The organism is Tissierella simiarum (genome assembly GCF_018917865.1).
Classification (GTDB): domain Bacteria; phylum Bacillota; class Clostridia; order Tissierellales; family Tissierellaceae; genus Tissierella_C; species Tissierella_C simiarum.
The window spans coordinates 1-51,596 of sequence record NZ_JAHLPM010000021.1; the positions used below are offsets into that span (position 1 = coordinate 1).

Below are 51,596 nucleotides of genomic sequence, written 5' to 3' on the forward strand. Positions count from 1 at the left end.
TAATTAATGAAGAGTATTTAAATCCAGTAAGGATTAAGGTAGTATAAATGTAAACTGTGAGCACTTGCTTTCAGCATAGGGCGTACTTGGACACGCCAAAAAGAATAAGGCTTCCTAAGGAATTAGGTTGAAAAGTAATAGCAAACTTCTTTACGAAAAAGAATCCCCCATCTTCTATAAGTGGGGGAGGGTTCAATATCGAGGAAAAACAGGGTATGGCGAACATTGGAGCTGAATTTAATAATTGGCAGGGGAAAATTAGGAAGTTTTATACTTTAAACATGATCCCAAATAAGGCCTACGATGCAGTTATTATAGTTAAAAATGCGACTCCAAGTACAGTTATAGGTGACTAAGCTAATTGTTTACAGCATTTTATAATATGATTAGAAGTTTAAAAAATTGAGCAGTTGTGTATATTACAATCGCTTTTTTATTATTATAAAAATTTATGCAAATTATGTATATATAGATTTTACTTATACTAGTTAATATTTATATAGTGTAATGATATAATTTGTCTGGAATGAAGATTTAATTATATATTACTCAAAAGGTGTGATTATATGTTTTACATAGGAATTGATATTGGATCAACTGCTTCTAAAGTAACCGTATTTGAAAAAGACAGTTTAAAGCTAAATTTTACCATGCCTACTGGATGGAGTAGTGTAGAAACTTCCAAGAATATAAAAGATAAATTAGAGGATGAAGGAATTAAATTAGAGGATTCAGTTATAGTGGCTACAGGATATGGAAGAGTAGCTGTACCTTATGCTAATAAAACTATAACGGAAATTACTTGTCACGGAAAAGGGACTTATTATCTATTAGGAAAAGATTGTACTGTAATAGATATTGGTGGACAAGATACAAAAATTATCACTATAAAAAATGGTAAGGTGATAAACTTTACCATGAATGATAAATGTGCGGCAGGAACAGGAAGATTTTTAGAATTAATGGCAAATACCTTAGGCGTTTCTATTGGTGAATTAGGAAATCTTGCTTTAAAAGGCGAAAATATAAACATTACCAATATGTGTACCGTATTTGCTGAATCGGAAGTGATTAGCTTAATTGGAAGTGGCGCCAAAAGAGAAGATATATCTAGAGGAGTAATAAACTCTATTACTGGAAGAGTATATTCTATGTTAAATAAACATGGTGTAACGGATACGGTTTTCTTAACAGGAGGATTATGTGAAGTAGTTTCTTTTGTAGAATTATTATCAGAAAAAATAAATAATAAAGTTGAAACCGACCCTCTAGCTAGGTATGCAGGATCTATAGGAGCAGCTTTATTGGCTATGGAGTAAAGAAGATGAATAAAGAATGACTTCTTTTGCCCATCTTCTTTAACTTTTACCTTTATCAAGCTTAACTTTTTCTGCTGAATATAATCTATTTGTTTTTAATTTGTTAAAAAATAAAGTGAGCTAAGGAAATATTCCGCAACTCACTTTATTAACCATATATTAAATTTTGTTCCTTCCCCTTGTTTGCTTTCTAGAGTAATAGATCCACCATGTTTATCTATTATTCTTTCAGCTATGGCTAAACCTAGACCAGTGCCGCCTGTCTGAGAGTTTCTTGCACTGTCAACTCTAACAAAGGGCTTAAATATTTCATTTTGAATCTCTAACGGAATGCCCATTCCTCTGTCTTCAATAGTTATTAATATTTTATTTTCTTCTTCTTTTAATTCTATAAAGAGTTCTGTTCCTTCTTGATTATATTTAATGCTGTTTAATATTAGGTTTGATAGAGCCCTATCTAATTTTTTCTCATCAAAATAAATATATATTCCATCATCAGGGACAGAAAAATCATATTTAAACTTTTTATCCTCCATTAAAGGTATATAGAGTGCTATAAGTTCTCTAAGAAATTCAGTTATATCCTTTTTTTCTAAATTTAATTCATAATCTGTTTTTTCTAGATAAGAATATTCAAATAGATCTTGAATTAAGCTACTGGCTCTAATACTGTTATTTAAAATTACTTTTAATACTTCTTTTCTTTTCTCTTCTTCTAAACCATCTTCTTTAAGAAGCAATTCAGAATAACCTATTATACTGGTAAGTGGATTTTTTAAATCGTGAGATATATCTAAAACCATTCTCTTTTTACTTTCTTCTGCTTTTTCCTTTAATTCTGTTTCTTTTTCTATAGTTTGAGCCATTTTATTAAAAGCATTTTCCAATTCGTTAATCTCATTTATTCGACTATTTTGTCTAAGTTCTACAGAATAATTTCCCTCGATTATTTTATTTACTCCTTTTAAAAGCTGCTGTAAAGGTTTTATAAATACTTTAGAAGTAATCTTTGAATATAATATGAAAGAAAGTAGTAGAACGAAAGCAGTAAATCTAAAAGTCCATTTAGGATTTAAATGGTCGGCTAATTCCTCTGTGGCAATATGAGGATATTTGAAACTTAAAAAAACAATAGATCCCATGGCTATACCAAAAATTAAAATAAAAACCAAAACTAAGGCTAAAACATAATTTAAGAATAATTGATTAGACATTTTAATTTTCAGTTTATTTTTCATCATATTTTCTCCATTCTATAGCCAATGCCTCTTATGGTTTTAATGTATTTTGGGTCCTTTGGATTATCTTCAACCTTGTCTCTTAAATGGCTAATGTGAACCATAATAGTATTGGCATCCTCGGCATAATAATCCTCCCATATGGCTTCATATATTTGCTTTTTTGTAAAGACTCTTCCTGGATTCTCCATAAAATAAGCTAAGAGTTTAAATTCCTTAGCATTTAAGGAAAGCTCTTCTCCATTTTTATATATACAGTATTTTTCTTCATCTAATTTTAAGTCTCCTATTTTTATTATTTTACTAGAAGACTCATTTGCTCCATATAGATTATATCTTCTTAATTGTGCTTTTATTCTAGCTACTACTTCTAAAGGACTAAAGGGTTTAGGAATATAGTCATCAGCTCCTAATCCCAGTCCCAATATTTTATCCTCATCCTCTACTCTAGCCGTTATAAGCAATATAGGAATATTACTGGACTCTCTTATATATTGGAGAACTTTAAAACCGTCAATTTTAGGCATCATTACATCTAATAAGGCCAAGTGAATTTCTTCTTCCTTAAAAAGTTTAATAGCTTCTTCTCCATCTTTTGCTAAAAAAGGGGTATAGCCTACTTTAATTAAATGGAGTTGCAGCAAATCCCTTATATCTTTTTCATCTTCAGCCAATAATATATTCATTTACAAACCCTCCTTAACTGATTAGCTCTAATTTTTTAAATAAAAAATAATTTCTCTAGTCCTATTATAGCTAATATACATAAAACTATTATTGATAAAAATAGTTCTTATTGTATATACAAAAAAGAAATCCATTCATTAAATCTGTAACCACTATCTTTTTATATTATAATTATATAAACTTAATTTTAAAAGAGACATAACAGAGTCTTAAAAATATCTTAAAAAGTAGCAATCATCATAATTTCTGTAGATATGATAATTTAAAAACCCCCATCTGGGGGTTTTTAAATTAATAGTATTATTGCTGCACTGAAAATTGTAAATACTAAAATACTTATAATTAAAGGCATATTAAAAATCTTTTCATTAGATATATACTTATTTTGCACTATGGGAGTATTATTGACTTTAAACAACAGCTTAATTAATTTATATACTCCCATAGCACCAAGTATGGCCATTATAGTATAAAGTAAATAATTGGTATCTCCAGCATAGCCTACATTTGGATCAGCAGGAAAAAGTTTATCCATAAATAGAGGGAATCCATTGTTTATAAAGTGGATAAGAATACCTCCAAATATAGAGTTCGTTGCAAACACTACATAACTAGCTATAAAACCTGCTACAAATGTATGGAAAAATTGGAAAGAATTTAGATGAAGCATGCCAAACATTAATCCATTTACTAAAGCCGCTACCATTCTACTTTTATTCCTATAACCATCTAAGACTATACCCCTCATAAGGATTTCTTCTAGTATGGCTGGAGTTATAGCTGTAAAAAATAAGTTCCATATAAATAGCTCATGAGCATCTTCTGCTACTATATCTGCTAAAGTACTACCAAAAAAACTGGTATAGAATTCAATAATTAAAATTACAACTGGAAGCATGCACATCCAAATACCAAATATTATTAAAATACTTTTAAAATTTAATAGATTAGGTCGTAGTATTCTTTCAGAATGATTTCTGTTTATTATTAGATATATAGCAATGGGAATTAAAAAAGCTATATATTGATAGGAATTTGATGGTATAGGCATAAATTGAATGAGTACAGACCAAGCTAAAGTCACTAAAAAAAATAAATTCACTTTAAATATAGATTTCTCTTTTCTTAATATTTTATATTCCATATAAATTCTCCTTAAAATTATTGTATGAATAATATTGTATGAATAATATTGTATAACAAATGTCAGTATAAATAAATATTTTTATATTTTACCAAATTAAAGTAAAAAATATTTGACGAGTAATAACCAATATGGTATAATCGTAAAAAAAAAGGGGTTAAATAGCACGAAAAATTATAAAATAGCATATAAATAAACTAATAAATGTTATTTTTTTAATCCATAATATCCAAAATGGACAAAACTTTGGGGAGGTAACTATAATGTTTAGAGAAACCGTTTTAATGAAATTAGATGATAACTTATTAAAGATATATTCCATTATATTTAAAGAAGGAGCTATGACTGTTAATGATCTTATGGAAAGAACAAAGATGCCTAGAACGACTCTAAATAGGAATATAAAAGAACTTATGGATTTAGAGTTATTAGAACAAGGAGGAGCAGATTACTCATCAGGTGGAAGACCAGCTTCGATATTTTCTATAAATCCAGATGGATGCTATTCTGTAGGACTAGAATTATCCAGATCAAATATAAGGACTGTAATATGTAATGGAAAATTAGAACCTATGTGGATTAATGATTTGTTTCTTAAAAAAAATAGTTACCCAGAAGAAGTTTTTAGTCAAATAATTAATATGATAGATGAAAACATTGATAGGCTAAATATTGATAGACAAAGGTTTGTGGGCATCGGTATAGGCTCTGTTGGACCATTGGATATGAGAGAAGGAATACTATTGAATCCAACAGGATTCCCCAATGAGAGATGGAACAATATATCCCTTAAAGATATATTTCAAAAATACTTTAATATACCCGTTTTTGTAGCTAATGGAGCTAGTACAGCTGTAATGGGTGAATATACAACCCATGTAAATAAGGGAATAACCAATCTTATTTATATAAATATTGGTGTTGGTATAAGAGTTGGAGTTGTATCTAATGGTACTTTAGTAGGAAGTGACATGGATAAAGAAGGGGCCTACGGTCATTTGGTAGTAGAACCTGGTGGAAAAAAGTGTTATTGCGGAAACCATGGTTGTATAGAAGTCTACTCTTCTATTCCATCAATAATTCAAGAATTTACTTATGAGTTAAAGAAGGGAAGAAAAAGTATCCTTCTTGGGAATAAAGAAATTCATAAGATTAATTTTCAAGATATTATATTGGCGGCGGAGGGGAAAGATCATTTAGCTAAAGAAGTTATTGAAAGAGCTGCTACCTATATGGGAATTGTATTAGGGAATATTATAAATACTATTCATCCTCAAATGATAATAATTGGGGGAATGATACCAGATAGTTCTAAAGATTACTATTTTAAGGCCATAGAGGTAGCAAAATCAAATATATATAATCCTGGGTCTATGAAATATATATTTTCATTACCAACCTTAGGTCATAACACTATGGCAGTAGGGGCTGCAGCATTGGTCATTGCAAAATATTTGAATAAAAAGGTGGTGTAAAGAATGGGAGAAACAATAAAAAAAGAAGTAAACATAAAAGATATATTAGATTTATTTCTTACTTTTTTTAAAATCGGATTGGTTGCTTTTGGTGGAGGGTATTCAATGATACCTTTAATTGAAAAGGAAATGGTTGATAAAAGAAAATGGATAGAAGAGGAAGAAGTTTTAGATATATTTGCTTTATCAGAGTCTATACCTGGATCTCTTTCCATTAACAATTCTATATTAATTGGAAAACGAGTAGGAAGTATTCTAGGCGCTATAGCAGCCATGATTGGTACAATTTTACCATCATTTATAATAATAATTATAGTAGCTATGGCTGCTAATACAGTAGGAAACAATCCAGTAATGCAAGCGGCTTTTGTAGGCATTAGAACTGCAGTGGCTGGATTGATATTAATTACTGGAATTAACATGGCAAGAAAAACCATAAAAAATAAATTAGAAATAGGACTTTTTGTAATTACTATAATAGGAGTTATATTTATGAAATTAAATGCCTCAATCCTTATACTAATTGGAGGGGTATTAGGCATATTATACAATAGGTAATAGGAGGGGAAACATGGTAGAGATAAAACTATTTTACATTTTTTTTAAACTGGGATTGCTAAGCTTCGGTGGTGGATATACTTTAATACCCCTCATACAGCAAGAATTAGAAAAGCAAGGTTGGATGTCTAGCAGTCAATTCCATGATTTAATAGCTATTTCAGAAGTTACACCAGGATCTGTATCCTTAAATACTGCTACTTATATAGGATATGAAATAGGAGGAGTTTTAGGAAGCATTTTAGCTACATTGGGAGTAGTATTACCTTCTCTAATAATAATTACTCTAATAACCTCTTTAGTTATGAAACAGAAGAAGGAAGGGCTGCTAGACAAAGCTTTTTATGGTATCCGCTCAGTAGTTACTGGATTAATTTTGTCGGCAGCTTTTTTAGTTGGAGAAACTTCTCTATTTAATGAATCTATCACTGTTAATGGAACTAATGGGGCTAGAAATGTTGTGAATATAATTAACGGGAAAAGTCTCGCTATATTAATTTTAGTTTTATTCTTAATGAAGAAGACTAAAATACATCCTATTTTGCTTATTTTATGTTCTGGGTTATTAGGAGTCTTAATGTTCTATATTTTTAAATAAAACTAAAGAAAATCAGCATAAAAGATAGATTGGTTATTAAAATCTTATAAAAATGGGTAAATTTCGAGAAAAGGAGACCTTTATAGTCAAAACAGCAACTTTCAACCATTTATAATATTCTTAAATAGTGCTATAATCCATATAATCATAGATTATGTAAAATATGTGTTTTTATTATATTATAAGGAGGTAGGCAGCCTAGCTGCAAAAATATGACAAAATTACATTTAGGTTTAGATGTAGGTTCTACCACAGTAAAGTTAGTAATTTTAAATAGTTCCTTCCAATTAATCTATGGTAAGTATAAAAGACATTACTCAGATGTGAAAAATACTGTTAAACAAATGTTAATGGAAGGATACAGAAATTTCAAAAATGAAAGAATAACATTAATGGTAACTGGTTCTGGTGGATTATCGGTTCATCAATGGCTTAAGATACCCTTTGTCCAAGAAGTAGTTTCTTCTACTAAGGGTATTCAGACTTTCATTCCTGAAACAGATGTAGCTATAGAATTAGGCGGAGAAGATGCTAAAATAACCTACTTTGATGGTACTTTAGAGCAAAGAATGAATAGCATTTGTGCAGGAGGTACAGGCGCTTTTATTGATCAAATGGCTTCTTTACTAGAAACTGATGCGGAAGGATTAAATAAATTAGCTAAAAATCATAAGATAATTTATTCTATAGCTTCAAGATGTGGTGTTTTTGCAAAAACTGATATACAAGCTCTGATAAATCAAGGAGCTTCTAAAGAGGACATTAGTGCTTCTGTGCTTCAGTCTGTTGTAAATCAAACTATATCAAATTTAGCTTGCGGTAGACCAATTAAAGGTAAAGTTGCTTTTCTAGGAGGACCTCTACACTTTTTGTCCAGTCTTAGAGATAGATTTATAGAAACTCTCCATCTCAAAAAAGAAGAAGTAATCTATCCAGATAATTCCCAACTATATGTAGCAATAGGAGCAGCTATATCTTCTGCAGAAGAAAAGGATATTAGCTATGAAGAATTAAAAAATAGGTTATCAAATTTAAATCAACATAGTGATTTAGAAATTAAAAAGGTAGACCCTCTTTTTAAAGATGAAAAAGAATATAAAGAATTTAAAAGTAAACATGAAATTCACCATATTAATGAAAAGGAAATTAGGGATTATAGTGGGAAAACTTTTCTAGGAATAGATGCAGGTTCCACTACTACAAAAGCTATTTTAATTAGTGAAGACAGTGAGATATTGTACTCCTATTATGGAAACAATAGAGGTAAGCCTTTAGATCAATCCATTTTTATAATTAAGGATATATATAATAAATTACCTAAAGAAAATAGAATAACTTATTCTTGTGTTACTGGTTATGGAGAGGAATTTATAAAGGCTGCTCTAAATATTGATGAAGGAGAAGTTGAAACTATAGCTCATTATAAAGGGGCTAAGTTTTTTCAACCAGAAGTAGACTTTATCTTAGATATTGGCGGACAGGATATGAAGTGTATGAAGATAAAGGATGGAGTAATAGACAGCATACAGCTCAATGAAGCTTGTTCTTCTGGTTGTGGTTCTTTTATTGAAACTTTCGCTCGTTCTTTAAATATGTCTGTAGAGGACTTTTTAAATGAAGGGCTTATGGCTGAAAACCCTGTAGATTTAGGTTCAAGATGTACTGTATTTATGAATTCCAAAGTTAAACAGGCTCAAAAGGAAGGGGCTACTGTAGGCGATATTGCTGCTGGACTAGCATATTCCGTAATTAAGAATGCTCTTCAAAAGGTAATTAAAATAAGAGATCCAAAAGAAATGGGAGAAAAAATTGTAGTTCAAGGTGGTACTTTTTATGGGGATGCAGTTTTACGTAGCTTTGAACTTATTTCTGAGAGAGAAGCAGTAAGGCCAAATATTGCAGGATTAATGGGTGCCTTAGGAGCTGCTATTATAGCTAAGGAAAGATATGAAGAAGGAAAGAATTCAAAGATATTCTCACAGGAAGATATAGATAAGTTTTCTTATAGAACTACACAAGGGAAATGTGGTAAATGTGGAAACAATTGTTTATTAACAATAAATATATTTTCTGACGGGAGTAAATATATTACTGGAAACAGATGTGAAAGAGGTGCCGGCCTAGACAAAGTAGAAGAAAGCTTACCTGATCTTTATGACTATAAGTATAAAAGGACTTTTAATTATAAGTCTTTAGATAAAAGTAAAGCACCTAGGGGAAGTGTAGGTATCCCTAGGGTACTAAATATGTATGAAAATTATCCATTCTGGCATAGCTTTTTTACAGAACTAGGATTTAGAGTGGAATTATCCTCTCCTTCTAATAGAGGTATCTATGAGAAAGGGATTAGTTCTATACCTAGTGAAACTGCTTGTTATCCAGCTAAAATTACCCACGGACATATTATGGATTTAATAGAAAAGGATATTAAATTTATCTTTTATCCTTCTGTATTCTATGAAGAACAAGAAGACAGTACTTCCGATAATCACTTGAATTGTCCTGTAGTAGCAGGTTATCCAGAGGTAATCAAACATAATATTGTAGATATCCAAGAAAAAGATATATTGTTTTTAAATCCTTTTATTACCCTAGATCATAAGGGAAGTTTAAAGAAAGAATTGATAAAGTCTTTAGAGCCTTTAAATATACCAGCTAAAGAAATCAGTAATGCCCTTAAAAAAGGATGGGAAGAGTTATATAGATATAAAAATGATATAAGGAATAAAGGTAAGCAAGTAATTTCTTATTTAGATGAGAAAGGATTAAAGGGAATAGTTTTAGCCGGAAGACCTTATCATATTGATCCAGCTATAAATCACGGTATTCCAAATCTTATTACATCTTTAGGAATGGCAGTGTTGACAGAAGACTCTATTGATCATTTATCTGAAATAGAAAGGCCTTTAAGAGTATTAGACCAGTGGACTTATCATTCAAGGCTCTATAGAAGTGCAAATGTTGTAGCCAAGAAAGATAATTTGGAACTTATTCAGTTGAATTCTTTTGGTTGTGGGCTAGATGCAGTTACTACAGACCAAGTACAAGAGATTCTTCATGATTATGGTAAGATATATACTCAATTAAAAATAGATGAAGTAAGTAATTTAGGCGCAGCAAAGATTAGAGTTAGATCTTTAAAGGCAGCTTTAGAGGAAAGGAAAAAGAGAGGTTATACTTCTGAAAAGATTATAGGAACAGAGGATAGAAAAATGTTTACTAAAGAGATGAGAGATAAACACACTATCTTAATTCCTCAAATGGCACCTACACAGTTTAAAATACTAGAAGTTGTATTTAATAGCTGTGGGTATAATATGGAGGTTTTATCTTCTGTAGATAAAGAAGCTGTAAATGAAGGATTAAAGTATGTAAATAACGATGCTTGTTATCCTTCCATTATGGTAGTGGGTCAGTTTATCTCTGCTTTAAAGTCTGGAAAATATGATTTAGACAATACTTCTCTTTTAATTACTCAAACTGGAGGTATGTGTAGAGCTTCTAACTATGTAGGCTTTTTAAGAAAGGCATTGAAGGAGGCAGGGCTTTCTCAAGTTCCTGTAATTAGTGTTAGTGCTCAAGGTATAGAGAAGAATCCTGGATTTACTTTTACCTTAGACATGGGGAAAAAAGGAGTTATGGCAGTATTATATGGAGATTTATTAATGAGACTTACTTTAAAAACTAGACCATACGAAAAGATAGCAGGTTCTACAAACCTCTTATATGATAAATGGCTAGATAAATGTATAGAAGCAGCAAAAGTTGGTAGTAAAAAAGAATTTATAGAAAACATATCTAGTATGATTAAAGACTTTGAAGACTTAGAAATTAGGAATATATCTAAGCCTAAAGTTGGTATTGTTGGAGAAATATTAGTTAAATACCATCCTGTAGCTAACAATGAGCTTATAGAGATTCTTGAAAAGGAAGGGGCAGAGGTAGTAGTTTCCGATTTAACAGATTTTCTATTGTATTGCTGTTATAATGCTACTTTTAAATACAAACATTTAGGAAAAGGTGTAGGAGGAAAACTGGGTGGAGATATAGGAATAAAGTTTATTGAATCCTATAGAAAGTATGTTAGAGAAGCCTTAAATAATAGTGAGAAATTTGAAGCACCTTTAACTATATATAAACTAGGAGAATTAGCAGAAACCTTAATATCCCTAGGAAATCAATCTGGAGAAGGATGGTTGCTAACAGCAGAAATGTTAGAATTAATCGAAGCCGGAGCAGAAAACATAGTCTGTGTTCAACCTTTTGGATGTTTACCTAACCATATTACAGGAAAAGGTATGATAAAAGCTATAAGGGACATTTATCCTAAAGCCAATATAGTTCCCATCGACTATGATCCAGGAGCTAGTGAAGTAAATCAGCTTAATAGGTTAAAATTAATGTTATCTACAGCCCATGATAACTTAACCTATGAAGATGAAAAGTTAATAGATTCTTATAATGTATAGAAATAAGGATGGAGATTTCTCCATCCTTATTTTAAAAATTTTTTAACTAAGCTTAACTTTCCTTCAAAAGGAGCATATCTAATAGGCAAATCAAATTTAATGCTTTTATTTAAAATACTTTTATAATGTGTAAAGGTATCAAAGCTGTACTTTCCATGGTATCCCCCCATGCCACTATATCCTACACCACCAAAGGGCATATAGGGGCTTGATAAATGCATTATTGTATCATTGATACATCCACCACCGAAGGATATACTTCCTATTATTTTGTCTGTTATTGATTTATTAGAAGAGAATACATATAAAGCTAAAGGTCGAGGTTTTTCTTTAATTTCTTCTATTACTTTATCCAAGTTATTATAGGTCATAATAGGTAATATTGGACCAAAAATTTCATCATCCATAACAGGATCTTCCCAAGTAACTTCATCCATTATAGTTGGATCTATATGAAGCTTTTCTATATTGTAGTTTCCACCATAGATTACTTTATTTTTTTCTAAAAGTTTAATTAGCCTATTAAATTGTTTTTCATTTATTATTTTAGGATACTCTTTATTGGTGCTAGTATTTTTTCCGTAAAATTCATCTATGTATTTAATCATCCTGTTTATAAGGTTATCTTTTACATCCTTATGGACATATACATAATCTGGTGCTACACAAGTTTGACCTGCATTTAAAAATTTACCCCAAATAATTCTTTTTGCAAAGAGATCAATATCTCCTTCTTTATCCACAATGCAAGGACTTTTTCCTCCTAGTTCCAAGGTTATTGGAGTTAGGCTTTCGGCTGCCTTTGCCATAACTATTTTACCTATGGGAATACTGCCTGTATAGAAGATATAATCAAATTTTCTTTCTAAAATCTCTTGAGAAGAAGTTTCATGACCGTCTATTACATATATAAATTCTTGGGGAAAATTATCATTCAGCATTTCGCACATAAGACTAGTAGTATATTTTGAAAACCTAGAAGGTTTAATAATAGCTGTATTGCCTCCACTAATAGCACCTATTAAAGGAGCTATGGAAAGTTGAAAAGGATAATTCCAAGGAGACATTATCAATATATTTCCATAAGGCTCGGGATAAATATAACTTCTAGATTTAAAGTTGGTTAGTTGTGTAGGAACTTTTTTAGGCTTTGCCCATTTATTGATATATTTTAAAGTGTGGGTTATTTCACTTAAGACAATCCCAACTTCAGTAGAGTAACCTTCAAATTCGGACTTACCCAAATCTTTATATAAAGCTTCTAATAAAGGTTTTTCATATTTAATGATTATCTTTTTCAGCTTATTTAAAGCGTTTATTCTAAAGGATAAATCTTTAGTAGCATTAGAGTTAAAGAAATCCTTTTGTTTTTTTAAAATTAGGTCAATATCCTTCATATTATCACCAACCTTATTATATTACTTTAATTATATAATATTGTAACGAATTTGTAACGACTTAGAAAGTAGAATTTGATATATTTAGGGTATAATAGTTACATAAAATAAAAATGAAAGAAGGGATTATATGAAAAGAAATATAATCATACCTTTATTAATAATGACTTTGGTTATATTTATAACTCTTTCAGGTTGTAGCAAAAAGAAGCCAGAGGTAAAAGAACCTAATGAAAAGATTGAAGATACCAATGAAGTAGTTAAGGAAGACGAAAATCAGAAAGAAAAAATAATGAAGAATTTTAAAGCTATAGTTGAAAGTGACAATGGTCCTGATGCAATCATTAAGTATATAGAAGAAAATATTGGGAAAGTTTCTCAATTAGAAGGGGACAAGATGATTAGTGACCTTGAAAAGACCCAAGAAAAATATTTAGAAACATATACAGATATGCTTCTTGATGAAGATAAAGAAAGCGAACTAATGAGTATTTCTTCTGAAGAAATATTTTTCCCTGAAGATAAGATGAAAGATATAAAGAACAAGGAATTAAAAGAAATTGTAAGTAAGATTTTTAATAGCAAGTATAAACTAATTAATTTAGAAGGAGCTTATTATCCAATAATAGATTATGAAAAGTTAAAAGTATATAATAATCATATTACTGATGAGTGGAAAGAATATATCGCTATAAAATCTATAGATTCTAATGAACCAGCTATAATAGATGCAGGATTACGAATTACTTTTGATGACTTAGCTAGTAGAATGATAAAGATAGAAAGTTTTATCAAAAAATACTCTGAAGGTCAAAGATATGAAGAAATGCTAAGATGGTATGGAGGCTACCTAAAGGTATATTTAGGAGGAACAGATAATACTCCAATAGCAGATAATAATACTAAGAAAATACATGATGAGGTATTTGATAGTTACAAAAGAACTTCTAATATGAAAAATACTGTAACAAGTGAGATAGTTTCTAAATATGTAAGCATTATAGAAGATAATAACAAAATAATAAATGACACTGTAACTTCAAAAATTACAGGACTCTACAATGAGGCTATTTCACTTCTTGAAGAGCATAAATAAGCCCACCATAGGCATAGTTCAACCCCTTCAAAAAATTAAGAGCTGTGCCTATTTTTTTGATTTTTGGCAGAAAATTGGGGATAATATTATTAAGGGAGGCGAGATATGAAGGATTTTATATTTGTTAACTTAGGATATTTTCAAAAAAATTAAAGGGAGGAGAAACTATCGAAACCGACAGTGAGGATTCAGATGATGATTACGACCCTGCTATTTATCTAAGGGAGAATCCAAAATTATCTCATAATTATAACCCTTATACTAAAGAATTACATTTAGATATTTGCGAAGTGGTAAATGGTAAGGAAATTATTATTGGCGAGTTAAAAGGTCATTTTTTCGATCTAGTTCAACTAGGAAAAGAGAAAAAAATAAATAATATGATTTCTTTAATTTATCAATATGATGAAGAAACCTTTGACATTTGTAATTGTTTAATTAAAGAAACAGCTTGTTTTAAAAAAGAAGGAGCAAATATATATCACTTGGACCGACTTTTTATCTATCCTCAATATAGAGGTGGTGGAGTTGGGAGATATGTATTAGATACCTTTGAAAAGAATATTAATTTATTTTTACAAAATAATGTTAGATATATAGGGCTTTTCCCAGATCCTATTACTGATGATCCAGAGTATGATTCTATGGAATCTATGAGCAAGGAAGAAAGGGATATAGCTGTAAAACATTTAAAGAATTTTTATTCATCTCTAGGATTTGTAGAAATGAAAGCTAATACAGACTATATGTATTTAGATTTAAATAAATTGAACACATATAAAAGACAATTACCTTATAATGTAATTTATCAATAAAACCAGCTAAATAGCTGGTTTTATTGTATTTTTGTTCTATATTGCTTGGGAGTAATCCCTTCAACTTTTTTAAAAGTATAACAAAAATAGCTTTGACTATTAAATCCACATTCAAAAGCAATATCCAATAGAGAAAGAGAAGTGTTTTTCAGTAGAAGTTTAGATTTATCAACTTTTACTTTGCTTATATAATAAGAAAAACTATACCCTATATATTTAGGAAATAGGTTTGAAAGATGGCTCTTACTTACATGAATTTCTTCTGCTACTTTTTCAAGGGTTAAATCTTCATTAATATGATTATGTATATAAGCTAAGGCTGCGTTAATAATAGGATGTTTAGTATATACATATCTGCTATTGATAATATTCATATAAAAAATTATAATTTCTTCTCCTAATGAATACAATTGTTCAAGGGAGGTTCTTTTTTCTATTTCTTTAATAAAACTATTTCTTTTTTCATATACACTTTTCTTGCAGGCAGAATTAGTACAAGCATTTTTATATAAAATACAGTTTAGACATATTAGGTGGTTTTTTATAGACTTAAAACAACAGCCATTTCCAAAATCATATTTCTTAAAGTCGTTAAACAATTCTCTATAGCAGATAATAGCTTTATTTTTGTTCTTACAATTTACTTCTCTAATTAAGTCATCTTCCAAAAGCATCATAAAATCATCCCCTTTAATGTAATATAAAATTTAAAAAAAGATAGTTATTTTTTAAATAATTTTATTAGAAGTCATTATATAATTTAATCAATGAAATTGATAATCATTATCATTAATTAAATTATACTAATTATGTAGGAATAATTCAAATAAAAAAAGTATTAAAGATATTAGACTTTCTTGAAATACTTAGATAACTGTAGAGAAAAGTGCTTAAGTACTTTTTTCTACAGTTATTTTATTGGATTATCTAAATTATTAAAAAAATTTATTTTTTTATCTTATTATATATTAATGTTTAAGGGGTACTATATTCTATAAATAGAAGTAGTTAGGAGTGATAGAATGAGTGAATTAATCAATAATAGAGAATATAGACAAAATATGTTAAAAGAAGTTATTAAAGAACTTCATGAAGGAAAAACAGTAGAAGAAGTCAAGGGTAAGTTTGCTAAAGTTATAGAGGGAGTATCTCCAACTGAGATATCAGAAATGGAGCAACAGCTTGTTAAGGAGGGTTTACCTATTGAAGAAATCCAAAACTTGTGCGATGTCCATGCAGCTGTGTTTAAAGGATCAATAGAAGAAATTCATCATCCAGAAGAAGTTCCCGGTCATCCAATCTATACGTTAAAAAAAGAAAATGAAGCAATTAATAAGTATATTGAAGAAAGAGCATATCCTAACTTAGAAAAATTTAAATCTGAAGATTCTAAAGAAAATATTACCAATCTTATTGAAGATTTTAACTTACTTTGGGATATAGACAAACACTACAGTAGAAAAGAGAATTTAATATTTCCTTATTTAGAGAAATATGGGGTTACAGCTCCACCGAAGGTTATGTGGGGTGTAGACGATGATATAAGGTCTATGATTAAAGATGTGAAATTAACGCTTATGAATTATAAAGGGAATAAAGATGAAGTTATTAATAAAATTGAGAATACTATTAGTCAAATAAAAGAGATGATTTTTAAAGAAGAAAGTATCTTATTTCCTATGAGCTTAGATACTTTAACAGAAGATGAGTGGATTAGTATTTACAATGAAAGTGATGAAATTGGATATGCTATAGTAGCTCCAGAAGTAGAGTGGAAACTTAAACGAATAAATATAGAGGGAAAGGAAGAATCAAAGGGAGAAATTGAAGGAGGATATATAAAGTTTGAAACTGGAATTTTATCCTCTAAAGAATTAAATCATATATTAAATAGTATACCTGGAGACATGACTTTTATTGATAAAGATGATATAGTAAAGTATTTTTCTCAAGGAAAAGAAAGGATATTTCCTAGAACTAAAGCTGTTATAGGTAGAAGTGTTCAAAATTGTCATCCACCAGCAAGTGTTCATATAGTAGAAAAAATGCTTGAAGATTTTAAATCGGGTAAAAAAGATAATGAGGATTTTTGGATAAAAATGGGGAATATTTTTGTTCTGATCAGATATTTTGCAGTTAGAGATAACTTAGGAAACTATTTAGGTACATTAGAGTTCACTCAAAATATAGCACCTATTCAGGAAATTGAAGGAGAAAAAAGATTATTATCAAAGTAAGAAGATAAAGTTTAAACTTTATCTTCTCATAATTTATAAGACTATTCATGAAATTTATACACGATCTCTATATATTAATATTATCTATTTGAAAGATAATGGCAGTTTATGTAGAATATATGTGAATAGACATATGGAGGTGTGTATAGGTAATGGATAGAAAAGAATTAGTCGAACTGGTTAAAAAAGAAGCAGAAGGATATTTTGAAAGAGGAGAATTTTTTTGTTCAGAATCAGTCGTTCAAACTATAAATAATTTATTAGGTAAACCTTATGATGAGAATATAGTAAAAATGGCTTCTGGATTTCCTATTGGTATGGGAAAATCAGGATGCTTATGTGGTGCCGTAAGTGGTGGACAGATGGCACTTGGTATGGCATATGGTAGAGTTCATGGTGAACCTATGAAAGAGGAAATGTTCCCAGTTGCGGCAGCTTTACATGATTTTATTAAGGAAGAATATGGTGCTACCTGTTGTAGAGTTATTACTAGGCAATGGGCAGGAGATAACTTCCAAAGTCCTGAAAGAAAGAAGCATTGTATTGAAATAACTGGAAAAGTTGCAGAATGGGTAGCTGATAGATTAATTGAAGATGGACAAGTTGAAGTAGAATAAGAAACCTACCATCAGTTTAACTGATGGTAGGTTTTATTCAATCTGATGTGGCTACTCAACTGTCTAATCGCCGGATTCATCATCTATCGAAAAACTTGTTAACGACATAAGAAACTCCATTTCTTCATCCGTGACATCCTCATAAAATGTTAGATATTCTGATGGGACAGGAAATGACTTTATAGTTTCTTCTGATACTTCCGTCTTAATTATATTTGTATCTTTATAAACCGTAATCGTATACAGTTTTTCTAATTCTCCATCGTTATAAACTGCGACAGGAGATTTGTAAGCCACAATTCTATACAAGGGCGTGCTGTCCTTCAATGCGTTCTTTATTTCTTCTTCGTTATCTGTAAAATCTGAAGCTACATTATTTAACCCATTGAATTGAGATAGCATATCACTATCTTCAATTGTGTTAATTAATGTATCGTCTTCTGCTGAATAGATTTCTATGCGGCATAGGCGTTGCAGTTCTTGCGAAGTATGTTCACGATTATTGTCCGTCGTTCCAGAAGAACAAGCACTTAAAATAGCAATTATTAGCGACAATATGATGGTAAAAACTATTTTTTTATTCATTTTGAATTTCTCCTCTCTATCAACAATTTACATACTGTTACCAACAAAATACAGAGCAAAACTATGATGGGAATAACGGGGCTCCAGGCATTTGTGAGTATTCCAATTACTACCGCTATTGCAGTAACAGGCAGAGCCACATAGACCCATGTAAACTGTCCTTTCCTACTTTTATTCGACATATACTGTGTGTTTTGTGCAATCATATTTTCCGCATGAATTGCAATCCCTGCGAGAATAAAGAGAGCGACCCAACCTGCATGAAAAAACCAAGACAGTCCATTGCTGACATTATTATCAATATAATTGTCGGCAATCAGCGTTATCTGAGGGCTAAGAATTAAAATAATCGCTCCGACAATTATCATCAAAACATATTTCTTTTGATTTTTTTCATGCTCCACCCTAAACTCTTTGAGTGTTGTGTCATCAAATAATAGAGGTTTTTTGCCTATTTCCTGATACCGTTTAGGCTGAAAAATATGCCATATTAATACTGCTATACCGATAGCCATAGTTATCCAATACAATGTTAATGCTACCTGCCTGTAAACAGGAACACAGCCAAATATATTTGACAGTATTATCAAACTAACGCCAACAGCTATCCTTTTGGCTCCCTGCCGTTTATAAGAGAGGAAGCCGTCAATCATTTCGCGGCTAATATAATACCCTCCATTATATTGATTATCCTCTGTATGCTCATCTTTTAGAAGATAATCTAAGGTAACACCAAATATTGTACTAATCTGCAGTAATTTTTTTGTTTCCGGTGTACCTCTGTCACTTTCCCACTTACTCACAGCTTGACGCGACACATCTAAATGCTGTGCAAATTCTTCTTGTGAATATCCGTGCTCTTTTCTAAGAGCTTTTAATTTTTCACCAAATGTCATATGTGTTCACCTCTTTTCTGTCTTTAATTATAAATAATATGGCGCTGATATACAACCAAGTTGGTGTTTCCTACTGTCAACTTGACGTTGCATCTCGAAAAAATATCGTAATATGCGCCTTTTTAGTATTCTGATAAAGTAAAATTTGTGAATACATTTTCCTGTCCGTTGGCTGTCAATCATGTTGTTATTAGCATTCGGTGCTTGCTTCCTTATGCATCCTGCCCATTCGCGCCCGGATTATCGGAGCATAACCTTCCAAAAGGTTGATAACACCCCATACGGCAAGGCCCGCGCCAAGAGCAACAACAAGGGTCTGCAAGGTACTAACTGCACTCGTAAAAAATCCCATAATCTGATTACCTCCATATTTTCGTTTTGTTTTCGGGTACAAAAAAACCGCCATGTCTGGCGGCTTCCTCGTCGGCGCTTACTTTATAAACGGTATACTGCTCATTTGGATTGAGCTTTTTCATGCGGCGATTTACCAGCCGGGCAGGGTAAAAGGCGTTTTTCTTGTCGGCTTCGGCTGTACGCCTGTAATTGGGGTGTTTTTTCAAATCATATTTCGGGGAAAGGAATGGACGCAGGCCCCGAAGCTGTAAAATGCACTTGTTGCCCGGCATGGTGGTCAGTTCGTCCATTGTCATAAGCTCTTTGCCGAGCCGTTGCAGATTTTGTCCGTAGCTTTCCGACTGGTCCCGCATGAAATGAGGATGCTTTTGGAAGTCTTACCGCTGGCGAGCTTGAATTTTTTATACTGGCGAACGGCGAAGTGATGCGGGTTTCGCTTCTCCAATCCCATAAACATATAGTCCACGGTATTTTTGAAGTTTTCATCATCTTCCTTTGTTTCCATGCTGTTAATCATATCCACAAGGGTATTGATATGGCGTTCTTCCTCCGGCCCTTCAAAGACGATATACACGATTAAAGCGCAATACAAAAGCGTTTCCGCTTTCGTCCAGAACAGGTCGCCCTCTGTGTTCTCAATCAGAGCGTTGACAAATTTCAAAATATCGCTTTCCGTCTTGATGTAAGAAAGCGGGTTATAGTGCATTGACCGGGCAAAATCTATGCTGTTGAATACCTTGATTTTGTGGCCCTGCTTTTGCAGAAAGGAGCCAACTTGCCCTAAAATACCGCCTTTCGGGTCAACCACCACATAGTGTGTAATGTGATAGCTCGTATTTTATTTTGATATTTCCTTATCCTGCATAGAATAAGGGGTTTTGTAGTTTTCTTAATACATTTGGCTCATATGTGAGTACAGTTGGGAGAAATAAAAAAGTAATAGAAGAATATATAAAGAAACAATCACAAGAAGATATAGCATATGACCAATTGAGCATGAAAGAGTTTGTAGATCCGTTCACTGGGGAAAAAATAAAAAACTAGATACAAGAAAAACCCCTTTAGGGGTTGCTTGAAAGAATAAAGTGGTTGGCAGACCTTTCAATGTGTCTTGAGATACAGCAAGTACCATGCTTTTATAGGGCTAGAGCAAACCATCATTTACGGGTGGTCATGATTTATGATCTTTAATATAAATTTTTTTATTTAGCAGTCTCATTTGTAGAAAATAGAAAGCTTGTATATCTAAACAATACATAAAGTACAATTATAACTGCCAATAATTCTTCAAACTTTACAACATATTTTAGAATAGCTATTGGTTTTCCTATATTAGCTAAAAATCCATTAGTTAACTTAATAGAAATTGCACTAATAACTAGTGGGAATGTAAAAGCAGAATAACTTGGATAGAATTTTAGTTTCAATAATTTAGGTAATTGTGATAATATGCATAGTAGTGTAAATTGTGATAAGGCTACTAATAGCCAGATAATAAGTATGTTTTTTTCAGGGAATGAATTCATATATCCTGCTAAACAAAGACTAGCTGGTGCAGAAAAAATTACAATAGTAGGTAATGCTGGCTCAGGTATTTCTTTAACTTTAAGAACTCTTTTAAGAATAATTGGCAACAGTATTAAATAAGATATAAAACCAAACCAAAATAGAATTTGTCCAATATTTACCATGCTAAATACAGGGGCAGTCACACTTCCAGCTACTATTCCAACATAAACAATAAACCAGCTTGGGAAGACTTTCTTAATATTAAAGTTAATTATATATTTCTTTGTAAAATTAATAATTAGTAGAACATGAAGAATCAAACCGATAATCCACATGCCAAATGCTAATGTTGCAGCCAATGGTTTAACATATGCAGACAAGAGCATAATTCCCATAGAAAGTGTAGGAAAAACACTGGCAACTACAGGATTATCTAAACTTTCAGCTACTTCTTTAGGATACTTAATAATTTTTATTAATACTAAAACTAAAATGATTCCTGATAATATACCGAAAATATTTCTATATATATTGCCATAAGATAGTACTAGATTTCCTGTAGCTGCTAAAGCTAACATTAGCCCAACAATTGGTATTGGCAATTTTTTAATAATTTGACCCATATACATCCCTCCATCCTTATTGAATTTAAATGACATATTCCCTGTATAGACTAGCATAGAAATAGAGGCAAGTCCAATAAGAATTATCTATACTAAAAACGATTTTATAAAATAAATATTATTTATTTTATACGTATGCCACCTATAGTCTACAATAGAAAAATTCAACATTTCTAGAGTTTTTATTTTTCATATTATTGGTATAATATAATAATAAAGAGGAGGAGTTAATGTGAAAAAGATAATATTATTATTAGCAGAGGGATTTGAGGAAGTAGAGGCATTAACTACTGTTGATTATTTAAGGAGAAAAGATATAGTTGTAGATATGGTTTCTATAACAAATAATAATCAAGTTAAGGGAGCTCATGGGATCATTGTTGTTGCAGACAAAAATATGGAAGAGATAGACAATATAGGTCCCTATGATGGACTAATCATTCCAGGAGGATTACCGGGAGCTACTAACTTAAGAGATAATGACTCTGTTATTAAAATGGTTAAAGATTTCAATGAGGAAGAAAAATTAATAGGAGCAATTTGTGCAGGACCTATAGTTCTTCAAAAAGCAGGAGTTATTAATGGAATAAGAGTTACATCTTATCCAGGATTTGATAAAGAGTTGAAAGATGGATTATACGAAGAAGAATTGGTAGTACAGGATAGAAATATTGTTACAGCTAGAGGACCAGCGGTGGCAGTATATTTTGCAATTAAAATTCTTGAGCATTTAATAGGTAAAGATAAAGCAGAAGAACTAAAAAAGGATATTTTATTAGATTTAGTAGAGAATAAATAATTTGAAGGAAGTGTTGCTATGGAATATGAAATTAAAGGAGCAAATTTGCCTGTAGTCATTTGTAGACTCAATTCTGGGGAGAAAATAGTTTCTCAAGCTGGGGCTATGGGATGGATGTCAGAAAATATAAAAATGGATACTAATATGAAGGGCGGTCTCATGGGAGGCATAGGAAGAATGTTTTCTGGAGAATCATTATTTTTAAATACCTTTGCTTCTAGTGGAGGACCTGGAATTATAGCTTTTCCTTCATCTTTTCCAGGGAGGATTTTAGCTTTAGAATTAAAATCAGGAGAAAGTATAATTGCTCAAAAAGATGCTTTTTTAGCAGCAGAAGAATCTGTAACTTTGGAAGTATATTTTAAGAAAAAAATATCTAGTGGATTATTTGGTGGAGAAGGATTTATCCTCCAGAAGATAACCGGTCCGGGAATAGTATTCCTAGAATTTGATGGTCATATAGAAGAATATGATTTAGCTTCAAGAGAAACGATGAGAGTAGATACAGGACATGTAGCAATGTTTGAATCCTCTGTAGAGTTTGATGTAGTATCTGTTAAAGGAATGAAAAATGTTTTATTTGGCGGAGAAGGATTATTTCTTACTACATTAACTGGACCAGGAAAGGTGTATCTTCAGACTATGCCTATACAAAATTTAGCGGGACAAATATATAAAATATTCCCAAGTAAGCCGGATTAATACAGGTCGAAAGACCTGTATTTTTATATTTTTATGAATATTAATAATTTTCTCAATATTTCTTGAAATTAATTTCTCTTAATGTTATTATTAGAATAACTATATAGTTATTCTAATAATATATAAAGTATGGAAAGGGGGAAAAATTACACTTGGTTTTTTAGCATAAAGGGTGTTACAATCTAAAATTAAAAACTGAAAGGAGGATTTTCATGACAGAGACGAAAAAAAGTAAGTATTCAGCTCCAGATTACTTACGTTTTTTATTACCATCATTAATTGGAATTATGTTATTTATGATTCCTGTAAAATATGATGGAGAATTTACAATTTCAGTTGCTATTTTGTCAGGATTTTTTCAGAGCATTTTATCTGATTATCTTACTTTATTGATGACTATACTAATAAGCTTTACTGGTTTTATGACGATTATATATAAAATATTTAAGCCAAAGTTTATTGAAAAAAGTGAGTATTTAAAAGGATTGTTTAATGTTTCTGTATTTTGGTTTATAGCTAGAATTATTGGAATGGTATTTGTCTTATCCACATATTTTGAAATAGGACCAGAGTGGATATGGTCAGGAGGTACAGGTGGATTGCTTTTAAATGATTTATTGTCAGTATTATTTTCCATATTCTTTTTTGCTGCATTTTTACTTCCTTTATTATTGGATTTTGGACTTTTAGAATTTGTAGGGGCGCTTCTTACTCCTGTAATGAGACCTATTTTTAAGCTTCCAGGTAGATCTTCTATTGATTGTATTACTTCTTGGCTAGGAGATGGCACTATAGGAGTACTTTTAACTAATAAACAGTATGAAGATGGATATTATACTACAAGAGAAGCATCTGTTATAGCTACCACTTTTTCTGCTGTATCTATAACTTTTAGTTTAGTAATCATTGCACAAGTTGATCTAGCACATATGTTTGTTCCTTATTATTTAACCGTTACTTTTGCAGGAATTGTAGCAGCTATTTTAATTCCTCGTATACCTCCTCTATCAAAGAAACCAGATACCTATATAACTGGTATTAAGAGAGACGATATTGAAAGGATACCTAAGGGATACACTCCATTTACTTGGGGAACATGTCAAGCAATAGAGAAAGCTAAGAATAGTAGTGATATTAAAAAATTTGTAACAAGTGGGTTTAAGAACGTACTTGAAATGTGGATTGGAGTTACTCCTATTATTATGGCTTTTGGAACAATGGCTTTAATAGTCGCTGAATTTACTCCAGTTTTTCAATGGCTAGGGGTTCCTTTTATTCCAATTTTAAAATTATTAAAGATCCCTTATGCTAAAGAAGCAAGTCAAACTATGATTATTGGTTTTGCAGATATGTTTTTACCTTCCGTTATTGGAGCTAAAATTCAAAGTGAATTAACTAGGTTTGTTATAGCAGGAGTTTCTGTAACTCAACTTATCTATTTATCAGAAGTTGGTGCAGTTATTCTTGGATCTAAGATCCCAATATCTCCTAAGGAATTATTTATTATATTTATTCAAAGAACCTTGGTAACTTTACCAATTATAACTATAGTAGCACATATATTATTTTAAGAGGCTTAGGCCTCTTTTTTAATTTGTTTTGGATATAATAAAATAATGGAGGTGGCAAGTCTGAAATTAGGAAGAGAGTTTTATAGTAGAGATACAATAACGGTTGCCAAGGAACTTTTAGGCAAAATATTGGTCCATGATGTAGATGGTCAGTTAATAAAAGGTAAGATTGTAGAAACAGAAGCCTATTTAGGTTTAATAGATAAGGCTGCTCATAGCTATGGAGGTAAAAAAACTAAAAGACTTGAAGCTATGTATAGTATTCCTGGAACGTCTTATATATTTTTTATTTATGGAATGTACTATTGTTTTAATGTAGTTACAAGGGAAACAGGAATACCAGAAGCCGTATTAGTAAGAGGAATAGAACCTGTAGAAGGAATAGATAAGATGTCTAATAATAGGTTTGGAAAGAATTATGAAGATTTAACCAATTATCAAAAGAAAAATTTAACTAATGGTCCGGGTAAACTTTCTATAGCTTTTAACTTAGATAAATCTTTGGACAAAGAAGATTTGTGTGGAAATAGATTATATATTTCAGAGGGAGAAGAAGAAAAAATAGACATAGTAGAAACTACTAGAATAGGTATAGATTATGCGGAGGAAGCTAAAGATTGGAAACTTAGATTTTACATAAAAAATAATGCTTTTGTATCTAAAAAGTAAAAAAATTTGAAAAAATTTTTTATGAGGAGTAAAATAATTTAATGAAGGGAGGGAGTTATTATGCAAATGCTAATTATTGTATTAAATAATCTTGATAAGTTAGATGATTTGCTTATGGAGTTTACCAATAGCAGTATTTTAGGTGCAACTATTATAGATAGTATGGGTATGATAAGGGCTCTAGCTGATGAACATGAAAAGGACTTACCTTTATTTGGATCTCTTAAAATGATGTTAAATGAAAATCGGCCATTTAATAAAACTATTTTTACAGTACTACCAGATGAGAAAATACCCATAGCAATGGATTGTGTGAGAAAAGTTGTCGGTGATTTAAACAAAGAAGGAGTAGGGATAATGTTTACTTTACCAATTAAATATGTGGAAGGAATCACTAAATAAGGATGGGATGGTAACAATGCATATTTTATTTTACGTAGCTATTATTCTATTAGCAGGAATGGGAACCGCTAAGATATTAGCTAAGTTCAAACTGCCTAATGTAACAGGATATTTAATAGCAGGACTTATAATAGGTCCTTCAATTTTAGGATTAATACCTAAGGATAGTACAGAGCAACTTTCTATTATTTCTGAAGTAGCCTTGGCATTTATAGCTTATAGTATTGGAAGTGAATTTAACCTAGAGCATCTTAAAAAGGTTGGCAAAGGCATAATAACCATAACTATGTTTGAAGCTCTTACAGCAGTAGTTTTGGTAGATTTAACAATGATCTTTATATTTAAACAATCGGTTCCTTTTAGCATTGTTTTGGGAGCTATAGCGGCTGCTACTGCACCAGCAGCTACCTTAATGGTAGTAAGACAATATAAAGCTAAAGGTCCCGTTGTGAATACTTTATTACCTGTAGTAGCTATTGATGATGCAGTTGGGATCATGGCATTTGGAATATCCACCACAATAGCAAAGTCACTAATAAATAATTCAACTAATATTTCAATTTATGGATTGGTTATTTATCCATTAATTGAGATATTAGGAGCATTAATTTTAGGTTTTGTGATGGGCTTGTTCCTTATTTTGATTTCAAAAAAATCAAAAGGAGAAGACGAATTACTTTCTATAGTAATAGCAATTTTATTTGCAACAGCAGGTATTGCTATTAGATTTAATTTTTCATCCTTACTAGCTTGTATGATGGTAGGAGCAACGCTTACAAATTTAGCACCAAATAATAAAAAGCTATTTAATGCGGCTGAAAAGTTTACTCCTCCAATATTTATATCATTCTTCACAATAGCTGGAGTTCAGTTAAATCTTTCTATACTCAAAGAAGTTGGTTTAATAGGTGCTGGTTATGTAATAATTAGAGTAATAGGTAAGATGTTGGGAGCATATGTTGGAGCTAAAATTTCAGATTTGCCTCAAACAGTTCAAAAATATTTAGGATTTACGTTGATACCACAGGCTGGAGTTGCTATAGGCTTATCAATGATTGCTCAGAATATATTACCTTTGTCTTATGGTGCCCAAATAAGGACTATTGTCTTAGCAGGAACCGTAGTTTATGAGCTAGTAGGCCCGTTGATTACGAAGACAGCCTTAATAAAAGCTGGGGAAATAAATATTTTGTAGCCGTATTGTAACCTAGTTAATCCTACTTTTAATTGTAATTATACCCTATATGTAGTATTATTTAAGATATAACTTTTAATCTACTGAGGTGAAGAAATGAAGAAGAAATTTTTAGTCACATTTATTATATCTTTAATTTGTTTTTCCATGTTATATACTGGAATTTGGAAGAAATTTTTAAATAAAGATTTAAGTGCTACTATTGGAAAAAATGAAAGAGATAGAACAGAAGAGGAAAATGAAATAGAACCAAAGGTTAAGGATGAAATATTATTCTTAATGATGGGAATAGACGATCAAGGCGGTATAGCTAAAGTAAAAGAAAAGAAAATTGAAGGTGAGAATAAACATAAGCCGACAGGAAATCGAACAGACACTATGATGCTATGTAAAGTTAATTTTGACACTGGTGAAATTAATATACTATCTATTCCTAGAGATACTAAAGTTAAAATAAGTGGAAGAAAAAATGAGGCTAAAATAAATGCAGCTCATTCTCATGGAGGACCTTATTTAGCAGTGGATACTGTTAAAAACTTGTTAAATATAGATTTAAATTATTATGTAACAGTAGACTATAAGGCAGTAAAAGAAATAGTAGATGCTATTGGAGGAGTAGAAATAGATGTGCCAATGAATATGAAGTATTATGATCCTACGGACAAGCCTCCATTGAAAATAAATTTAAAAAAGGGATTACAAGTATTAGATGGTGATAAAGCCATTCAATTCTTAAGATTTAGATCGGGATACGCAGAAGCAGATATAGGAAGAATAAAATCTCAACAAATGTTTATGAAGGAATTAGTTAAACAGACATTAAAACCTAAAAATATATTAAAACTTCCCAAATTGGTAAATACTTATTTTGACTATGTAGATACCAATATTCCTTTTGGAGTAATTATGCAAGGAATAGGTAGTGTTAATAAAATAGATATGGAAAATATGAAAACAAATACAATTCCAGGGTATGGTAAAAAAATAAGTGGAGCAGACTATTGGATATATAATAAGGATGAAACAGCAAAAATCATCAAGGATATGTTTGGAGACTATTTATTAAACTAGTAAATAGAGGTGTAAACATGAGGGAAAGAAGAAAAAAAGAGCATATTGAAAATTATTTAAGAACCAGTTATAAAGGAGACACTCTTTTAGGAGATATCTTTTTAGAACATAATTCGTTGCCAAATTTAAATCTACAAGATATAGATACAAAAACTATATTTTTAGGGAAAACTGTAGATTATCCAATTATTATCAATGCTATAACCGGTGGTAGCGATTTTTCCTGGGAAATAAATCGAGATTTGTCTCAATTAGCGAAAGAATTTAATATTCCTATGGCAGTAGGTTCTCAAACTATAGCTTTAGGAAATGAAGAAAATAGGGAATCTTTTAAGATTGTTAGAGAGAATATTGGTGAAGATGGTATCGTAATAAGTAATTTAAATGCTCAAGCTTCTATGGAAGATGTAAAAACTGCTTTGGAAATAATTGATGGAGATGCTATACAATTACATCTAAATCCAGCCCAAGAATTGGTTATGAAAGAAGGAGACAGAAATTTTAGAGGTATTTTAGATAATATAGGGAATATTGTAAAAAATATAGATAAACCAGTAATAATAAAAGAAGTAGGTTTTGGAATATCAAAAGAAGTTGCCGAAAAATTATATAATATTGGAGTTAGAACCATAGATGTATCAGGATCTGGAGGAACTAATTTTATTGAAATAGAAGATATTAGATATAATGATATAGATTTTAGTGACCTTTATTCTTGGGGAATTCCTACAGCGTTAACTTTAATTAAATGTAGAGAACTCCCTAAAGATTTAACTTTAATTGCAAGTGGAGGAATAAGAGAGAGTATAGATATAGTGAAATCTTTAGTAATTGGTGGAAATATGGTTGGCATTAGTGGAGAAATATTATCTTATCTCCTCCATGGAGGCTATGATAATGCGAAGGAATATTTAGAAGAGGTTATTCATAAGCTTAAGGTAATAATGGTGCTTTTAGGTAAACAAAATATTGAAGAATTGAGGGGAACATCTTATAAAGTTACGGGAAAGTTAAAAGAATTAATATAAGGATAAATAATTTAAAGAAGCTGGAGAGATAATTCTCCAGCTTCTTTAAAATCCGCCAGCTCCGCCACCGCCGGCACCTCCTCCACCACCACCAGAAAATCCTCCACCACCACCTACTGAAGATGATGAAGTTGTAGTGCTATCTGCCAGTGAGAAGCTTTTTTTGTAAGTGTTTTCAAAGATAGACCTACCTTTAGAATCACTCATAAAATACCAATATGCAAAGTACGTGGGATTATAACCTTGATGATTCATAGGTTTGAAGGATTCTAAAGAAGATCTATTAATACCTAAAGCCATACCGTAAGTTAAAGCTTCATCAATAGTCATAGAAGTATTAAAATCTGATATAGTTTTTCCTTGTTTAGTCAAATCTTTTTTAAAATCCATCCATTTTTTATATTCAATTTGTCCTTCATCAGATTTTCTAAAGAATAATACGAAGCTGTAGATAAAGGTTATTATAGATATAGCTAATGGTAAGAATCCATAAAATCCACCAAATGCAAGAGAAATAATACTTATAGTAAGAGAAATTAAAGAAATAAATATCATAAATGTTCCAAACCTAGGAGCTCTTTTATCATAATATCCTCTGCTGTCTAAATCTTTCTTAATACATTGAGTCCATTTATTAATAGATTTAGAATAACTAGTAAAGTTTTTTTCTATATGTTTTTTAAAATCTTTAGTAGTAAATGTATTATCATCACCTACAATATTAAAAATCCATTCTATAAAAAATGTTTCATGGCTCATTAAATCTTTAATAGGTCTAATAGTTCTACTAAATTTGAAATTAGTTATATTTTTTTTCATTTCTCCATTTTCTTCAATAGTCATAAAACCTTTTCTAGTCAAATCAAATAGTGTGGCCATAAAACAATTATCAATAGATCCATTGGTTAGTCGACCAACTTCAGCAGGGGTAATTTCTCTAGGAGATAAGCTATTGATTTTATCATACATATCTACATTACGCCTAAGTTTTCTAAAAGTAAGACTAGTAAAAATAATAGTAAGCGCTGCTACAACTAAAGAAATATTGTTAAATAAATCAGCCCTAGCACTTTTTTTAGCTTCCTTTTCTTTAATGGATTCAATGAAAGATAATTCTTCATTTATTATATTATTATAAGCATTAGAGGATACTATTTTAGTACTAGCAGGTATAAAGGTTTCAGGAAATAATATTCTAGCTTCAACAAAGGTATTTGTAGATACATCTTCAACTTCTAATTTTATTACACTATTATTAATGAAATTGATTTTACCATTCAATGGACCATGAGCAAATATTTTTACTTTATCATTAACTTTTTCTGGCAGTTTAATAGTAGCACTAAAATAATCAACTGGAGTAGAGTTATTCTGTCCTATAAATTTATAATACAATTCTCCAGTGTCTTTGTATTTCACAGCTACATTCTTAACTGTATATTTAATACGAAAGGTCTTTTCTTCATTCTTAGAGGGAGAAAATATCATTAAGTTAGTACTATTATCTTGAATATTAGTTTTAAAAACTTGAGAATCTCCTTTTTTAGCATCTTTTACAAGGCTATAGGGAACCTCTTTTCCTTTAACCATTTCATAAAGTTCAATGTTTTTTATACCATCAGTATTATTTGTAACTATATCTCTAAAGACGCCATTAAATTTATTCTTAAAGTTAAAAGTAATATCCTCAGAAATTAAAAGATCTCCATTATTTAGAACTTCAGAATCTACTATCCATCTTGTAATAGTTAAGTTATCATCTGCGAATACTGGCATAGGAATGAAACTTAACAATAGTATAAAAAGAAATAAGAAAGAAAATATGTTTTTATTTTTCACAGTTGTCACCTCCATTAAATATTATCTCCAATAGGCTGTAGTAAAAGTATATTAATATAAAACTTAATAAAATAGGCTTTATAAATATTATATACTTATATGTATGTGAAAAGGAGATAATATTTAATAATTGTGATAGAATATATTAAAATTACTTATGGACAGGTGATGATATGAAAAATAAAATTTTAAAGTTGTTAAAAAATAATAAAGAGGAATTTTTATCAGGAGAGAAAATATCTGAAGAGTTTGGGGTGACTCGTTCAGCTATTTGGAAATATATAAATACCTTAAAGGAGGAAGGTTATGAAATAGAATCAGTGTCCAGAAAAGGATATAGAATAATTTCAGAACCAGATATATTAACTTATGAAGAAGTAGAAAACGACTTGAATACTAGTTTCATTGGAAGAAATATTTACTATTTCAACACAATATCTTCAACCAATATAAAAGCAAAAGAGATAGCTTTGAAAGAATTAGAAGGAACAGTAGTTATAGCAGAAGATCAAACTACAGGTAAAGGAAGATTAGGGAGGGATTGGGTATCATCAAAAGGTAGAGGAATTTGGATGAGTATAATTCTAAAACCTGAAGCAGATCCTATTAAGGTGGCTAAAATAACTTTAATAGGGGCAGCAGCAGTTAACAAAGCCTTAGAAGATATAGGAATTAAATCCCAAATAAAATGGCCTAATGACGTAGTTATAAATGGAAAAAAGATTTGTGGTATTCTTACGGAGATGAACTGTGAGTTGAATATGATTAACTATGTTGTAATGGGTATTGGAATCAATGTTAATCTTCAAGAAGAAGATTTTCCAAAGAATTTAATAGATAAAGCTACTTCATTAAAGATTGCTGAAAAAAGAGAAATAAATAGAAAAAAATTACTGGCAAATATATTGAATAGATTTGAAGAATTTTATATACCTTTTAAAAATAGTGATGATATTTCTAAAGCTATAGAAATATGTAGGGAAAATTCTGCTTTAATAAATAAAGAAGTTAGCATAATAAAAGGTGAGGAAATAAAAACGGGCAAAGCTTTAGATATAAATGAAGAAGGTAAATTAGTTGTAATGTTTGAAAATGGGATTGTAGAAAATATATTTTCTGGAGAAGTATCTGTTAGAGGAGTAGAAGGATATGTTTAAAGGATGGAATTATTCCATCCTTTTTAATATAGTATCTGTAGCTTTTTTAGGTATCCCAATAGGTTCAACTATTATTTCTCCAGTGTATTCTTCTTTATCTAAAAGTCCTTTTTTCATAAGATGGAAAGTTACTGTCTTATTTGCTTTAACTGAGATGCCAAGGACCTTCCCAGTATCTCCATCTAATCCTGAAGGGATATCAATAGAGAGAATGTTTTTGGACTTGCTGTTAATTAAAGAAATGACTTCTTTATATAAATCTTCAATATTCCTAGTAAGTCCGATACCAAAGATAGAATCTATAGTTGAATCATTTCTTTTTAGGGATTCCTTTAATATAGTTAAATCTTTTTCTCCTGTTATATGAGTAAACTTCATTCCCATATTTTTGAGTATGTTTAAGTTTATATTAAAATCTTCTGTTGCCTTATCTAAATTTCCTATTATAAATAAATCTACATATTTTTCTTCTAATATAAGATGGCGAGCTATAGCTAAACCGTCTCCTCCATTATTTCCTATACCACATATAATGGTAAAACTATTTATATTATGTAAATCAATATTTTTAATTACCTTTAATGCAGCATTTTCCATTAAAACTATACTAGGGATGCCAATGTTCTTTATAGCATAGCTATCCATAGATTTCATTTCTTCACAGCTAATAGTAAGCATAAACTCCCCTCCTTAAAATCTATCATATACTATTATATACTCTAGTTCGTTAATTTCATAATTTTTAATAATTATAAAAATTAGATCTAAATAATAATTTAATTTTTTATATTAAAATTAAAAAAATTTAAAATAACTGGAACTTTTCTTCTCTATTTATACTCTATATATATTAGGGATAAAATAAAATTTTTGTAATAAAACTGTCTCAGAATATAGATGGAGGAGTACTAATGAATATATTAATAATTTGGCTAACTATAATTACACTATTGGGGATATATTTTAAAGTATACAAAAATCTATTAAAAATAAAAGAATTAAAATATATAGATTATAAATTACATATTACAGAGATAAGATTTCTTTATATTGATATGTTGGCTTATCTACTATTTATATTATCCTTTGATTTATATATAATAAAGCATGTTATCTTACTATATAGTTTTGATTTAACAAGAACTTATATACTTGCTTATGTTTGGGGAGCTCTGCTATTGTTAATAGGTTGTCTACAATCTAAGGAGTCTTAAGATTATATATAATCTTAAGACTCCTTTTTATTCTATATTTCTGTATACTTTTGACTTATCTAATATGGGCAGTGTCTTTATAGCTACTATAGAGGAGATTAAAGCCTTTAGGATATCTCCAGGTAAGAAAAGAATACATCCAGTTTTTATAATAATCGACAAGGGAAGATTTTTTCCCATTAATTTATTTAATATAAGATACATATAAGGCAGCCCAAATAGATAGATTACTATAGTTCCTATAAAAACAGCCAGCCAAATTCTTTTATTATCTATTCCTTTTTCTATATTACATATCTTACCTACTATATAAGAAGCAAATATAAATCCAATTAAAAATCCGAAACTAGGTTTCAGAATTGTTTGAGGTCCTCCAGTAAGACCCGCCAATATAGGAACACCTATTAAACCCAGAGTTATGTAAACTATCTGAGAAAAAGCACCTAGCTTAGGACCTAGAATAAGACCAGATAAAATAACAAACAATGTTTGTAGAGTAATAGGTACTTCACCTAAAGGGATATTTACGAACGCACCTATAGCAGTTAATCCTGTAAATAAGGCTACTAAAGTCATTTCCTTTGTAGATATTTTCATTATACTACCTCCCGATTGTCAACTAAAATAATAAAATATGTTTACATTATAATATTAAGCAAATTCTTGCTAATTGTCAACTAAAAATTATAGGATGGTTTACCAAAAACATATTGACAAGAAAATTAATTAAGTATATACTGTATATATGACATATATACAGTATATACTTAATTAACACTATATACATTATTGTTTAGGAGGATATATATGAGAATAATAGTATCCAATTCTTCTAATGAGCCTATATATGAACAAATTTCTAACCAAATAAAGGGCATGATAATAAAGGGAGAATTACAAGAGGGAGAGATGCTACCTTCCATTAGGGGGCTAGCTAAAGATCTTCAAATATCTGTAATCACTACTAAAAGAGCTTATGAGGAATTAGAAAAAGAAGGATTTATAGAAACTATGCAGGGGAAAGGTTCCTTTGTAGCTATGCAAAATAAGGAATTAATTAAGGAGAAAAAATTAAAAATTATAGAAGAAAAATTATTAGAAATAGTTGAAGAAAGTAAGACTATGGGATTAAGTTACAAAGAAATAAATCAAATGCTTAAGATTTTGTTTGAGGAGGTATAGTTATGGATTATATTCTAGAAGTAAAGGATTTAACTAAAAAGTTTGAAAGTTTTAAGCTGGATAAAGTCTCTTTTAAATTAGAGCCTGGATATATTATGGGATTTATTGGACCTAATGGTGCAGGAAAAAGTACTACTATAAAACTTATAATGAATCTTCTTAAAAAAGATGGTGGAGAGGTAAAGGTCTTTGGTAAAGACCATATTCAATTTGAAAAGGAAATAAAAAACAGAATAGGCTTTGTATACGACGAATCTTATTTTTATGAAGATTTAACTATAGGACAGATGAAAAGTATAGTAGCATCTTTTTACAAAGGATGGGACGATACATTGTTTAATAAATATTTAAAGGATTTTGATTTAAATCCTAAGATGAAAATAAAGAAACTATCCAAAGGTATGAAAATGAAGTTTTCTTTAGCCTTAGCTTTATCTCATAATGCGGATTTAATAATTATGGATGAGCCAACTTCTGGGTTGGATCCGGTTTTTAGAAGAGAAATATTAGATATTTTATATAATGTTATTCAAGATGAAAATAAAAGTATATTTTTCTCTACTCATATAACTACGGATTTAGAAAAGATTGCAGATTATATTACCTTTATAAACAAAGGGAAAATAGTGTTTTCAAAGCCAAAGGATGATATTTTAGAAAATTATTCAGTGGTAAAAGGTGGGACTAATTTACTTGATGCTGATACAAGAAAGGAATTTATAGGCATAAGAGAAACAGGAGTAGGATTTGAAGGATTAGTGGAAAATGGACAAAAAATAAAAGAATTATTTGGTAGTCAAGTGTTAATAGAGAAAGCATCTTTAGAAGATATTATGGTTTACACTGTAAGGGGGTAATTATAATGTTGGGTTTAATAAAAAGAGATTTAAATTTAATGTTTTCCAACAAACAGAATATATTCTTTCTAGTTCTATATGTTCCCTTTTTTCTTTTTATGATAGATACTAAAAGTATGCCACATCTATACTTGGTTATATTGGTCACTTATACTCATATGTTAACTATAATACCTTTTTCTTATGATATAACATATAAGACCCACTTAATGTTTCAATCTTTACCTATTAAGAGGAGAGATATAGTTATATATAAATATTTATCCATATTTATATATTTTATATTTGCAGTTGTGTATGTTGGGGTTTATATGTGGATAATTAACTTAATTGGATTTAAGAATGTGGATTATTTTAATGTATCTATGATAAAAATTGCTTTACCTTTAGTCATGGTAAGTTTAAGTATTACTATACCTGCTTACTTTAGACTATCTCCTAAAATAGCTCAAATATTTAATATATTTATATACATTCTATTATTTAATATATTAAGTATTAATATAAACAGTATTGTAAATGTGGGAACTGGTCCAATATTAAGTATTTTTAAAGGAATAAATCCTATTTTCATAGCTTTAGGAGTATTTGTTTTATCAATTATTTTATCTATAAAACTTTATGAAACTAAAGATTTGGCATAAGAGAGGTGATAATATGAAAAATCTTGTTATGAAAGATTTAAGGCTTACTACTAAAATGAATATATTTGCTTTACTTTATGGAATAATTATAGGATTTACCGGATTAATGATAAATGATGTATATAGGTCTAAGACCATGTATATAGTAGGCATGTCATTATCAATTTATATAGTTGCTATTTATACTAGTGGTTTTGAAGGTAGAGCTAAATCAGACATTATATTAAATAGCTTTCCTATAAATAGAATAGATATAGTAAAAGCAAAATATGTAAGCATGATTATATATATAATTCTAGGTGGAATGTTTATTATTATACCTACTCAAATTTTTAAATTAATAGGAAGTTTTAGTGGTAAAGTAGGGAATCCTGCCAGTCTATTTGATTTTTTATTTGTTTTAGCACTATCTTTAATTTTTTATTCAATATATTTACCTTTTTATTATAAAAGTGATGATGGATTAAGAACCTTTAATCAAGTCTTTTATATGATTATGATAATAATTCCCGGTGTAATTGGAAAACTAGGGAAAAAGATAGAAGGAACAGAGCTATTTAGTTATATTATTGGTATGGATTTAAAATCTGTTATATTAATATTATTGGGATTAGGAGTTGTACTATATATTATATCTCTGCAAATTTCAAAACAAATCTATTTAAAAAGAGAATTTTAGAAGGGCTATTTAGCCCTTCTTTTAATAAGAAGCTCTCCTTTGGCATAATAGCCCTTCATAATATTTTTTGGAACTAAACTTCCTCCAGTAGCCCAGCACATATGTGTAGCATTGTTTAGATAATCTTTACCATATTTATCAGAAGTAAGAATTGGTCCTAAAAAACCTGCTAAAGCAGAAGGTTCTAAGTATATATTTTCTTCTTGAGCTAAGGAAGTTAAAAATCTATATAATCTATTATCATCTATAGTAAAAGCACCACTTAATATTTTATCCATTATTTTACCTACAAAGGAAGAAGGTCTGCCTACAGCTAGTCCATCAGCTTCTGTTCTATTGTCTAAACCAATATCTTCAACAGAAATACCATCATGTAATCCTGTCATTAGTCCTAAAAGCATAGCAGGAGAATGGGTAGGTTCTGCAAAGAAACAGTGTACATTATCTCCATACATTAACTTTAATCCATAAGCTACACCACCAGGTCCTCCACCTACACCACAAGGAAGATAGACAAATAAAGGATGTTTATCATCCACTATTATATTCATTTCATCTAATTGTTTTCTTGTTCTACTACCTGCTACAGCATAACCTAAGAATAAATCTTTAGAATTTTCATCATCTATAAAATAGCTATTAGAGTCGTTATCAGATAATTTTCTTCCTTCAAGAACAGCTTTAGAATAGTCTGAAGCATATTCTATTACTTCAACACCTTTAGATTTTAAAAGTTCTTTTTTCCATTGTTTAGCATCGGAAGACATATGGACTTTTACTTTAAAACCTATTTTCGCACTCATTATTCCTATACTTAATCCTAAGTTACCAGTACTACCAACTTGAATAGTATAGTTTGAAAAAAACTCCTTAAATCTATTCTCTGCTAATATGGAATAATCATCTTCTGACATAAGCATATTGTTCTCTATAGCTAAAGTTTCAGCATGTTTCAAGACTTCGTATATACCACCTCTAGCCTTAATAGATCCTGCTATAGGAAGCAAATCATCTCTTTTAACAATTAAATTACCATATATATTTTTTTCATAGTCTTTTTCCATTCGTTTTTTCATATTGTCAATTTTAGATATGGGAGATTCAATGATTCCATTTTTTACTTCTGGGAAGATTTTTTCAATGTATGGAGCAAATCTTATTAATCTTTCTTCTGCATTTAACACATCCTTATGGGATAAGGGAAGAGAATCTTCTACATTAATAAAGTTTGTATAATTTTCATTAAACCAAATTACTTCTCTTAAAGCTTTTATTTCTTTTAACAAAGGTAAGTTTTCTTTAGATATAGATATAGTTTTATCTTCCATAGTACTCCTCCTTTAGTTTAAGCCAATATATAGTATTTAAACTAAGTATACCATAATAATACAGTTCTTTTGTCTAAAAATTCTAGAACAAAAGAACTGTATTATTTAAGAAAGTATATCTTTAGTTGTAAATTTATATAGACCAATTGCAAAAGCCGCAACAAACAATATTATGCTAAAGGGATAAATAAGCATATTTTGTTCAAATAATCCTCCTCCAGAAGTAGCCATTGCAGGATAGGTCCAAGGATAAACTATCCAATATTTAGTATTGGCCACAAGAAGTGTAGGAAGAGTAAGACCTATTCCTAAACCTAAGGGTACTCCTACATGGGAGAAGTTTATACTTATAATATAAATTATTATCATAATAGGAAAAGATACTATATAAGATAGAAGAGGCTGACCAATAATCATACCATAGGGAATAGGATCTGGAGCTTTCACCATCTTTCCGGCTATTAATATACTTACTATAAAAACAAGTATGTTTATGAAAACTATACAGCTACCTAAGATAAATTTACTTATATACATATCTTTTCGTTTAATAGGAAGAGTTAAAGCGTATTTCCATCCTCCATTATCATTTTCTACTTTTCCCATAAGAGACATAATTAAAGTAATCAATATAGGTAACAATAGGAAGGAATAAAAAATAACACTTTGCGTATATATTTGGTTCCATATATTTTGACCTTTTCCTGTAAATAAGTCATAGTATCTTAAAAAGTTAGAAGCTCCTTGAAAAACTATAAATGCAGGAGCCAAAGCGGCAATCCATAAAACCTTTGAATGCTTTAATTTTAACATTTCTATTTGTAACATTTTTCTCATAATATTTTCTCCTTTAGTCTAAAATATCTTTTCTTTTAAAGTGAACCATACCAATAAAAAGGAATAAGAGTCCAAAGGTTATACCGCCTTGTATTGCTATGGAATTATTTTCTCCCTTTAGGGGTATGGAATAAAGGATGTGGGCATAGGGAATAAGTTTTGCAATAAATTGAGACTGAGCTAAAAATAAAGATGCAATAATTCCCACAAAACCTTGGGCTAATGAAACTATAATGTTGTTAGTTCGAGAGCTTAACCAAAGTTGTAAACTAATTACTCCTAAAAGAGAAATGAACTGATATATACCATATTTTAAAAATAGATATATATCTAAGGAATCAGGAAAATTTAATATTTTACCTGCAAGTATTAGCCCCGAAATATTTAATATAATCATAAAGATACTAAATATTACTACGGTAACCCATTTAGAAAAATATAATTTATTCTTGCTAATAGGCAGAGTTAATGTATATTTAAGTCCTCCGTCTTTATAATCTACATAATATAATAGTGAACATATTGTTGTAACAGCCAATGGAAAAGTAATAAACCAAAGAGCTGATAAATGATTTTCTAATAACAATATCTCCCAAGTATTTAAAAGATTTTGCTTTTTTGTAAGATAATCATATCTTAAATAAACATCTACAAAAGCTAAGAAGCTGGTACCTAAGGAAAGTAATAAAACAATGATCCATGTAAATCCTCTTTTTTGTTTGAGAAATTCGTTTTTAATACTGGATAGAAAAACTTTCATTACTTTATTCCTCCTGTTAACTCTAAGAAGATATTCTCTAAACTTTTATTTTCTTCACTAATATGTGAAACTTCAAAGCCTTCAAAGACTAATTCTTTATTCAGCAATCCAGGGTTTAATACTCCTTTTTTTAAGAATAATCTGCCATTCTTTTTATCTACCTCATAATTTTTATCTAATAAATATTTTTCTGCCTCTACCATAGGAGAAACTCCTAGACATATTTCAGACTGATTTTTATTTTTAAGTTCTTTAAGGGAGCCTTCAAAGAGCAGTTCTCCTTTATTAATAATTCCTACTTGTGTAGCCATTAACTCTACTTCGCTTAGAATATGACTGGATATTAGTACAGTTACTCCCAACATTCCTGGAAGACTAATTATTAAATCTCTTATTTCATGTATTCCAGAAGGATCTAAGCCATTTGTGGGTTCGTCTAATATTAATAATTCCTTATCTCCTAATAGTGCTTGAGCTATTCCAAGTCTTTGTTTCATTCCTAAAGAAAACTTTTTAACCTTTTCATTTTTCCATTTTGTTAGATCTACAATTTTTAATACTTTATCTATCTCTTTTTTATCTGCATCTAGTATTTTTCTAGTTATCTCTAAATTTTCTTTAGCAGTTAAATTGCCATAATAGGACGGAGATTCTACCATAGAACCTACCTTTCTAAGTAAATTTATAGAATGACTTTCGATAGACTTACCAAATAAATAAGATTTTCCTTTAGTAGGTTTTATAAGTCCTAAAAGCATTCTTATAGTAGTAGATTTTCCAGCACCATTAGGTCCTAAGAATCCATAAATCTCTCCTTTTTCTACTTTCAAATTAACTTTATTTACAGCAGTAAAATTGCTAAATTCTTTCGTCAAGTCTTTTGTTTCTATAACATATTCAGTCACTTTAAAACCTCCTTCTTAGTTTCTTGTTAATTAAACTTTATCATTCTGACCTTAACTATATTTTTAGCCATCCTTAATTAATCCTTAAATTTATACAAAAAAAGAAGCCTTATTTCATTTATAAGGCTATAGTTATTTTGGTTCCTTTTCCTAGCTGACTAGTAACCTGGATATTACCTCCATGGGCTTCGATAATTTCTTTGGATATAATCATGCCTCGTCCAGAACCTTTTTTATTTTCTTTTAAAGATTTATCATTATAATTTCTATCAAATGGATGGGCAAGTTTTTCTTTAGACATGCCTGTACCATTGTCCTCAATTAAAATACAAATTCCATTTTCATTAGAGATAGATATATTAATAACGGTATCCTTAGTATTGTGTATTAGTGCGTTATAGACTAAATTGTTTATTGCTCTTGAAAAAAGATGAGTATCTAAGTCGATAAAAATAGGATTTTCTTTATGTGAGAAATTAACTTTTCTATTTTCATATAGTGGATGATTTAAGATATTAACAATAATTTCTACCATAAAATCATTTAAATTAATTTTTTGCTTATTTAAAGGAATTAGACTATTTTGCAGTTTATAAGTTAATTTTAAGTCATTTAATAAGTTCTCAATATAATCTGTTTTTTCTAATATTATTTTCAAATAATTATCCTTTTCTTCATTAGAAGAGATATAGATATCATCTAATAATATTTCTCCATAACCCTTAATAGATGAGAGAGGAGTTTTTACATCATGGCAAAAATTTTCTATCCAATTTTCTCGTATTTTATTTAGATTCTCTTTTTCTATTTTACTTTCTTTTAATTTAATACTAAGATTGTTTAAGTTAGAATAAATATCTTTATAGACACCTTTTTCAGGATAGTAAACATTGTAATCTCCATCAGCTAAAATTTTGATACCGTCAATTATTTTAGATAATGGATTGGTAAGCTTTCGACCAAATAAATAACTTATTGAAATAGTTACAAGTAAAGTGCTAAATAACGTTACAAATATTCCTTGTTTATATGATTTAAATATATTAGAAAAGTTAAAATATACGACATATCTTGCTACCAAATTATATGGGAGTCCTATGATATAACTATATTTTAAATCATTATTTTTAATCATACCTATAAAAATACTGGAATCTCCTATAACTCCATTGTATTTATAAGCATGTACGATTTCCACAGGGGAATAATGTATGGGAGCATTATCAGGTTTAAGGTTATTGTACACCTCATCTCCATTATTATCCAATATTTGTATCCAACCATTATACTTTTTTAATATTTCAATTCCTTCTTCAGATACATAAGGATCATTGTCTTTAAATTCTATGAATTGGAAGAAATCTGAAGCGAATTTTTCTGCTCCTGCGGGGGTTGAGTAGATTTCATTAATGTCACTGGTATTTCTAGAAAATAAAGACTCTCCATATAAATAATAACTTATAGAAGAGAAAACTAACAAAAGAACTATCATATTTACAATGGTTATAGTTATAATAAAACGTAAAGTTATTTTCCAGTTCATCTACCTATACCTCCTTGGTATTTAATTTATATCCAAGTCCTTTTATGGTTAATAAATACTTAGGAGAGCTAGGGATATCTTCAATCTTTTCTCTTATCTTTCTTATATGGACCATAATAGTATTGTCATCACCGAAGTAGGGTTCTTCCCATATAGCTTCATATAGAGTTTTTTTACTTAATATATGGTTTGGATATTTTGCTAAATACAATAAAAGCTGATATTCTTTTGCCGTTAAAGATAAAACTTGTCCGTTTTTTAATACTTCTTTTTTTCCTTCATTTATAGCTATTTGACCAAATTCAATTATATTATTTTCTATAGTGTTTAAGTATGCTTTTCGCCTAAGTTGTGCTTTTATTCTATAGGCTACTTCTTTGGGGCTAAAAGGTTTAGTAATATAATCATCTCCCCCTAAACTTAAACCCAATAATTTATCTATATCATCATTTTTTGCAGATAAAAACAATATTGGACACAGCGTAATTTTTCTTAGAGATTGACATACCTGAAATCCATCAATATCGGGAAGCATAATATCTAGAACGATTATATCTGGATCTATTTTTTTGCATAGTTCAATGCTTTCATATCCAGATAAGGATTTATATATTTCTTTAAATCCTTCTTTAATTAAGGTGGTTTCTAGTAGATCCAATATATCTTTTTCATCATCTACTAAAAGTATTTTTTCTGTTTCTAAATGGCTTATTCCAATCAATGTAATTACCCTTTCTAAATACCAATATATTTTAAAATATAGTTATATAAAACATAACTTCTATTTTTAGTATATATTATTATAACTTTAAATAAAAGAAGAAAGAAACCCGATAGGAAATATTCCTATCAGGTTTTAAATGAATAATTGGATATTTGATTCTAAAGCGTCTACAATATATTCTTCTGCTGTAACAATTTTAACTTCATTCAAAAGTTCTTCTTCTTTAAATCCCATTACCTCACAAGATAATTTGCAAGCTTGAAGAGATACACCTTTATTGATAGCTCCCTTTAGAAAAGCACTTAAAGGAGGAGTATCACTTTCTTCCATCATTTCAACAAGCATTTTTTTACCGATTCCTGCAAAGTTCATTTTTGATAAAGGTAGATCTTCTATAGTTCTTGGAGTCATATTGGCAAACATTTTTTCATAAGCAGTTTTATCTTCTTCTGACATTTTATTTGGTTCTCTTACTAGAAGAAGACCCCAAAAAGCAAAAAATAATGTAACATCTACATTTATTTCCCTAGCAGCATTAGCCATGACAAGGGCAGCTAATGCTTTATCATAATCAGCACTAAACATAAGTATATTCATTTTTTTATTCATTAAAAAACCTCCTTTCTACTATTTTTAGTAGAAAGGAAGGTTTCTATACTTAGAATTATAATATTCTATATTTTTGCCTATTTCATTTAACAAACTAATAAGAACATTTATCTCATCATGGTCATTATAAAGTCCAAAACTTATTCTTACCATTCCAGGTCTAGGTAAGTTTTCATCTTTTTTATATTTTTCCATTTCCGATGAAGATATATTAAGAAGTTTTTGAATATAAGGTTGGGCACAGAAACACCCATTTCTTACTGCTATTCCACCTTCCATAGCTAGAACTTTAGCTACAGTTTCATGGAGCATACCTTCTATATTAAAGGAGATGATTGATACTTTTTGGTCTACATCAATATCATCATATAGGATAATATTAGGTATTGACCTCATTCTTTCAAGAGTGAATTTAGTTAATCCTTTTTCATATTCTTCAACTTTTTTTATATTCAATGATAATAAAGTTTTAATACTAGTGACTAAAGCCACTACTCCCATTAAATTAGGAGTTCCTGCTTCCTCCTTTAAGGGAGGATCTTCCCAAATAACATCATTAAGGGTTACTAATTTTACTGTTCCACCGCCAGTTTGTTCTGAAAATCCATCTTTAAAGGTTTCTTTTGGAGCTACTAATACTCCCACACCAAAGGGAGCATACATCTTATGGCCAGAGAATGCTATATAGTCAATATGTTCATCACTGTTTTTAGGTTTAATATCAAAGGCATGATGAGGTATTAATTGTGCTCCATCTACTAAGATTTTAGCTCCATATTTATGTGCCAATTTGGCTATGTCGTAGATAGGATTTAAATAACCTGTTACGTTGGAAGCCCCAGTTACAGTTACCAAACCTACTTTTCCTTTGTGTTTTTTTAATTTATATTCTAAGTCTTCTATAGATAATCTCCCTCTGCTGTCCACTTCTACATAATCCATATTATATTTATATCTCCAAGGTAATAAGTTTGAATGATGCTCCATATATGTAGAAAGGACTATTTTATCTCCTAGAGTATCTTTAAGTCTATAAGATAGTTTATTTATACATTCTGTAGTATTTTTTAGGAAAACGACTGTATGGTAATCTCTGTCTCCTTTTATAAAATCTAAAATTACTTCTCTTCCTTCATCGTAAATCTTAGAAGATAGTATGGATTTATAACCTGTTCCTCTGTGAACAGAAGAGTAAGTAGAAGAAAAATTATTTACTTCTTCTAATACAGAATAAAAAGGAGGAGTAGTTGCGGCATTATCAAAGTTTATATAGGGTGCCATAATACCGTCTACTATTGGAACTAAAGAATTTTTTCCAACAACTAAATTTCTATACATAGTATCACCTTTATTTAAAGTATTACTATTAGTATATTAAAGCTTGAAGATTTGGTGTCAGTTATTATGAAAGGCAAGTTATTTAAGTTTTCTCCATTGTTCAACATTGCATCTTTATATTATAATATATACAAAAGAACTTAGGGAGGAAATTATGGGCAATAAAAAAAGCTTATATGCAGATTTATCTTTGTTTATAGTAGCTATTATTTGGGGAAGTGGATTTGTAGTTACTAAAAGTACTTTGGATCGTATAACTCCATATCACATGTTAGCTTTTAGATTTATAATAGCGGCATTATTGATGGGAATAGTATTTTTTAAAAACCTAAAGAAAATTACCATGGAGGATATAAAGGCAGGTATACTTGTAGGGGTATTCCTCTTTGGAGGATTTGCTACTCAAACTGTTGGTCTAAAATATACAACGGCAGGTAAACAAGCATTTATTACTGCTACTAACGTAGTCATGGTGCCCTTTATTTATTGGATAATTAGTAAGAAAAGACCAGATAATTATGATATGGCTGGGGCTTTTTTATGTTTAATTGGTATTGGAATACTCAGTATTGAAAAGGATTTAACTATAGGGTATGGAGATTTACTTACTTTAATATGTGCTGTATTTTTTGCTTTTCACATATCCTCTGTAGGATATTTCGCTAAAGATAAAGATCCAGTGGCTCTATCCGTAATTCAAATAGCTACCGCAGGTGTTTTATCTTTAATATTTGCTTTATTATTTGAACCTAAGATGGCTATTATTCAAAAAAATACAGTATTTCCTATCCTGTATTTAGCGGTTTTTAGTACTTTATTAGCTTTTTTAATTCAAAATGTAGCACAAAAATATACTTCATCTACTCATACGGCAATTATATTAAGTTTTGAAGCCGTCTTCGGAAGTATATTTTCCTTAATATTTCTGAAAGAGCCTTTTACTGCTAGATTTTTAATTGGCTGCTTAGCTATACTTACTTCCGTAATAACTAGTGAAACTAAGTGGGAATTTTTGAGGACAAAAAATAAGTCGAATTAGATTTTTAAATACATCTTAATTGTAATATTAATTTCACATCCTTAATCATAAATGATATAATAAAATTGCATGTTATATTCTATTTTAAAAGGTTTAGGTGATGAGATGAAAAGTTATAAGAAGGCCTTATTTGGATCTCTTATAGTAGGATTGGCTTCTCAATTTTATATTAATTTTTATATATCTAATTTCAAATTTTCATTGGCAGGTGTAGCATTTCCCTTGTTTCTATATTTTTATAATGATATTAATCCTATGTTTTTTGGACTAGCATCAGGAGTATCTTTATTTTTATTTAGAGTATTTTTTCATGTAATAATAAATGGTATAGGTGGGCAAATATTTACTTTGTTTCTACCAGAAGCTATCTTTTATATATTTTATGGAATCTTATTTTATATAGGATCTAAGAAGATTAAAGATATTACTATAAATAGGATGTTTTTAGTAGCTATGGCAAGCGATTTCCTAGGGAACATGCTAGAAGTATATATTAGAATAGGAGTAGATCTTTTTACCAAAGATTACTTAATTATAGAAACTCTTATATTAGTAGCTGTGGCTAGGGCAGGTATAACATGGGCTGTAATTCTTGTATATAAGTATTATAAACTTTTTATCATCAAAGAAGAACATGAAGAAAGATATAAAAGATTATTATGGTTAACTTCAAGATTAAAAACAGAGATTTATTGGATGGAAAAAAACATGGATCATATTGAAAAGGTTATGTCTAATGCCTATGAACTATTTTTAAAGATAAATAACAAGGAGGAAGAAGGGAGTTGGACTAACAGAGCCTTAGAAATATCAAAGGATGTCCATGAGATAAAGAAAGAGTATGGCTTAGTGGTTAGGGGCATAGAAGAAATAATTGAAAATAGATTAGACAATAAAGGTATGCATTTTCACGAGTTGATGATTATTTTAAAAGAAAGTATGAGTAGAGAAGTTAAGTACCATAATAAGGACATAGTTATAGAATATAAATTAGGTAAAGATTTCTATACTGAAAAACATTATTTTTTAATGTCTATATTAAGGAATATGATTATGAACTCAATAGATGCCATAGAAAGTCGTGGAACAATTAAATTTATTCACTACATAGAAGAACAAAACCATATTTTTATAGTTACAGACAATGGTTGTGGAATTGAAGGTGAAGACTTAATTCATATATTTTCGCCAGGGTATTCTACAAAAATAGATTATATAACTGGCCAAGTAAATAGAGGATTGGGTCTTAGTTTAATACAAAATATAGTAAGTGATAATCTAAAAGGAGATGTCTATGTTTATTCAGAGAAAAACAAAGGTACTACCTTTGAAATATCCATTCCAATGGGTGAATTGGAGGGTATAATAGATGAAGATTTTCATATTAGATGATGATCTTAGTATAATTAGAATTCTTAAAAAGATAATTTTTGATAGAAATCTAGGAATAGTAATTGGAGATGCTAGTGAAGGTAAAGAAGGATTAGAAGAAATTTTGGCTACAGAGCCAGACTTGGTACTTATAGATATGCTTATGTCTGATAAAGATGGACTTTCTATAGTCAAAGAATTAAAGGAAATTGGTCTAAAAACCCAGTTTATAATGATATCCCAAGTATCTTCTAAACAAATGGTAGAAAAGGCATATAGGTATGGAGTTGAATACTATATTTATAAGCCAATAAATGCCTTGGAAGTAGAAACTATTATTAAAAGATTAAAAGATAAAATAGAATTAGAAAATAAAATGATGAAACTTCAACAAATATTTAACGATATTCCTCCTTTAAATCAAAATGATTTATCTACAACTTATTGTGAGCAAACTATCAATGCTGCCTTATTAAAATTAGGGGTTATAGGCGAAAAAGGAAGTAAGGATATTGTTAAAGTTGTTAAGTTTGTGGTTGAAAATAAGATAAATATCAATGATATAACCATTAGAGAGATATGTAGTCAATTTACAGAGAATCCTAAATCTATGGAACAAAGAATAAGGAGAACTGTTAATATAGCTTTAGGTAATTTAGCCAGTCTAGGTATTGAAGACTATATGAATGAAACCTTCGTTGAGTATTCTAACACCTTGTTTAATTTTGAACAAGTAAAAAAGGAAATGGACTATATAAGACAGAAATCTATGATAAGAGGATCAATAAATATAAAGAAATTTCTAACTGGACTTGCAATGCATTGTGAAAATAAAAACAATTAGAAATATTCAGAAAATATAATTGGTTTTTTTGAAGTTTTTTGAAGTTTGGTGAAACCAGCAGTATATACTTTGATTACTTAAATTAAAGTATAGGCTGCTGGATATTTATTTACTACTAAAAAACGTTTTCATTACTATGATTTTTAATAAAGTAGTATCATTTATCTGGCAGATATACAAGTATGGTCAATATAGAAAGGAGACGCTCTATGGAAACTTTATTAAAAATCAATGGCATTATTCATTCTTTTGTATGGGGACCACCTATGCTTGTACTATTAGTGGGCACAGGTATTTATTTAACTTTTCGTACTAATTTTTTCTCAATAACAAAACTTGGTTACATTCTTAAAAACACTTTATTGAAGATGTTTTCTAAAGAAGAAAAAGGTGAAGGGGAGGTAACAGCATTTCAAGCAGTTGCTACAGCACTGGCGGCTACTGTAGGTACAGGAAATATTGCTGGTGTTGCTACAGCTATAGCCGTTGGAGGACCAGGTGCTATATTTTGGATGTGGATTGCTGCACTATTTGGTATGACTACTAAATTCGCAGAAGTAGTACTTGCTATACAATATAGAGAAAAGACTCCTGATGGAAGATTTGTGGGAGGTCCAATGTATTATATTACAAATGGGCTAAAGAAGAAATGGCTTGCATATATATTTGCAGTATTTGGAGCGATGGCAGCATTTGGTATAGGAAATATGGTTCAATCAAATTCTATTGCTGCTTCCCTTGAAGCTACATTTGGCCTTAATAAATTTCTTGTAGGAATAATTTTAGCAGTATTTGCAGCCATAGTTATCGTAGGTGGTATTAAAAGAATAGGGACTGTAACAGAAAAATTAGTACCATTTATGGCTGCATTCTATATATTAGGTGGTCTAGTAATTATTATTTTAAATATAAAGAATATTCCAGAAGCATTTAAATTAATATTTAGTAGTGCATTTACTGGAACAGCAGCTGTAGGAGGTTTTGCAGGGTCTACTTTGAAACTAGCTATGACAAAAGGTGTTGCTCGTGGAGTATTTACCAATGAAGCGGGTCTTGGTAGTGCACCAATAGCTCATGCTGCAGCCACTACAGATCATCCAGTACGTCAAGGACTATGGGGAGTATTTGAAGTTTTTATGGACACAATCGTTATTTGCTCAATAACTGCATTAGTAATTATAACTTCCGGTGTATGGAAGAGTGGAGAAACAGGAGCGGCTCTTACTACTATGGCTTTCAAGGAAGGGCTTCCAGGAAATTGGGGTGGATATATAGTTTCAATAGGAATACTATTATTTGCATTTTCTACTATATTAGGCTGGGAATATTATGGGGAGCGTTGTGCTGAATATATCTTTGGACCTAAAGTTAACATGATTTATAGAATTATATGGATACCATTTATTATTATAGGAGCTATAGGGGGACTTGAAACACTTTGGGATTTAGCAGATACGTTAAATGGTTTAATGGCTATTCCAAATTTAATAGGAGTTTTTGCTTTAAATGGAGTTGTAATTAAACTTACTAAGGAATTTTTTAAGAAAGAATATGCAACTGAAAAAAGATGATATATAAATAAGATGGACATATTTCAAGCAAAATATGTCCATCTTATTTGAGCTTTTTATTCATTTTCTTTTTCTTTTCTATACTTATCCATTACGCTAGCAAAAATTTCTGCACTAGAAGGTGGAGTATAGGTAATAGCATTTGCTCCAGCTTCTATAGTTTCTAAGATAGTCTCTTCTGTAGGACCACCTGTAGCAATAATAGGCAATTCTTTTCCGAACTCTTCTCTTAGTAACTTTACTAAATAAGCTGTTTTTGGACCACCGGAAATATTTAATATACTGGCTCCAGACTTAACCTTTCCTTTATAATCATCACATTCCGATACTACTGTAGCTATTATAGGGATATCAATTCTTTCCCTCATTTTTTTAATAACATCATTATCTGTAGGAGCGTTTACTACTACACCATAGGCTCCCATAAGTTCTGCTTGAAGTGCAATATTAATAGATCTTTTGCCAGTAGTCAGACCTCCTCCCACTCCTACAAATACGGGAACTGGAGCTACTTCTAATATAGCTTGAGTTATGGATAATTGAGGTGTAAATGGATATACAGCGATTATGGAATTTGCATTAGTGTTTTTAATGATGGCTACATCTGTTGAAAAAAGTAAAGATTTAATTCTTGTACCTAGAACTTTAATTCCACTAGCTTTATATATTACAGGAGGGACCTCTATTATTCTAGATCTAAGTTGACTTTTAACTTCAGGAATATATTTTTCTTTTTCCATAAAAAACCTCCTATTTTAAATAGTTTACATAAGATTATATTATAATCAATACTCCATAAATACCCTTTTTATTAGGAATTAAACCTTTATATTATTTAATTTCCAATATAATGGGTATATACTACTTGTTACACATCTTAAGCAGGGTAACCGCCATCATATATATAAAGGAGAGGACTAGTTATGAAAGTGTTAGAAGGATTAAGCGCCCTGTGGGAAACCTTAAGGAGTATTATTCCCCTAACTGCTGTACTTACTCTTTTTCAATTAGTAATTCTAAAAAAACCCATAGACAATGTGAAAGAGTTTATAATTGGATTTGCACTTAGTGTTTTTGGTCTACATTTTTTCTTAAAGGGAGTATCTATGAGTTTACTGCCTTTAGGTGATTCAGTAGGTAAAAATTTAGTAGTTTTAGAACGTAGATGGGTTATAGTTATTATAGCTTTTGTTATTGGATATTTTGGAACTTTGGTGGAACCAGCATTAAAGGCTTTAGCTTTAGAGGTTGAAGAAATATCTGTTGGTGCAATACCTCATAAGGTACTTATTCATGCTGTGGCTATTGGATTTGGATTAGGTATGAGTATAGGTATATTAAAGATATTAAAGGATATATCCTATATTAAGATAATAGTACCTTTATTAGCAGCTATAATTATACTAGCTTTTTTTGCACCAGAAGCTTTTGTATCCATAGCTATGGATTCAGCTAGTGCTACTACTGGACCGGTTAACATTCCTTTAAATATGGCGTTAGCCATAGGATTAGCTAGTATAATAGAAAGTGCAGATCCGCTTTTATCAGGATTTGGTATAGTTGGTCTTACTTCTATAGGTGCTATGATTTCTGTATTGACTTTAGGGATATTAACTAAATTTTAAGAAAGGAGACATAAAATGTTTGAGGTTAAATGCATAGTGGCTATTGTTGAAAGGGGAAAGGCAGATAAAATTGTAAATAGAGCTAAAATGGCTGGAGCTACGGGAGCTACTATAGTTTATGGTAGAGGTACAGGTGAAAGTGAGATAATTAAATTTTTAAATATACACATAGAGGCATCGAAAGAAATAATAATTATATTAACCAAAATAGATAAATATAGACCTATATTCGATGCAATAATTGAAGCTGGTCGATTGAAAGAACCAGGTACAGGTATTATATTTACAGTACCTGTAACAAATCTAGTTGGATTACACCATAGAGAAATGTTCGAAGAATAAAAATAGGACTGATATTGAACTGACCTTTGTCAAGTAGACAGATAATTTAATTAAAATATTATGCACATTTGGATGCATGGTTTCGATATTCTAAAGGAGCCATGCATCTTAGTTTTTTTTGAAGTCTTCTTTCG

53 protein-coding genes and 1 pseudogene are annotated in these 51,596 nt (G+C 30.0%); 31 read left to right on the forward strand and 23 right to left on the reverse strand.

The features are described 5' to 3' along the window. The first annotated feature begins 215 nt into the window (after nucleotides 1-215). Together KQI42_RS17975 and KQI42_RS17980 are read left to right on the forward strand one after the other, a co-directional pair. Entirely contained in the window at nucleotides 216-356 is a 141-nt protein-coding gene (locus KQI42_RS17975; RefSeq protein ID WP_216521779.1) for a hypothetical protein, read from the forward strand. A 210-nt stretch (nucleotides 357-566) separates the two neighbouring features. Then, nucleotides 567-1,319 carry an acyl-CoA dehydratase activase gene (locus tag KQI42_RS17980; protein WP_216521780.1) on the forward strand — a complete coding sequence of 251 codons (753 nt, stop codon included), beginning with the start codon at nucleotides 567-569 and terminating at the stop codon, nucleotides 1,317-1,319. A gap of 140 nt (nucleotides 1,320-1,459) precedes the next feature. On the opposite strand, the gene KQI42_RS17985 is transcribed toward KQI42_RS17980, so the two are convergent. From KQI42_RS17985 to KQI42_RS17995, 3 genes are all read right to left on the reverse strand, one after another. Beyond that, a complete protein-coding gene (locus KQI42_RS17985) occupies nucleotides 1,460-2,557 on the reverse strand; it encodes a sensor histidine kinase (protein ID WP_216521781.1) in 1,098 nt (365 codons plus the stop codon). Continuing rightward, nucleotides 2,557-3,243 (reverse strand): response regulator transcription factor, encoded by a 687-nt coding sequence (locus KQI42_RS17990; RefSeq protein ID WP_216521782.1) that lies wholly within the window; start codon nucleotides 3,241-3,243, stop codon nucleotides 2,557-2,559. The genes KQI42_RS17985 and KQI42_RS17990 overlap by 1 nt, the downstream gene beginning before the upstream one ends. A gap of 287 nt (nucleotides 3,244-3,530) precedes the next feature. Then, a complete protein-coding gene (locus tag KQI42_RS17995; RefSeq protein WP_216521784.1) occupies nucleotides 3,531-4,388 on the reverse strand; it encodes a CPBP family intramembrane glutamic endopeptidase in 858 nt (285 codons plus the stop codon). Between the two features lie 263 nt (nucleotides 4,389-4,651). Between KQI42_RS17995 and KQI42_RS18000 the strand changes: the two genes are divergently transcribed. From KQI42_RS18000 to KQI42_RS18015, 4 genes are all read left to right on the forward strand, one after another. Continuing rightward, nucleotides 4,652-5,863 carry an ROK family transcriptional regulator gene (locus KQI42_RS18000; protein WP_216521786.1) on the forward strand — a complete coding sequence of 404 codons (1,212 nt, stop codon included), beginning with the start codon at nucleotides 4,652-4,654 and terminating at the stop codon, nucleotides 5,861-5,863. Nucleotides 5,864-5,866: 3 nt separating this feature from the next. Continuing rightward, complete coding sequence (locus tag KQI42_RS18005; protein ID WP_216521788.1) at nucleotides 5,867-6,421, forward strand: chromate transporter; 555 nt, start codon at nucleotides 5,867-5,869, stop codon at nucleotides 6,419-6,421. A gap of 13 nt (nucleotides 6,422-6,434) precedes the next feature. Further along, nucleotides 6,435-7,019, forward strand: a complete 585-nt coding sequence (locus KQI42_RS18010; protein ID WP_216521790.1) for a chromate transporter — start codon at nucleotides 6,435-6,437, stop codon at nucleotides 7,017-7,019. Between the two features lie 212 nt (nucleotides 7,020-7,231). Beyond that, nucleotides 7,232-11,488 (forward strand): 2-hydroxyacyl-CoA dehydratase, encoded by a 4,257-nt coding sequence (locus KQI42_RS18015; RefSeq protein WP_216521792.1) that lies wholly within the window; start codon nucleotides 7,232-7,234, stop codon nucleotides 11,486-11,488. A 26-nt stretch (nucleotides 11,489-11,514) separates the two neighbouring features. Here KQI42_RS18015 and KQI42_RS18020 read toward each other — a convergent pair whose 3' ends face one another. Further along, nucleotides 11,515-12,885: an aldehyde dehydrogenase gene (locus KQI42_RS18020; protein WP_216521794.1), complete on the reverse strand. Its 1,371-nt coding sequence runs from the start codon at nucleotides 12,883-12,885 to the stop codon at nucleotides 11,515-11,517. Between the two features lie 130 nt (nucleotides 12,886-13,015). On the opposite strand from KQI42_RS18020, the gene KQI42_RS18025 reads away from it, so the two are divergent. Both KQI42_RS18025 and KQI42_RS18030 read left to right on the forward strand, forming a co-directional pair. Further along, nucleotides 13,016-13,981, forward strand: coding sequence for a hypothetical protein (locus KQI42_RS18025; protein ID WP_216521795.1), 966 nt, complete (start codon nucleotides 13,016-13,018; stop codon nucleotides 13,979-13,981). A gap of 290 nt (nucleotides 13,982-14,271) precedes the next feature. Further along, nucleotides 14,272-14,796: a hypothetical protein gene (locus tag KQI42_RS18030; RefSeq protein WP_216521797.1), complete on the forward strand. Its 525-nt coding sequence runs from the start codon at nucleotides 14,272-14,274 to the stop codon at nucleotides 14,794-14,796. A gap of 20 nt (nucleotides 14,797-14,816) precedes the next feature. Here KQI42_RS18030 and KQI42_RS18035 read toward each other — a convergent pair whose 3' ends face one another. Further along, nucleotides 14,817-15,473 (reverse strand): helix-turn-helix transcriptional regulator, encoded by a 657-nt coding sequence (locus KQI42_RS18035; protein ID WP_216521799.1) that lies wholly within the window; start codon nucleotides 15,471-15,473, stop codon nucleotides 14,817-14,819. A gap of 345 nt (nucleotides 15,474-15,818) precedes the next feature. Between KQI42_RS18035 and KQI42_RS18040 the strand changes: the two genes are divergently transcribed. Together KQI42_RS18040 and KQI42_RS18045 are read left to right on the forward strand one after the other, a co-directional pair. Continuing rightward, entirely contained in the window at nucleotides 15,819-17,033 is a 1,215-nt protein-coding gene (locus KQI42_RS18040) for a DUF438 domain-containing protein (protein WP_216521801.1), read from the forward strand. Nucleotides 17,034-17,185: 152 nt separating this feature from the next. Further along, the gene (locus KQI42_RS18045; protein WP_216521802.1) at nucleotides 17,186-17,650 is read left to right on the forward strand and encodes a C-GCAxxG-C-C family protein; all 465 of its coding nucleotides are present in this window, start codon (nucleotides 17,186-17,188) and stop codon (nucleotides 17,648-17,650) included. A gap of 63 nt (nucleotides 17,651-17,713) precedes the next feature. On the opposite strand, the gene KQI42_RS18050 is transcribed toward KQI42_RS18045, so the two are convergent. The 5 genes from KQI42_RS18050 to KQI42_RS21105 form a co-directional block, all read right to left on the reverse strand. Continuing rightward, nucleotides 17,714-18,235 (reverse strand): hypothetical protein, encoded by a 522-nt coding sequence (locus KQI42_RS18050; RefSeq protein ID WP_216521803.1) that lies wholly within the window; start codon nucleotides 18,233-18,235, stop codon nucleotides 17,714-17,716. Further along, complete coding sequence (locus tag KQI42_RS18055; protein WP_216521804.1) at nucleotides 18,232-19,131, reverse strand: helix-turn-helix domain-containing protein; 900 nt, start codon at nucleotides 19,129-19,131, stop codon at nucleotides 18,232-18,234. Before KQI42_RS18055 ends, KQI42_RS18050 begins: the two co-directional genes overlap by 4 nt. A gap of 190 nt (nucleotides 19,132-19,321) precedes the next feature. Continuing rightward, nucleotides 19,322-19,537 (reverse strand): Maff2 family mobile element protein, encoded by a 216-nt coding sequence (locus tag KQI42_RS21910; RefSeq protein ID WP_425519804.1) that lies wholly within the window; start codon nucleotides 19,535-19,537, stop codon nucleotides 19,322-19,324. Next, on the reverse strand, nucleotides 19,491-19,775 hold the full coding sequence (locus KQI42_RS21100) for a hypothetical protein (RefSeq protein WP_246566732.1): 285 nt from the start codon (nucleotides 19,773-19,775) through the stop codon (nucleotides 19,491-19,493). The genes KQI42_RS21910 and KQI42_RS21100 overlap by 47 nt, the downstream gene beginning before the upstream one ends. Nucleotides 19,776-19,777: 2 nt before the next feature. After that, nucleotides 19,778-20,293, reverse strand: coding sequence for a type IV secretory system conjugative DNA transfer family protein (locus tag KQI42_RS21105; protein ID WP_343231722.1), 516 nt, complete (start codon nucleotides 20,291-20,293; stop codon nucleotides 19,778-19,780). A gap of 92 nt (nucleotides 20,294-20,385) precedes the next feature. On the opposite strand from KQI42_RS21105, the pseudogene KQI42_RS18070 reads away from it, so the two are divergent. Further along, a pseudogene (locus KQI42_RS18070) lies at nucleotides 20,386-20,529 on the forward strand (IS200/IS605 family transposase); the annotation flags it as partial. Nucleotides 20,530-20,687: 158 nt separating this feature from the next. Here the strand turns inward: KQI42_RS18070 and KQI42_RS18075 are convergent. Continuing rightward, a complete protein-coding gene (locus KQI42_RS18075; RefSeq protein WP_216521805.1) occupies nucleotides 20,688-21,617 on the reverse strand; it encodes a TDT family transporter in 930 nt (309 codons plus the stop codon). A gap of 232 nt (nucleotides 21,618-21,849) precedes the next feature. Between KQI42_RS18075 and KQI42_RS18080 the strand changes: the two genes are divergently transcribed. From KQI42_RS18080 to fni, 8 genes are all read left to right on the forward strand, one after another. Then, the gene (locus KQI42_RS18080; RefSeq protein WP_216521806.1) at nucleotides 21,850-22,416 is read left to right on the forward strand and encodes a DJ-1 family glyoxalase III; all 567 of its coding nucleotides are present in this window, start codon (nucleotides 21,850-21,852) and stop codon (nucleotides 22,414-22,416) included. Between the two features lie 18 nt (nucleotides 22,417-22,434). Next, nucleotides 22,435-23,118, forward strand: coding sequence for a TIGR00266 family protein (locus KQI42_RS18085; protein ID WP_216521807.1), 684 nt, complete (start codon nucleotides 22,435-22,437; stop codon nucleotides 23,116-23,118). A gap of 212 nt (nucleotides 23,119-23,330) precedes the next feature. Then, complete coding sequence (locus KQI42_RS18090; protein WP_216521808.1) at nucleotides 23,331-24,689, forward strand: YjiH family protein; 1,359 nt, start codon at nucleotides 23,331-23,333, stop codon at nucleotides 24,687-24,689. A gap of 51 nt (nucleotides 24,690-24,740) precedes the next feature. Then, nucleotides 24,741-25,358, forward strand: a complete 618-nt coding sequence (locus tag KQI42_RS18095) for a DNA-3-methyladenine glycosylase (protein WP_343231723.1) — start codon at nucleotides 24,741-24,743, stop codon at nucleotides 25,356-25,358. 60 nt (nucleotides 25,359-25,418) lie between these two features. Then, nucleotides 25,419-25,760, forward strand: a complete 342-nt coding sequence (locus tag KQI42_RS18100) for a hypothetical protein (protein WP_216521811.1) — start codon at nucleotides 25,419-25,421, stop codon at nucleotides 25,758-25,760. A gap of 16 nt (nucleotides 25,761-25,776) precedes the next feature. Further along, nucleotides 25,777-26,955 carry a cation:proton antiporter gene (locus KQI42_RS18105; RefSeq protein WP_216521813.1) on the forward strand — a complete coding sequence of 393 codons (1,179 nt, stop codon included), beginning with the start codon at nucleotides 25,777-25,779 and terminating at the stop codon, nucleotides 26,953-26,955. Between the two features lie 96 nt (nucleotides 26,956-27,051). After that, on the forward strand, nucleotides 27,052-28,026 hold the full coding sequence (locus KQI42_RS18110; RefSeq protein WP_216521814.1) for an LCP family protein: 975 nt from the start codon (nucleotides 27,052-27,054) through the stop codon (nucleotides 28,024-28,026). Between the two features lie 17 nt (nucleotides 28,027-28,043). Then, nucleotides 28,044-29,054, forward strand: coding sequence for a type 2 isopentenyl-diphosphate Delta-isomerase (gene fni, locus KQI42_RS18115; protein ID WP_216521815.1), 1,011 nt, complete (start codon nucleotides 28,044-28,046; stop codon nucleotides 29,052-29,054). A gap of 45 nt (nucleotides 29,055-29,099) precedes the next feature. Here fni and KQI42_RS18120 read toward each other — a convergent pair whose 3' ends face one another. Further along, nucleotides 29,100-30,893 carry a DUF2207 domain-containing protein gene (locus KQI42_RS18120; protein ID WP_216521816.1) on the reverse strand — a complete coding sequence of 598 codons (1,794 nt, stop codon included), beginning with the start codon at nucleotides 30,891-30,893 and terminating at the stop codon, nucleotides 29,100-29,102. Nucleotides 30,894-31,066: 173 nt separating this feature from the next. On the opposite strand from KQI42_RS18120, the gene KQI42_RS18125 reads away from it, so the two are divergent. Then, nucleotides 31,067-32,050, forward strand: coding sequence for a biotin--[acetyl-CoA-carboxylase] ligase (locus tag KQI42_RS18125; protein ID WP_216521817.1), 984 nt, complete (start codon nucleotides 31,067-31,069; stop codon nucleotides 32,048-32,050). Nucleotides 32,051-32,059: 9 nt separating this feature from the next. On the opposite strand, the gene KQI42_RS18130 is transcribed toward KQI42_RS18125, so the two are convergent. Beyond that, the gene (locus KQI42_RS18130) at nucleotides 32,060-32,728 is read right to left on the reverse strand and encodes an NAD(P)H-hydrate epimerase (RefSeq protein WP_216521818.1); all 669 of its coding nucleotides are present in this window, start codon (nucleotides 32,726-32,728) and stop codon (nucleotides 32,060-32,062) included. A 233-nt stretch (nucleotides 32,729-32,961) separates the two neighbouring features. Here KQI42_RS18130 and KQI42_RS18135 point away from each other — a divergent pair, with 233 nt between their 5' ends. Then, nucleotides 32,962-33,264: a hypothetical protein gene (locus KQI42_RS18135; RefSeq protein WP_216521819.1), complete on the forward strand. Its 303-nt coding sequence runs from the start codon at nucleotides 32,962-32,964 to the stop codon at nucleotides 33,262-33,264. Nucleotides 33,265-33,291: 27 nt separating this feature from the next. On the opposite strand, the gene KQI42_RS18140 is transcribed toward KQI42_RS18135, so the two are convergent. Further along, nucleotides 33,292-33,861, reverse strand: a complete 570-nt coding sequence (locus tag KQI42_RS18140) for a biotin transporter BioY (RefSeq protein WP_216521820.1) — start codon at nucleotides 33,859-33,861, stop codon at nucleotides 33,292-33,294. A 210-nt stretch (nucleotides 33,862-34,071) separates the two neighbouring features. Between KQI42_RS18140 and KQI42_RS18145 the strand changes: the two genes are divergently transcribed. The 4 genes from KQI42_RS18145 to KQI42_RS18160 are packed head-to-tail and all read left to right on the forward strand — an operon-like array spanning nucleotide 34,072 to nucleotide 36,626. Then, a complete protein-coding gene (locus tag KQI42_RS18145; protein WP_216521822.1) occupies nucleotides 34,072-34,446 on the forward strand; it encodes a GntR family transcriptional regulator in 375 nt (124 codons plus the stop codon). A gap of 2 nt (nucleotides 34,447-34,448) precedes the next feature. Continuing rightward, a complete protein-coding gene (locus KQI42_RS18150; RefSeq protein ID WP_216521824.1) occupies nucleotides 34,449-35,303 on the forward strand; it encodes an ABC transporter ATP-binding protein in 855 nt (284 codons plus the stop codon). A gap of 5 nt (nucleotides 35,304-35,308) precedes the next feature. After that, nucleotides 35,309-35,947, forward strand: coding sequence for an ABC-2 transporter permease (locus tag KQI42_RS18155; protein ID WP_216521826.1), 639 nt, complete (start codon nucleotides 35,309-35,311; stop codon nucleotides 35,945-35,947). 13 nt (nucleotides 35,948-35,960) lie between these two features. Continuing rightward, nucleotides 35,961-36,626 carry an ABC-2 transporter permease gene (locus KQI42_RS18160; protein ID WP_216521828.1) on the forward strand — a complete coding sequence of 222 codons (666 nt, stop codon included), beginning with the start codon at nucleotides 35,961-35,963 and terminating at the stop codon, nucleotides 36,624-36,626. A 5-nt stretch (nucleotides 36,627-36,631) separates the two neighbouring features. Here KQI42_RS18160 and dsdA read toward each other — a convergent pair whose 3' ends face one another. From dsdA to KQI42_RS18200, 8 genes are all read right to left on the reverse strand, one after another. Beyond that, a complete protein-coding gene (dsdA, locus tag KQI42_RS18165; RefSeq protein ID WP_216521830.1) occupies nucleotides 36,632-37,954 on the reverse strand; it encodes a D-serine ammonia-lyase in 1,323 nt (440 codons plus the stop codon). Nucleotides 37,955-38,059: 105 nt separating this feature from the next. Next, nucleotides 38,060-38,791, reverse strand: a complete 732-nt coding sequence (locus KQI42_RS18170) for an ABC transporter permease (RefSeq protein ID WP_216521831.1) — start codon at nucleotides 38,789-38,791, stop codon at nucleotides 38,060-38,062. Nucleotides 38,792-38,804: 13 nt separating this feature from the next. Beyond that, a complete protein-coding gene (locus KQI42_RS18175; protein ID WP_216521832.1) occupies nucleotides 38,805-39,551 on the reverse strand; it encodes an ABC transporter permease in 747 nt (248 codons plus the stop codon). After that, nucleotides 39,551-40,456: an ABC transporter ATP-binding protein gene (locus KQI42_RS18180; RefSeq protein ID WP_216521833.1), complete on the reverse strand. Its 906-nt coding sequence runs from the start codon at nucleotides 40,454-40,456 to the stop codon at nucleotides 39,551-39,553. The genes KQI42_RS18175 and KQI42_RS18180 overlap by 1 nt, the downstream gene beginning before the upstream one ends. 118 nt (nucleotides 40,457-40,574) lie before the next feature. Beyond that, nucleotides 40,575-41,999: a HAMP domain-containing sensor histidine kinase gene (locus tag KQI42_RS18185; protein WP_216521834.1), complete on the reverse strand. Its 1,425-nt coding sequence runs from the start codon at nucleotides 41,997-41,999 to the stop codon at nucleotides 40,575-40,577. A gap of 4 nt (nucleotides 42,000-42,003) precedes the next feature. Then, entirely contained in the window at nucleotides 42,004-42,720 is a 717-nt protein-coding gene (locus tag KQI42_RS18190; protein WP_246566733.1) for a response regulator transcription factor, read from the reverse strand. A 135-nt stretch (nucleotides 42,721-42,855) separates the two neighbouring features. Next, complete coding sequence (locus KQI42_RS18195) at nucleotides 42,856-43,332, reverse strand: DsrE/DsrF/DrsH-like family protein (RefSeq protein ID WP_216521836.1); 477 nt, start codon at nucleotides 43,330-43,332, stop codon at nucleotides 42,856-42,858. 24 nt (nucleotides 43,333-43,356) lie between these two features. Then, entirely contained in the window at nucleotides 43,357-44,670 is a 1,314-nt protein-coding gene (locus tag KQI42_RS18200; RefSeq protein ID WP_216521838.1) for an aminotransferase class V-fold PLP-dependent enzyme, read from the reverse strand. A 154-nt stretch (nucleotides 44,671-44,824) separates the two neighbouring features. Between KQI42_RS18200 and KQI42_RS18205 the strand changes: the two genes are divergently transcribed. The 4 genes from KQI42_RS18205 to KQI42_RS18220 all read left to right on the forward strand — a co-directional run bounded on the left by KQI42_RS18205 (nucleotide 44,825) and on the right by KQI42_RS18220 (nucleotide 49,495). Next, nucleotides 44,825-45,709, forward strand: coding sequence for a DMT family transporter (locus KQI42_RS18205; RefSeq protein WP_216521840.1), 885 nt, complete (start codon nucleotides 44,825-44,827; stop codon nucleotides 45,707-45,709). Nucleotides 45,710-45,778: 69 nt separating this feature from the next. Continuing rightward, nucleotides 45,779-47,101 carry an ATP-binding protein gene (locus KQI42_RS18210; RefSeq protein WP_216521842.1) on the forward strand — a complete coding sequence of 441 codons (1,323 nt, stop codon included), beginning with the start codon at nucleotides 45,779-45,781 and terminating at the stop codon, nucleotides 47,099-47,101. Then, nucleotides 47,079-47,924: a response regulator gene (locus KQI42_RS18215; RefSeq protein ID WP_216521843.1), complete on the forward strand. Its 846-nt coding sequence runs from the start codon at nucleotides 47,079-47,081 to the stop codon at nucleotides 47,922-47,924. Before KQI42_RS18210 ends, KQI42_RS18215 begins: the two co-directional genes overlap by 23 nt. Nucleotides 47,925-48,133: 209 nt before the next feature. Continuing rightward, a complete protein-coding gene (locus tag KQI42_RS18220; RefSeq protein WP_216521844.1) occupies nucleotides 48,134-49,495 on the forward strand; it encodes an alanine/glycine:cation symporter family protein in 1,362 nt (453 codons plus the stop codon). A gap of 56 nt (nucleotides 49,496-49,551) precedes the next feature. On the opposite strand, the gene KQI42_RS18225 is transcribed toward KQI42_RS18220, so the two are convergent. Continuing rightward, on the reverse strand, nucleotides 49,552-50,235 hold the full coding sequence (locus KQI42_RS18225; RefSeq protein ID WP_216521845.1) for a hydrolase: 684 nt from the start codon (nucleotides 50,233-50,235) through the stop codon (nucleotides 49,552-49,554). Between the two features lie 183 nt (nucleotides 50,236-50,418). Between KQI42_RS18225 and KQI42_RS18230 the strand changes: the two genes are divergently transcribed. Then, nucleotides 50,419-51,120, forward strand: a complete 702-nt coding sequence (locus KQI42_RS18230; RefSeq protein WP_216521846.1) for a DUF1538 domain-containing protein — start codon at nucleotides 50,419-50,421, stop codon at nucleotides 51,118-51,120. A gap of 15 nt (nucleotides 51,121-51,135) precedes the next feature. Further along, complete coding sequence (locus tag KQI42_RS18235; RefSeq protein WP_216521848.1) at nucleotides 51,136-51,462, forward strand: P-II family nitrogen regulator; 327 nt, start codon at nucleotides 51,136-51,138, stop codon at nucleotides 51,460-51,462. Nucleotides 51,463-51,596 lie beyond the last annotated feature (134 nt).

Coding starts and splice junctions, on each gene's coding strand:
- KQI42_RS17975 (WP_216521779.1), top strand. CDS start 216: ATGGCGAACATTGGAGCTGAATTTAATAATTGGCAGGGGAAAATTAGG.
- KQI42_RS17980 (WP_216521780.1), top strand. CDS start 567: ATGTTTTACATAGGAATTGATATTGGATCAACTGCTTCTAAAGTAACC.
- KQI42_RS17985 (WP_216521781.1), bottom strand. CDS start 2,557: ATGAAAAATAAACTGAAAATTAAAATGTCTAATCAATTATTCTTAAAT.
- KQI42_RS17990 (WP_216521782.1), bottom strand. CDS start 3,243: ATGAATATATTATTGGCTGAAGATGAAAAAGATATAAGGGATTTGCTG.
- KQI42_RS17995 (WP_216521784.1), bottom strand. CDS start 4,388: ATGGAATATAAAATATTAAGAAAAGAGAAATCTATATTTAAAGTGAAT.
- KQI42_RS18000 (WP_216521786.1), top strand. CDS start 4,652: ATGTTTAGAGAAACCGTTTTAATGAAATTAGATGATAACTTATTAAAG.
- KQI42_RS18005 (WP_216521788.1), top strand. CDS start 5,867: ATGGGAGAAACAATAAAAAAAGAAGTAAACATAAAAGATATATTAGAT.
- KQI42_RS18010 (WP_216521790.1), top strand. CDS start 6,435: ATGGTAGAGATAAAACTATTTTACATTTTTTTTAAACTGGGATTGCTA.
- KQI42_RS18015 (WP_216521792.1), top strand. CDS start 7,232: ATGACAAAATTACATTTAGGTTTAGATGTAGGTTCTACCACAGTAAAG.
- KQI42_RS18020 (WP_216521794.1), bottom strand. CDS start 12,885: ATGAAGGATATTGACCTAATTTTAAAAAAACAAAAGGATTTCTTTAAC.
- KQI42_RS18025 (WP_216521795.1), top strand. CDS start 13,016: ATGAAAAGAAATATAATCATACCTTTATTAATAATGACTTTGGTTATA.
- KQI42_RS18035 (WP_216521799.1), bottom strand. CDS start 15,473: ATGATGCTTTTGGAAGATGACTTAATTAGAGAAGTAAATTGTAAGAAC.
- KQI42_RS18040 (WP_216521801.1), top strand. CDS start 15,819: ATGAGTGAATTAATCAATAATAGAGAATATAGACAAAATATGTTAAAA.
- KQI42_RS18045 (WP_216521802.1), top strand. CDS start 17,186: ATGGATAGAAAAGAATTAGTCGAACTGGTTAAAAAAGAAGCAGAAGGA.
- KQI42_RS18050 (WP_216521803.1), bottom strand. CDS start 18,235: ATGAATAAAAAAATAGTTTTTACCATCATATTGTCGCTAATAATTGCT.
- KQI42_RS18055 (WP_216521804.1), bottom strand. CDS start 19,131: ATGACATTTGGTGAAAAATTAAAAGCTCTTAGAAAAGAGCACGGATAT.
- KQI42_RS21910 (WP_425519804.1), bottom strand. CDS start 19,537: ATGGCGGTTTTTTTGTACCCGAAAACAAAACGAAAATATGGAGGTAAT.
- KQI42_RS21100 (WP_246566732.1), bottom strand. CDS start 19,775: ATGGACGAACTGACCACCATGCCGGGCAACAAGTGCATTTTACAGCTT.
- KQI42_RS18075 (WP_216521805.1), bottom strand. CDS start 21,617: ATGGGTCAAATTATTAAAAAATTGCCAATACCAATTGTTGGGCTAATG.
- KQI42_RS18085 (WP_216521807.1), top strand. CDS start 22,435: ATGGAATATGAAATTAAAGGAGCAAATTTGCCTGTAGTCATTTGTAGA.
- KQI42_RS18090 (WP_216521808.1), top strand. CDS start 23,331: ATGACAGAGACGAAAAAAAGTAAGTATTCAGCTCCAGATTACTTACGT.
- KQI42_RS18100 (WP_216521811.1), top strand. CDS start 25,419: ATGCAAATGCTAATTATTGTATTAAATAATCTTGATAAGTTAGATGAT.
- KQI42_RS18105 (WP_216521813.1), top strand. CDS start 25,777: ATGCATATTTTATTTTACGTAGCTATTATTCTATTAGCAGGAATGGGA.
- KQI42_RS18110 (WP_216521814.1), top strand. CDS start 27,052: ATGAAGAAGAAATTTTTAGTCACATTTATTATATCTTTAATTTGTTTT.
- fni (WP_216521815.1), top strand. CDS start 28,044: ATGAGGGAAAGAAGAAAAAAAGAGCATATTGAAAATTATTTAAGAACC.
- KQI42_RS18125 (WP_216521817.1), top strand. CDS start 31,067: ATGAAAAATAAAATTTTAAAGTTGTTAAAAAATAATAAAGAGGAATTT.
- KQI42_RS18130 (WP_216521818.1), bottom strand. CDS start 32,728: ATGCTTACTATTAGCTGTGAAGAAATGAAATCTATGGATAGCTATGCT.
- KQI42_RS18135 (WP_216521819.1), top strand. CDS start 32,962: ATGAATATATTAATAATTTGGCTAACTATAATTACACTATTGGGGATA.
- KQI42_RS18140 (WP_216521820.1), bottom strand. CDS start 33,861: ATGAAAATATCTACAAAGGAAATGACTTTAGTAGCCTTATTTACAGGA.
- KQI42_RS18145 (WP_216521822.1), top strand. CDS start 34,072: ATGAGAATAATAGTATCCAATTCTTCTAATGAGCCTATATATGAACAA.
- KQI42_RS18150 (WP_216521824.1), top strand. CDS start 34,449: ATGGATTATATTCTAGAAGTAAAGGATTTAACTAAAAAGTTTGAAAGT.
- KQI42_RS18155 (WP_216521826.1), top strand. CDS start 35,309: ATGTTGGGTTTAATAAAAAGAGATTTAAATTTAATGTTTTCCAACAAA.
- KQI42_RS18160 (WP_216521828.1), top strand. CDS start 35,961: ATGAAAAATCTTGTTATGAAAGATTTAAGGCTTACTACTAAAATGAAT.
- dsdA (WP_216521830.1), bottom strand. CDS start 37,954: ATGGAAGATAAAACTATATCTATATCTAAAGAAAACTTACCTTTGTTA.
- KQI42_RS18170 (WP_216521831.1), bottom strand. CDS start 38,791: ATGAGAAAAATGTTACAAATAGAAATGTTAAAATTAAAGCATTCAAAG.
- KQI42_RS18175 (WP_216521832.1), bottom strand. CDS start 39,551: ATGAAAGTTTTTCTATCCAGTATTAAAAACGAATTTCTCAAACAAAAA.
- KQI42_RS18185 (WP_216521834.1), bottom strand. CDS start 41,999: ATGAACTGGAAAATAACTTTACGTTTTATTATAACTATAACCATTGTA.
- KQI42_RS18195 (WP_216521836.1), bottom strand. CDS start 43,332: ATGAATAAAAAAATGAATATACTTATGTTTAGTGCTGATTATGATAAA.
- KQI42_RS18200 (WP_216521838.1), bottom strand. CDS start 44,670: ATGTATAGAAATTTAGTTGTTGGAAAAAATTCTTTAGTTCCAATAGTA.
- KQI42_RS18205 (WP_216521840.1), top strand. CDS start 44,825: ATGGGCAATAAAAAAAGCTTATATGCAGATTTATCTTTGTTTATAGTA.
- KQI42_RS18210 (WP_216521842.1), top strand. CDS start 45,779: ATGTTATATTCTATTTTAAAAGGTTTAGGTGATGAGATGAAAAGTTAT.
- KQI42_RS18215 (WP_216521843.1), top strand. CDS start 47,079: ATGAAGATTTTCATATTAGATGATGATCTTAGTATAATTAGAATTCTT.
- KQI42_RS18220 (WP_216521844.1), top strand. CDS start 48,134: ATGGAAACTTTATTAAAAATCAATGGCATTATTCATTCTTTTGTATGG.
- KQI42_RS18225 (WP_216521845.1), bottom strand. CDS start 50,235: ATGGAAAAAGAAAAATATATTCCTGAAGTTAAAAGTCAACTTAGATCT.
- KQI42_RS18230 (WP_216521846.1), top strand. CDS start 50,419: ATGAAAGTGTTAGAAGGATTAAGCGCCCTGTGGGAAACCTTAAGGAGT.
- KQI42_RS18235 (WP_216521848.1), top strand. CDS start 51,136: ATGTTTGAGGTTAAATGCATAGTGGCTATTGTTGAAAGGGGAAAGGCA.